The sequence below is a fragment of the Antarctobacter sediminis genome, assembly GCF_019218285.1.
Lineage (GTDB): Bacteria > Pseudomonadota > Alphaproteobacteria > Rhodobacterales > Rhodobacteraceae > Antarctobacter > Antarctobacter sediminis.
In genome coordinates, this window is sequence record NZ_JAHUZG010000003.1 from 1 (window position 1) to 54,402 (window position 54,402).

Consider the following 54,402-nt stretch of genomic DNA (forward strand, 5'->3'; position numbering starts at 1 on the left):
TGAAGGTGGCCGGACCGTGGGTTCGGGCGTTGTCTCGAAGATCCTGAAGTAAGACGGGTTCCCCCCGCCTTCGGCACCGACAAACACGAAGGGCGCCTCCAATCGGAGGCGCCCTTTCGCGTAGAAAAGCGCGCGCTGCAAAACACGTTGGATTCGGGATAAACGCCCTTGTCACACTGGGGTGCAGACGATATACGCGCGCAACGGCCAACTGGTCGTGCAAGGCGGGGTGATTCCCCGCCTTTTGGGTTCGATGAGGGTGCGCGGTGGTCGCGTGTCCTCCTCTCAACCCCAACATCGTGAATAAGGCTGTTCAATGAACCAGAACATCCGTATCCGGCTCAAGGCGTTTGATTACCGCGTGCTTGACGCCTCCACCCAGGAGATCGTCAACACCGCCAAGCGCACCGGCGCCACGGTTCGCGGGCCGATCCCGCTTCCGAACAAGATCGAGAAATATACCGTTCTGCGCGGTCCGCACGTGAACAAGAAGTCGCGTGACCAGTTCGAGATCCGTACGCACAAGCGTCTGCTCGACATCGTCGATCCGACCCCGCAGACCGTTGATGCCCTGATGAAGCTCGACCTCGCCGCTGGCGTGGACGTCGAGATCAAGGTGTAAGGGAGGCCGATGGACATGCGCTCTGGAGTGATCGCAAAGAAGATCGGCATGACCCGTCTCTTTATGGAAGACGGCAAGCAGATCCCCGTCACCGTGCTGCAACTGGACAACCTTCAGGTTGTCGCGCAGCGCACCAATGACCAGCACGGCTATACCGCTGTTCAGCTGGGCGCCGGCACCGCCAAGGCAAAACGCGTTAGCCAAGCCATGCGCGGCCACTTTGCCGTTGCCAAGGTCGAGCCGAAGCGGAAGGTCGTGGAATTCCGCGTCGCCCCCGAAAACCTGATCGAAGTGGGCGAGGAAATCATCGCCGACCATTACTTCGAAGGTCAGTTCGTGGACGTCAGCGGCATCACCATCGGTAAAGGTTTTGCCGGTGGCATGAAGCGCCACAACTTCGGCGGTCTGCGCGCCACGCACGGCGTGTCGATCAGCCACCGTTCGCACGGCTCCACCGGTCAGTGTCAGAACCCCGGTAAGGTGTTCAAAGGCAAGAAAATGGCCGGCCACATGGGTTCGGTGCGTGTCACCACGCAGAACCTGCAAGTGGTCAAGACCGACAGTGACCGCGGCATCATCATGATCAAGGGCGCCGTTCCCGGCCCCAAAGGATCCTGGGTGACTGTCAAGGACGCCGTCAAGAAGCCGACCCCGGACAATGTCATCCTGCCCGCCGCTCTGATGAGCGCCAAGCGTGAAGCGATGAAAGCCGCCGAGGAAGCCGCCGCCGCAGCCGCAGCAGAGGCCGAAGCCGAAGCCAAGCGTCTTGCCGAAGAGCAGGCCGCAGCCGAAGCAGACGCGCTGAAAGCAGCCGAGGCTGAAATCGAGGCCGAGAAGAAGGAAGGCGACGAATGAAACTCGACGTGATCAATCTCGACGGCGCAGCAGCCGGTGAGGTCGAGCTGGACGAGGCCCTGTTCGGGCTCGAGCCGCGCGCCGACATTCTCCACCGCGTCGTCCGCTGGCAGCGCAACAAGGCGCAGGCCGGTACGCACAAGGTCAAGACCCGCTCGGAAGTGTCTTACTCGACCAAGAAGATCTATCGCCAGAAGGGCACCGGCGGCGCACGCCACGGCTCGCGCAAGGCACCGATCTTCCGCAAGGGTGGCATTTACAAGGGCCCGACCCCGCGTTCGCACGCCCATGAGCTGCCCAAGAAGGTCCGTAAGCTGGGCCTGATGCACGCGCTGTCCGCCAAGGTCAAAGCCGGTTCGCTGGTTGTGATCGAAGCCGCAGATTGCGACGGCAAGACCAACACGCTGGCCAAGCAGGTTGCAAACCTGGGCTGGAAGCGCGCGCTGGTCATCGACGGCGCACAGGTGAACGAGAACTTTGCCCGTGCAGCGGCCAACATCGACGGTCTCGATGTGCTGCCGAGCCAGGGCGCAAACGTCTATGACATCCTGCGTCGCGATACGCTGGTTCTGACCAAGGCGGGTGTCGAAGCACTGGAGGCTCGTCTGAAATGAGCGCGAAGGCAGAACACTACGACGTGATCCGCAAGCCGATCATCACCGAAAAGTCGACCATGGCGTCCGAAAATGGCGCAGTTGTCTTTGAAGTGGCGATCGACGCGGCCAAACCGCAGATCAAGGAAGCGGTCGAGGCGCTGTTCGGTGTCAAGGTGAAGGCGGTCAACACCACCATCACTAAAGGCAAGCAAAAGCGTTTCCGCGGCACCCTGGGTCGTCGCAAGGACGTGAAAAAGGCCTATGTTACCCTCGAAGAGGGCAACACGATCGACGTGTCGACCGGTCTTTGATTGGATTTGCGGGCTGGGTTCATCCCCGGCTTGCAGACTTCGGAAAGGCCCTCGCAGCGATGCGGGGGCCTTTTCCGATTGAAGGGGCGGGAGCGGCAAAGCGCTGGCCCGTCGAGACGAGGTGTTGTTCAATCCGTCCAAGGTTTGCGCTGCCTTGCCGGTCCGCTGTCCGGGGCCGCGGCGGACAAACGTTTCAGAAGGCTCAGGGGTGCCATGGCGCGACTGCTTTTTACTTTGCCACGGTTTCACACCAACATGTGGTTCGCCGTGCGGCGTTTGCTGGCCGATGGGCATGAGGTTCGTCTGTTGGTCTGCATGGCCTCAGGCGGCGAGGATCATTCGATGGTCGAACCTGTGGTCATGGGGAAATCTCCGGCTTACGAGGAGGTTGAAAAGGAAGTCACCGATTTCCGTCCCGACCTTGTGATCATTCGCAATGCATGGGCCATCAGCCGCCGTGCCTCACGCGCGGCGCGACGGCAGGGCATTCCGCGCATCCTGTACAATCAGGTGCCTGACGATGTGCTGACCGGTTTCGGACGGCGCGTGTTGTTGCGATATAAAGGGCTGCCTGTTGAGCGGTTCACCCCGGTGCGCGGGCAAAACCGCAGCAAGCCGCGCGACCCCTACGCGCGATTCATGCCTTTACCGGTCGATGTTCTTCCGCATCAGGTACTGCCGCGCGAGGACGACCGGCTAAAGGTTCTGTTGGTTGGCAAACTGGGCGCCGAACGCAAGAACCAGCATGTGCTGATTCAGAAGATCGAGGAAATGAACGCGCAGGACCGGATCAGCCTGACTCTGGCCGGGACGGTTCCGGGACCGGACAATGCGCATTACGCAACGATTCAGGACATGGCGCGTCGCCCGTGGATCAAGCTCGCTGGTTCTGTCCCTTTCCTTGAGATGGGGACGCTGCACGCCTCGCATGACGTATGCATTCTGCCCAGTTTCGATGAGTTGCGCGGCACCTCTCCACTTGAGGCAATGGCCTATGGCGCGGTTCCGATGATTTCGAACCAGTGCGGCTCTGCCGGGGATCTGACCCATGGTGATGACGGCGTGGTTTTCGATCCATTGCACATGGAGCAAGCCGTCGAATGGTTGCTGAAATTGGATGCGGATCGCGCGGAGTTGGACCGAATGAAACAGGCCGCCCATGCAACATGGCGGCGCGACCTCAGCGAAGAGGCGTTTTCGCGCAATATCCGTGCCTTGCTGGACGATTTCGGAGTGTCGTGACGACAGTTTTTTTCCGGGCGTGCCAACTGTCCAAACCCGGCTTGGTCCGAGTTGGCGGAATGGCTCGGCTGCCACTTGACGTGACGCCCAACCTCGCCTAAACGACCCCATCCGCAGGGAGCCCCGGATTCGTCCGGGGCTTTGCTTTTCTTTGCGGATGACGCGAATCGGGCACCTTCGGGGGCCTATACCACTGGCCACCTTCGGGGGGCTGATAACATAGGCCGGGTTTCGATCTGGCCGTAAGCAACGGAAGACAGAAAGCATGGCACTCAAGTCGTACAAGCCGACGACGCCGGGCCAGCGCGGGCTGGTGCTGATCGACCGTTCGGAGCTGTATAAAGGACGCCCCGTCAAGGCCCTTACCGAAGGTCTGACGAAGAAAGGCGGCCGGAACAACACCGGACGGATTACCGCACGTCGTCGCGGCGGTGGCGCAAAGCGCCTCTACCGGATCGTCGATTTCAAGCGGAACAAGTTCGACGTCAACGGCATCGTTGTTCGTATCGAATATGACCCCAACCGCACGGCATTCATCGCACTCGTCCAGTATGACGACGGCGAGCAGGCCTATATCCTCGCCCCCCAACGTCTGGGCGTGGGCGACAAGGTTGTCTCGTCGGCAAAGGCCGACATCAAGCCGGGCAACTGCATGCCGTTCTCGGGTATGCCGATCGGTACCATCGTGCACAACATCGAGCTGAAGCCCGGCAAGGGCGGCCAGATCGCACGCGCCGCGGGCACCTATGCCCAGTTCGTCGGCCGTGACGGTGGCTACGCTCAGATCCGCCTGTCCTCGGGCGAACTGCGCATGGTCCGTCAGGAATGCCTGGCCACGGTTGGCGCGGTCTCGAACCCCGACAACTCGAACCAGAACCTCGGCAAGGCCGGCCGCGTCCGCCACATGGGCAAGCGTCCTTCCGTCCGCGGTGTCGTCATGAACCCGATCGACCACCCGCACGGCGGTGGTGAAGGCCGTACCTCGGGTGGCCGTCACCCGGTGACGCCTTGGGGCAAGCCGACCAAGGGCAAGCGCACCCGCAACACCAACAAGGCATCGCAGAAGCTGATTATCCGCTCGCGTCACGCCAAGAAGAAGGGGCGGTAATATATGTCGCGTTCCGTCTGGAAAGGTCCGTTCGTCGATTCCTACGTCCTGAAGAAGGCCGAGAAGTCGCGCGAGTCGGGCAAAAACGAAGTCATCAAGATCTGGTCGCGCCGCTCGACCATTCTGCCGCAGTTCGTCGGCCTGACTTTCGGTGTCTACAACGGCCAGAAGCACGTTCCCGTGATGGTCAGCGAAGACATGATCGGTCAGAAGTTCGGTGAATATTCGCCGACCCGCACCTACTACGGCCACGCGGCCGACAAAAAAGCCAAGAGGAAGTAAGCCATGGGCAAGGATAAGAATCCCCGCCGCGTGGCGGACAACGAAGCGATGGCAAAGCTGCGCATGCTGCGCACCTCGCCGCAGAAGCTGAACCTCGTCGCCGCCCTGATCCGCGGCAAGAAGGTGGACAAGGCCCTCACGGACCTGACCTTCTCGAAGAAGCGGATCGCCGTTGACGTGAAAAAGTGCCTGCAATCGGCTATCGCCAACGCCGAGAACAACCACGGTCTGGACGTCGACGAACTGGTCGTCGCCGAGGCCTATGTCGGCAAGAACCTGGTCATGAAACGCGGTCGCCCCCGGGCCCGTGGTCGTTTCGGCCGGATCAACAAGCCGTTCTCGGAACTCACCATCAAGGTGCGCCAGGTTGAGGAGCAAGCCTAATGGGTAACAAGACCAATCCGATCGGCATGCGCCTTCAGGTGAACCGCACCTGGGACAGCCGCTGGTACGCTGATACCAAGGACTACGGTGATCTGCTGCTCGAGGATCTCAAGATCCGCGAATTCATTTTCAACGAGTACAAGAACCCGCCGAAGCAGGCCGGCATCAGCCGCGTCATCATCGAGCGTCCGCACAAGAAGTGCCGTGTGACCATTCACACCGCGCGTCCGGGCGTCATCATCGGCAAGAAAGGCGCGGACATCGAGGTGCTTCGCAAGAAGCTGGCCACGATGACCGACTCGGAACTGCACCTCAACATCGTCGAGGTCCGCAAGCCCGAGCTGGACGCACAGCTGGTTGGCGAATCCATCGCCCAGCAGCTGGAGCGCCGGGTCTCCTTCCGCCGCGCGATGAAGCGGGCCGTGCAGAACGCCATGCGCATGGGCGCCCAGGGTATCCGGGTGAACGTCGCTGGTCGTCTGGGTGGTGCGGAAATCGCGCGTACCGAATGGTACCGTGAAGGCCGCGTGCCGCTGCACACGCTGCGCGCCGACATCGATTATGCCAACGTCGAAGCATCGACCCCCTACGGCATCATCGGCATCAAGGTCTGGATCTTCAAGGGCGAGATCATGGAACATGATCCGCAGGCCCGCGATCGCAAGAACCAGGAACTCCAGGACGGTCCGGCCCCCCGTGGCGCCGGTGGCGGCCGCCGGGATGATCGGAGGTAACAATGCTTCAGCCTAAGCGTACAAAATTCCGCAAGGTTCAGAAGGGTCGGATCAAGGGCCTCGCCAAAGGCGGTTCCGATCTGAACTTCGGCACCTACGGTCTGAAGGCTCTCGAGCCCGAGCGTGTCACCGCGCGCCAGATCGAAGCAGCCCGTCGTGCCATGACGCGTCACATGAAACGTCAGGGCCGCGTCTGGATCCGTATCTTCCCGGACACCCCCGTGACCGCAAAACCCATCGAAGTTCGTATGGGTAAAGGTAAAGGTTCGGTGGACCGCTGGACCTGCAAGGTCAAGCCGGGCCGCGTGATGTTCGAGATCGACGGCGTGAACGAAGACATCGCGCGTGAGGCCCTTCGCCTTGCGGCGATGAAGCTGCCGATCAAGACGCGCGTCGTGGTTCGCGAAGACTGGTAAGCAGCGGGTTTCGGCCCAATGTCAAAATTTGGCCCCCGGCGCATGAGCGGCGGGGGTTTTTCTTTTGCGCGTGGTTTCCTAGGGTTGTGGGGATCTGACAAGGTAACCTGATGATTGCACGCCTGCACCGCCACCTGATCCAGACCGTGATGAGAGCCGCCGACCGGGGCCAACCCTTGGCCCGTTGGATCGTCGAACGCGAAACGAGACGGGCCTATTCAGAAATCCCGATCCCCTCTCCGATCGTGCGCGGGCAGTTTTTGATCCCCGACCTCAGCCAGCCCTTCGGTGATGACGATGACGACTTCATGGGCGATCCGCTGCGCGTGCCTTTGGAGCCAAGGCCGGTTTTGGCTGAGGCAGTCGTTGGGCAACGGGTAGAGGATCTGTCCTGCATGCTGGGATCATATGGGGCGGGTGGCTATGGGTTCTTCGGGCTGATGCTGGGTGAGGGATGGTTGATCCTGCCGATCATCGGCGCGGCCGAATGGCTGATGCTCGATGACCGGATCCTTGAAAGCCCGGTGGACCGGGACGCCTGGATCAAAGAAGGCGATGACAGCGCGCTGTTGCGGCGGTTGACCGGGAGCCGGATCACGGAGGCCGATTTCCGGCGGCACGGGTTGACCCTGAAATTCAACAATGGGGCGGTTCTGCGTATTGATGATGCCCCAGGCAGCCGTGCACCCCTGCCGGAGAACGGCAAGCCGCGCGCTTTTCCGGCGGATGATAACCTTGCCGAAGCGATCTTTCTCAGCCCGTCGGGCGAATTGTACCTGTAAAGCCTATCCGGGAAAGATCGCGGCCATCGCGCTGTCAAAGCGCGCCCATGTCATGGTCGCCTTGTTGCCTGCGTATCCTTCGTAATAGGATTCGCCGGATGGGAGGGGCAGGCCAGCCCAGACCTTGGCCAGTCGGTACATAAAGCCCCGGCGCGAAATTTCCCCCCGTTGGAACGCATGAAAGCCGGCATCCGCCAGCAGTTTGTTTGCCATGCGGTCCTGAAGGTCTGGCGAAAAGCGGGCCTGCGGATTGATCCCGAGATCGGCGATGAGATGCCGCAGGGTATCCGGGATGACTTGGTAGCGACCGATGGCATGCGGCTGGCCCGGTGTAGCTGCAATCCAGTCGAGAATTTCTTGAACGGTCAGTTCTGTCGGGGGTTTGGGGGGCTTGATCTTGGCGCCGTGGATGACCGCGTCATAGCCACCGTGGCGCGACTCCGCCTCGGAAATCAGGCTGAGCAGTTTTGCTGTGGCGCCGTTCCCTGCCAATGTTCCAGAGCGGGCAGGGGCCGGTACGTCCGGTTCCGGCAAGGGGACCAGAAATCCCAGCCGATCGCCGCTGCCCAACAAGCCTTGCGATGGGGCGGAAGCACGCATGGCGATCAAGGGGCCGCGCGCCCGGGTTTCCCCCTGTGGGAAAAGCGAGGCGCTTTGCGCAACGGTTTGGCCGCCAAGAACCAGCAAGGTCGGCAAGATCAGGCTTCGGATCGGGAACATTCTGCTCTCACGTCTGATTTGCGGGGACCATGCGCCTCAGAAGTTGAGATTCCATTTCCCCCCGCCGTTTGGCTGGGCTAAAGCCCGGCCATGACCCAGATCCGTTCGCTTTTCGCCACCCGCCTGTACCAGGCCCGCCTTGCGGAGCATGGTGACATCGACACAGCCGAGCTTGAAGGTTCGTGCTATTCCATCGCCGAGGACGACGAGGCGGGGCAGGACTGGTGCGAAGAACAGGGGTATCCGGGATATACCTCTTATGCGTCGCTGACGGATCTGCCCTGGCGATTCCCGATTTTCGCGGATCTGGTCAAGGTTCTGGACCAGCATGTCGCCGCCTTTGCGAAGGATCTTGAGTTCGAACTGGGCGACAAGGAGCTTGTCCTTGAGGATATCTGGATCAATATCCTGCCAGAGGGCGGCACGCATTCCAGCCATATCCATCCGCATTCGGTGATTTCGGGCACAACCTATGTTGCGATGCCCGAAGGCGCATCCGCGCTGAAACTCGAGGATCCGCGCCTGTCGATGATGATGGCGGCGCCGACCCGCAAGAAAGGGTGCCGCGAGGAGCTGCGGTCTTTTGTCTATATCGCGCCGCAGGTCGGGGACGTCTTGCTGTGGGAAAGCTGGTTGCGCCATGAGGTTCCGCTGAACATGGCCGAAGAAAACCGGGTCTCGGTGAGCTTCAACTACAAATGGGCGTGAGCGCACCGCAGCGGCCTTTGACAGTAACAGTTCCGTGAAATATTTATGACGACCGGGTGCAAGCTCTTTAGCCAGGTTGTCATAAATGTCCTTTCGCTCCTTTACCGATCTTGAGCAGTTTCGCCGCACGATCGAAGCACATGTGCCGCGCAAAGTTCTGCGCGATATCTGGAATATGCTGCGGTTCGGACTGGAAGGGCCGCGGTCGGATGCGGCGATCTACGTGGCACCCTCACGTGTCAACCTAGGGCTGGGCAAACAGCGCAGCGCCCGTCAGTTCCGCCGTCAGAACAGCGGAGCCGTGGTTGCGGGTGATTGGGATCTGAATCGCTTTGACATCGAAACCAACACCAAGCTGCGCAGTTGCCGGATGCACTGGCAAGAGGGCGCGGATTGGCAAGAGACACCGATCTACCAACGTCTGGTCAAAGAAATCGCCACCGGGCACCGGCCTGACGGCTGCGCGACAATCGAGGATGTCCATGCGCGCTATGCGGCGCTGGACAAGCTCTACGCCGAGACGCGGCAAAGGGGGCGTTTGTTGCCTAAGGCCGAATTGCCCGACTATTTCCGCCGCGAGCATGGCGGCGTACTGGTGCATGTGGCCCGTGACGGAACCTGCCTGCGCAGCGGCGGTGGCGCGCATCGCTTTGCCATTGCCCGGATTCTTGGCCTGCCGGAAATGCCCGCCCAGATCGGGGTGGTGCATCCCGATGCAATCCGGAACGGCCATTTGGCCAAGTTGCTGCGGTCCAGCTTTGGCGAGGGTGGCAACGGCGCTTCGCTGGCCTAGAGCGGCCTCACACTGACGCTGTCAGCTGGCGGAGCCAACCGCCCTTTCACCTGAGGGTGCGGCATCCAGAAGATTGGCGATCCCCGCGCGCAGCTCTGCGGCGGGCACCGGTTTCGACAGAACCAGATCCACGGTTCCGTCTTCGGCCGAGCCAAGCCCGCGCGCCAGCCCGGTCAACAGGATCACCGGGGTCGAGGCGTCCACCGCCTTGATCCGGGCGGCAATCTCGACACCTGTCGAGGACCCGGGAACATAATTGTCCAATAGCGCCAGATCATACCCGCCCTTGTCCACCGCGCGCAGGGCTTCTTCGGAGGTGGCTGCCTCGGTCACGGTGAATCCCCATCCCTTGAGATTGCGGCGCAGGATGTCACGGATCTGTTCTTCGTCCTCCAGCAGCAGGATATGATGCCTGTCAAACGGCGTCGGCCCGGCCTTCGGAGTCTTCCGTTCCAGCAACGGGTTGGATCGGTGCATCGGAAACAACAGCCGAACGTTGGTCCCCGCGCCTGGGGTCGACGAGATCGCGATTTCACCGCCTAGTTGGCGCATGAACCCCGCCGCCATGGATAGCCCGAGCCCCGACCCCCTGGAGCGCGACTTGGTGGTAAAGAAAGGTTCGGTCACCCGGTCGATGTGCTCCGCCGGAATGCCGGTACCGTCATCCTGAACACACAGGCAAATCAGATCGCCTGCGAAAGGGGGGGGAATGTCGGTGCAGTTATCCGGCAGCTTGGTGCGGATGCGGATCGTACCGCCCTCGCGGATCGCGTCGCGGGCGTTGATCAGGATGTTCAGGATCACCGATTGCAGGTTGTCCCGATCCGCGAAGATCGGTGCCGGGCCTTTTGGGCGAATGACCTCGACCCGGGCTTTTTGAAGGGTGGTCCGTTCAAAAAGCGTCACTGCCCTGTCCACCTCTTCTGCCAGGTCAAGGGCCGTGGGAAGGATTGTCGCTTTTTGCGCAAAATTCAGAAGGCTGCGGGTCAGCATGCCGCCACGCCCCGCCGCTGAAACGATTTCAGACAACAATTGACTGCGCAGGCCGTCGGGCAGGTCGTCCTGAAGCAGTTCGGCATTCCCCATGACCACGGCGAGGATGTTGTTGACATCATGGGCGACGCCAGCGGTCAATTCGCCCAAAGCGGCAAGCCGATTGGCCTGCGCCTTGCGTTCTTCTGCCAGCCGGGATTCTGTCACGTCAAGGCTGCTGCCCAGACCGCGGACAATGCGGCCGCTGGCATCGCGTTCGGGCGCGACAACTTCGCGGATATAGCCGATGCTGCGGTCCCGCCGATAAAAACGGTATTCCATCTCGATCGTTTCGCCCAGCAACAGCCGTTGATACGCTTCGCGCAGGATGTCCCGATCTTCGGGGTGGACCATGTCCATCTCACCGCCAAGACCGCTGACGGCCTCGATGAACTCTGACGGGGTCAATCCGAAGGTTTCGGCGTGCTGGACCGAGCAGACTTCAACAATGGCGTCGAGGACGTTGAAGACGAAATAGCCCAATTGGGCAATGCGAGCAGCCTGTTCCAGCATAAGCGCATGAGACGCCCCGTCCGGCCCGATACGGCTGAATAGCGGGCCATCCCCCGGTATTTCCCGTTCGGCCATGCGGTTTACCCCTGTTCTGGTCACGTAAACTATACGAAAGGAGTCAGTGTTCCCTCAAGTGAAGTTCTTTGCCTGTGTCGACTATGTGCGAAATTGTGTGCAGTTTCCCTAAGGTCAGCCCGTATATCTTTACGCCTCTGGGCCACCCTCATGACCAGAGTGAAACTGGGGGTTTGAAATGGAACTGCATTCCTGTTGTGCCGGGCGTGATCACCAACGCTCAAAGAGGGCTGATATCCCGCTCGCGACCAGTGACAAGCCGATGGGCAAGTCCGCACAATCCGTCGGTCATCGCGCCAAAGCCGCCGTTCGCGACGCCTGCGAGGCGGGGGTGTGCCTGACACAGGGGCAAGCGGCTTCGACAATTGCGCGGGGGACGACCGAACTCGTGGTTGAGGCGATGTATGTCAGCATGACCTATGCCGCTGTCGCCGTAAGTGGTGAGGTGGCCGAGCCCGTTGTTCCCGAGGCGTCTGGCAGTCCAGTGGATGAGTTGCCCGCCGTCGAGCCGCCGTCCGCTACCAAAGACGCAGCCGCCCCTGCGGGATATGCGGCGTCGCTGAGTTTTGTCTCCTTCGAGGCAAGTTATGTGTCGGACAGCGTCGCGCTGGAACTATTGCGGTAGGCGTGCCCTCTGGTGGGTCGAATTGTTTCCAAACAATGTGATTGGCGTCAAATTTAAGCGAGTATACAAAGCATTAGGTTCAACACGGTGCGCCGGTTGACCACTTTGAGCACTGTTCATTTCAAAAGGACGCTGAGTATGCGGTTCGTCATTCTTTCCTTGGCCATCGGGCTTTCCCCCTTGGCGGTGCATGCACAAGATCTAGCGGCATGTCTTGGGGTGCCGAATGATCAGGCGCGTTTGATTTGCTACGATGCGCTTGCCGGATACAAGGCCGCGCCCGCCCCCGATCAGGAGGATGACAGCCCGGTTTCTGCGGCTGTTTCGAAATGGCTGTTTGTTGAGAAAACGGACCCGTTTTCAGGCAAGGAGACATCCTATGTTGTGCTTGAGAGCGACAAGGCAAATGCGCGGATGACGGATGCGCCGGTTTCGACCTTCGTGCGGTGCGACGGCAAAGGTGGGCACGAGATCTTTGTCGTTTCCGGTGGCTACATTGGCAGTACAAGGGATACGGTCCCGGTTCGCTACAAGTTCGGCGAGAACGAGCCCATTTCGGAGAAGTGGGGCGAATCCACCAGCGGCAAGGCGGCCTTTCTGCCTGACCGTTTCAGGGATTTCCGGGCAGGCCTGTTGACCGGCGAGAGCTTTGTTTTCGAGTTCACGGATTTTCGCGGAACCCGGTCCAACGCGCGCTTTCCCGAGACGCCATTGAGCGAGAAGTTTGACCATGTCATTGGCGGTTGCCAGGCGGGCTAGACCCGCGCGCCAAGGGTGTTGCAGATAATCCTTGCATAGTTGGGGATTCTGGCATAGTGCAGCCGCTCATCCACGGACTCCACCGGAATCAGGGTGACCCTGCGTGCCTGCAGGCAGGGGCCTACCGGTGATGTTGCAGCAAAGGAGAGGCGCATGAACGCCCAGGAACTCCGTGACAAGACCCCGGACGAACTCCGGGACCAGCTTGTCCAGCTCAAGAAGGAGGCTTTCAACCTCCGCTTTCAGGCGGCCACCGGCCAACTGGAAAATACCGCGCGTATGCGCGAGGTGCGTCGCAGCGTTGCCCGCATCAACACCATCCTGAACGAAAAAGCCGCTGCCGCGGCCTCGACTGCGGAGGCGTAACGAATGCCCAAGCGTATCCTGCAAGGCACCGTCACCTCGACCGCCAACAAGCAGACCGTGACCGTCCAGGTCGTCCGTCGCTTCAAGCACCCCGTGCTTCAGAAGACCATCAAAAAGTCCAAGAAGTACCGCGCCCACGATGAGAACGAACAGTTCAACGTCGGCGATAGCGTCCTGATCCGCGAATGCGCTCCGAAATCCAAGACGAAGCGCTGGGAAGTCATGACCGAAGAAATGCAGGCCGAACACGAGAAGCAACGCGCCGAAGCCGCCGCCGCCGCTCAGCAGGCCGAAGCAGAAGCCGCCCACTAAAGGGCGATCCGGGGCCGTATTCGCGGCCCCGGTGACATTCGAAACCCCCGGGTCAATGTTCTCTGGAAGAGCGGCCCGGGACGTCGGGAGATAACTTATGATCCAGATGCAGACCAATCTGGATGTCGCTGACAACTCCGGAGCCCGGAAAGTTCAGTGCATCAAGGTTCTGGGCGGTTCCCACCGCCGCTATGCCTCTGTCGGCGACATCATCGTGGTGTCGGTGAAGGAGGCCATTCCGCGTGGTCGCGTGAAGAAAGGTGACGTCCGCAAGGCCGTCGTCGTGCGCACCGCCAAGGAAGTTCGCCGTGAAGACGGCACCTCGATCCGCTTTGACCGCAACGCCGCCGTGATCCTGAACAACGCAGGTGAGCCGGTTGGCACCCGTATCTTCGGGCCGGTCGTGCGTGAGCTGCGTGCCAAGAACTTCATGAAGATCATCTCGCTCGCCCCGGAGGTGCTGTAAGATGGCTGCCAAGCTGAAAAAGGGTGACACGGTCATCGTTCTGACCGGCAAGGACAAGGGCAAAACCGGCGAGATCGTCAGCGTTGACCCCAAGGCCGGCAAGGCCGTTGTCGATGGTCTGAACATCGCCATCCGTCACACTCGCCAGAGCCAGACCAGCCAGGGCGGCCGCCTGCCCAAGGCCCTGCCGATCGACCTGTCGAACCTGGCCTACGTCGACGCCAACGGCAAACCGACCCGCGTTGGTTTCCGCATGGAAGGCGACAAAAAGGTTCGCTACGCCAAGACCACGGGGGACGTGATCGATGCTTGATATGGAAAGCTACACCCCGCGCCTGAAGGCTCAGTATCGCGAGACCATCAAGGCGGCGATGAAAGAGCAGTTCGGCTATACGAACGACATGCAGATCCCGCGTCTGGAAAAGATCGTTCTGAACATCGGCTGCGGCGCCGAAGCGGTTCGTGACTCGAAGAAAGCCAAGTCGGCTGTCGAAGATCTGACCAAGATCGCCGGCCAGCAGGCCGTCGGCACCAAGGCCAAGCACAGCCACGCGCCGTTCCGTCTGCGCGAAGGCATGATCATCGGCGCCAAGGTTACCCTGCGTGACGTGCGCATGTATGAATTCCTGGACCGCCTGGTGACCGTGGCAATGCCCCGCATCCGCGACTTCCGCGGCGTGAAGCCGTCCTTCGACGGTCGCGGCAACTTTGCCATGGGTCTGAAAGAACACATCGTGTTCCCGGAAATCGACTTCGACAAGGTTGACGAAGTCTGGGGCATGGATGTGGTCATGACGACCAATGCCAAGGATTTCGGCGAGCACACCGCCGATGCCCAGGCCAAAGCGTTGCTGACGCATTTCAACGTACCGTTCACCAAGGCGTAAGAGGACAAAGACATGGCAAAAAAATCCATGATCGAGCGCGAGAAAAAGCGCGAGCGCCTGGTGGCCCGGTATGCCGCCAAGCGCGCTGAACTGAAAGAAATCGCAACCGACGAATCGAAGCCGATGGAAGAGCGCTTCAAGGCCCGCCTCAAGCTGGCCAAGCTGCCGCGCAATTCGTCGCCCACCCGGCTGCACAACCGCTGCCAGCTGACGGGCCGTCCGCACGCCTACTACCGCAAGCTCAAGATCAGCCGTATCGCCCTGCGCGAACTCGGTTCGAACGGCAAGCTGCCGGGCGTCGTGAAGTCGAGCTGGTAAGGAGGGTATGAGATGAACGATCCTATCGGCGATATGCTCACCCGCATCCGCAACGCGCAGCTGCGCGGCAAGTCCACCACCTCCACACCGGCATCAAAGCTGCGTGGCTGGGTTCTGGACGTGCTGGCGGACGAAGGTTACATCCGCGGCTACGAAAAGAGCACGGATGAACGCGGCCACCCCGCGTTTGAAATCAGCCTGAAATACTTCGACGGCACCCCTGTCATTCGCGAAGTGAAACGGGTCTCCAAGCCCGGCCGCCGCGTTTACATGAGTGTCAATGACATCCCGCAGGTCCGCAACGGCCTGGGCGTGTCGATTGTCTCCACCCCCAAGGGTGTGATGTCGGACGCAAACGCACGCGCAGCCAACGTTGGCGGCGAAGTGCTCTGCACCGTATTCTAAGGAGGCCTGAACACATGTCTCGTATTGGTAAGAAGCCGGTCGAAATGCCTTCGGGTGTGTCGGCCAGCGTCTCGGGCCAGACCATCGAAGTGAAGGGGCCGAAAGGCACCCAAAGCTTCACGGCCACCGATGACGTTACGCTGATCGTCGAAGAAAACGCCATCAAGGTGGAGCCGCGCGGCAAGTCCAAGCGCGCCCGCCAGCAGTGGGGGATGTCCCGCACTGTGGTGTCGAACCTCGTTCACGGCGTTCAGAACACCTTCAAGAAGGAACTGGAAATCCAGGGCGTCGGTTACCGGGCGCAGTTGCAGGGCAATGTCCTGAAGCTTAACCTTGGCCTGTCGCACGACGTGGACTTCCAGATCCCCGACGGCATCACCATCACCTGCCCCAAGCCCACCGAGATCATCATCGAAGGGCATGACATCCAGCAGGTGGGCCAGGTTGCGGCCAACATCCGCGACTGGCGCCGGCCGGAGCCGTATAAGGGGAAGGGTATCCGCTACAAGGGCGAATACATCTTCCAGAAGGAAGGCAAGAAGAAGTAAGGACGCAAGGCAATGGCAAACAGCAAACGTGTACTGTTCCAGAAGCGCCGCCTGCGCGTCCGGAACAAGCTTCGCAAGGTCAACGCGGGTCGCGTTCGCCTTTCGGTTCACCGTTCGAACAAGAACATCTCTGTCCAGCTCATCGACGATCTGGCGGGCAAGACCCTGGCAGCAGCTTCCTCGCTGGAGCCGTCGCTGGGTGTTGTCGGCAAGAACAACATCGAAGCAGCGGCCAAGGTGGGTGCGGCAATCGCCGAACGCGCCAAGGCAGCCGGTGTGGAAGAAGCCTACTTCGACCGTGGCGGCTTTCTCTTTCACGGCAAGGTGAAGGCTCTGGCCGACGCCGCGCGTGAAGGTGGTCTGAAGATCTAAGCCTGCGGTGCGCAGCATATGCGCACCCATCAAAGGGTGTGCCCTCTGGGCGCACCTTTATTTGCAGGTGGAAACACCTCGATGATCGAGGGGCTTGATGGCCCACTGCGATTGAACAATCACGGTGCTCTTGGGCACCACGAAAGAAGGAATGCCTTATGGCAGAACGTGATAACAACCGTGGCGGTGGCCGCGGCCGCCGCGACCGCGAGGAGCAGGCGCCCGAGTTTGCAGATCGCCTTGTCGCGATCAACCGTGTGTCCAAGACCGTCAAAGGCGGTAAGCGTTTCGGCTTTGCCGCGCTTGTCGTTGTCGGCGACCAGAAGGGCCGCGTCGGCTTTGGCAAAGGTAAGGCCAAGGAGGTCCCCGAGGCCATCCGTAAGGCGACCGAGCAAGCCAAGCGCAAGATGATCCGCGTGCCGCTGAAAGAGGGCCGCACCCTGCACCACGACGGCAAAGGCCATCATGGCGCCGGCAAGGTGACCATGCGCACCGCCCCGACCGGTACCGGTATCATCGCCGGTGGTCCGATGCGTGCCGTGTTCGAAATGCTGGGCGTTCAGGACGTTGTCGCCAAGTCGACCGGTTCGCAGAACCCCTACGCCATGATCCACGCCACGCTCGACGCACTGCGCAACCAGCAGTCGCCGCGTTTGGTGGCTCAACGTCGTGGCAAGAAGGTTGCTGACATCCTGCCCAAGCGCGATGAAGCACCCGCCGCCGAGACCGAGGAGGCCTGAGACCCATGGCAAAGACCATCGTTGTCAAACAGATCGGCTCGCCGATCCGCCGCCCTGCCATCCAGCGCCAGACGCTGGTCGGCCTGGGCCTGAACAAGATGCACCGCGTGCGTGAGCTGGAAGATACCCCGGCGGTTCGCGGCATGATCCGCAAGATCCCGCATCTGGTCGAGATCGTCGAAGAGCGCGACTGAATCGCTCTTTCATGACTTTGAAAGGCCCTCTGGCAGATTTGCCGGGGGGCCTTTTTCGTTGTTGCAGCGGGCAGAAATGGACGGCGTTGAAGAAATCGGCCGTCCAATTTGTCGCAGGCCGGGCGCGCCCTATTGTTACTGGTGGAACAGTCAAACCGGAGCGCGATCCATGACACTCAACCGCCGTACCTTCCTGTCCACTGCCGCCGCCGCAGGCACGATCACCGTGCTGCCTTTTGCCGGGCGAGCCGGCGGGCATCTGCCAAATGAGTTCAAGACCTCGCAAGGCACGTTGCTTGTGCATCCGGTCCATCATGCCTCGATCGTGATGGAAACGCCGATCGGCACCCTTTACGTTGATCCGGTGGGCGAAACCTCTGAATACGAGGGTCTGCCGCCTGCCGACCTGATCCTTGTGACGCACCAGCATGGAGACCATTACAACGCGGATGTGCTGAAAGCGGTCAAAGGTGAAAACACGCAAATGATCACCAATCCGGCAGTTTTCGATATGCTGCCGGAAGAGTTGAAAATGAACACCAGCGCCATGGGCAATGGCGCGACAGCCAGCCTGACCGGCCTGCAAGTTGACGCGATCCCGGCACATAACATCACCGAAGGACGACTGAATTTTCATCCCAAGGGACGTGACAACGGCTATGTGCTGACGATGGATGATTTCCGGGTCTATGTTTCCGGTGATACCGAAGACGTGCCCGAGATGCGGGCTCTGGAAGGGATCGATCTTGCTTTTGTCTGCATGAACCTGCCGTTTACCATGACAGCCGAGGCGGCAGCAGACGCCGTGCGCACGTTCAAGCCGACCTTTGTTTATCCCTACCATTACCGTGGCCGGGATGGTGGCACACAGGACCCGGCGATGTTTGCCGAAATGGTCGGGGACGCCTCAACGGTCAAGATGGGCGATTGGTACAAGCCCGGCGAACTGGGGTGACAACGGTTCGGAATCACTTGGCAAAGGGCGGTCCAGAGGGCCGCCCTTTTCAGTGACCCTCCCACGTCACCTTGTAACGGATTGCCATATCCAGACCGGGGGCCGGATCGCGCTTTGGCTCTTCGCCCCAAGGTTCATGGCTGATCATGGTCGGCGCAATCCATGCGCTGAATCTGTCGGATGGCGCAGGGACTTTTCCGATCTCAAGCGGGAAATAGGCGAACCAGTCCCGTTCCAACTCCAGCGACATCTCGCGGTTGTCGACTTTGTAGACCATGACAAAGCGGAGCAAAGCGTAGTCATAGTCTTCATCCTCGCGGCGGTCGATCAGGTTGTAGGCCCCAACATAGGTGCCCGCCCTGTGGTACCTTGGCCAAAGGGGTTTCCACGCGGTTTGGGCCGGGTCTATCGCGCCTTTGGCCACGCGCAGTTCCACAATCAACTCAGGTCGCGGAGAGCGAAACTCGGGTGTGGTGATGGCCCAGATCCGCAGGCTCAGGCCGAGGATCACAACGATCGGCAGACCGATCACAATGACCAGAGCCTTGCCAGACAGGAATGGCTGTCCGGCGGGCCGCCTGTGCCAGCGGATCAGGGCGACAAGGGCCAGAACCGCCCCGGTGATCGCACCCAATGGGGCACCACCCATGGCTGCGCCCATGGCAAGCCCACCTTCCATTCCGGTGTCGCCGCTGGCCAGCCCGATCCCGATGACAAGGAAGAACCCCGCCACCGCGCCGATACATCCGCCGACAAGGATCAGCAACAGGCCGAGAGTGAAGGTGAGGACGGTGCGCATCCCTTACCCTAACAGCCCGGTCGCGCGCGCCTAGCCCCGGATTTCCAGACCCTTGCCACCAATCCCACCCCGGCGCAGGATGACGTGGGGAGGAAAGAACATGCTGGATATTGCCGGGTTTGACCTGAATACCATCGGACCGGGTTTCATCGAGAACCCGCATCCAGTGCTGCATCGGCTGCGCTCAGAGGATCCGGTTCATCGCAATGCCGATGGCTCTGTCTATCTGACGCGCTATGACGACTGTCTGAGGGTCTATCAAAGCCGTGCCATGCTATCGGACAAGACCGAGGCCTTTGGCGAAAAGTTCGGCCAGTGTCCGCTGCAAAAACACCATACCACCAGCCTGATCTTCAACGATCCGCCCTATCACACGGTTGTCCGCAAACTGATCTCTGGCGCCTTTACACCGCGCAAACTGGCCGAGTTCGAACCCCTGATCGAAGGCATCGTCGATCGTTTGCTGGACCGCGTCGAAGACCTTGGCGAACTGGATTTGATAGATGATTTTGCCAAGGTTCTGCCGACCGAGATCATCAGCTTCATGCTGGGGATTCCAGAGGACTATCGCGCGCGTCTGCGGGGCTATTCGCTTGCCATTCTGGGGGCGTTGGACCCGGTTGTGCCAGCCGACCGTTTGGCCGAGGGCAACAAGGCGGTCGAAGAGTTCGGAGAGATCCTTGGCGATTTGATCGACCATCGGCGCCGCAATCCCGAAGGCGCGCATGAGGGTGAAGTGCTCGAATCGCTGATCTTTGGTGAACATGAGGGGCGGCGGCTGACTCAGGAGGAGCTGATCCAGAATTGTATCTTCCTGCTGAACGCCGGGCACGAAACAACAACCAGCTTTGTTGGCAATTCGATCGGTTTGTTGATGGACAACCCGGATCAGCATCGCCTCTTGCGGGAGGATCCGGGCCTGATCGGTTCCGCGGTCGAGGAGTTTCTGCGGGTGGAAAGCCCGTTGCAGATCGGCAATCGGCTGGCGGGCGAGGATATTGACCTGTCGACAGGGGTGCTGCCCAAGGGCACCTACATTCACACGTCCATCGCGGCGGCCAACCGGGATCCGGAGGTCTTTCCAGATCCGGACCGGGTGGACATCACGCGCCGCCCGAACCGGCACATTGCTCTTATCACCGGCATTCATGTCTGCCTTGGTGCAAGCCTTGCGCGCGTTGAAGGAAAGCTCGCTCTGGGCAAATTCGTGCAACGGTTTCCAAAGCTGGCTGCGAATGGACCGCGCACCCGTGTGCCTCTGGCACGGTTCCGGGGCTATGCCACCTTGCCGGTCCGGGTGCGCTGATCCGCAAAATCAAAGGGGCGTCCGATGGACGCCCCCTGTCGTGTCAGGCTGCCTTGGCGCGGCGATTGCGGCTCCGGCGGGGGCGTCCCGGCTTTTGGTTGTTTCCGGGACGATTGCCACCGCCGCCGTTCCCCGAGCGGCGGTTGCCGCCACGACCGGGTTTTTTCATCGGTTCCCAGGGTTCACCCCCTGCGACGTCGATATCGCGGCCCATCAGTTTGACGATGGCCTGAAACTCTCCCATCTCGGCGGGGGCGCAATAGGCGACGGCGGTGCCGTCCCGTCCTGCGCGCGCTGTCCGACCGATGCGATGGACATAGTTGTCGGCCACGTTGGGCAGGTCGTAGTTATAGACATAACGCACGGCGGGGATGTCGATGCCACGCGCGGCCACATCCGTTGCAACTAGAACCGTCAGTTCCCCTTCACGGAAGGCAGTCAGGGCGCGGTCGCGCTGACCTTGGCTTTTGTTGCCGTGGATTGATCCGGCGGCAAAACCCTTGGCTTCAAGCGTGCGCTTCATCTTTTCCGCGCCATGTTTGGTGCGGGCAAAGACCAGCGCGGCCTCGGTCCGGTGGCCATCGAGATGGTCGATCAGCAGACGCATCTTGTCGGATTGCTCGACGAAATGCACCGACTGGTCGATGCGGTCGACTGGTTTGCCCGGAGGTGTCACCTCGATCCTGATCGGGTCGGTCAGATAGGCCGCGGCGATTTCAGCCATCTGTTTGGGCATGGTGGCCGAGAACAGCATGGTCTGACGATCCGATGGCAGGGCCTTGGCGATCTTGCGCAGCGCATGGATAAAGCCGAGGTCCAGCATCTGGTCGGCTTCGTCCAGCACAAGGAACTGTGTGTCCTTGAGCAGGACAGAGCCACGATCCATCAGGTCCAGCAGGCGGCCCGGCGTGGCAACCAGCAGATCGGTGCCCCGCGACAGGCGGTTTTCCTGTCCGTTGAGCGAAACGCCCCCGGTGACGATGCCGATACGCACTTGGGTGCCTTCCGCATAGGCGCGCAGGTTGTCGACGATCTGTTTTGCCAGTTCGCGGGTGGGGGCAAGGATCAGCCCGCGCACGGTCTTGGGTGCGGGTTTGCCTTCCATACGCAGCAGGGTGGTCAACAGCGGCAGGCCAAAGGCAGCGGTCTTGCCGGTGCCGGTCTGCGCAAGGCCCATAACGTCGCGCCCGTTCAGCGCGTGCGGGATGGCCTGTGTCTGGATCGGGGTCGGTGCGGTGATGTTCAGATTGGCCAGGTTGGCCAGAAGGCGGGGCGGCAGCCCCAGCATGTCAAAGTCCAATGGATGTTCCTTTGTGTCCCGCAGGACACGAATGAAGGCGCCCGCCGGTCGGGGCGGGAACGCAGGGGAACCGCGAACACGGGTCACGCGCCGGATGCGCAGGGCCTGTCGCGGGTCTGGACCCATGCGTGATGTGGGAGCCATGTCAGGAATGAATGCCGTGCGGGCCATGTTGCCCGTCTGCCCCGCTCACGCGGCGGGTGCGGCACGGGGTTGCATATGGCGGCGCGACCGGTGCGAGTCAAGAGAGCTTTCCGCAGTGCGGCGTGCGACCGTGGCTGCGGTATCCCGGAATCAGGCGGGCTGGCCCGCAGGTTCCCGCCGGAATCGCGTTGCCGGGGCTTGCAAGGACGTCACCGCCTATTCTATACGCCCCCGGTGGCCTTTCGGCCCGACTCACAAAACCAAGAAACGCCGTGGTTGGCCCATCACGCTTCGGGGGTCACATCCGGCAATGGAGAAGCGATATGAAACTCAATGAACTGCGCGACAACCCCGGCGCAACCAAAACCAAGAAACGCATCGGCCGTGGCCCCGGTTCGGGCAAAGGTAAGATGGGTGGCCGTGGTATCAAAGGTCAGAAATCGCGTTCGGGTGTGGCCATCAATGGCTACGAAGGCGGCCAGATGCCCCTGTACCAGCGTCTGCCCAAGCGTGGCTTCAACAAGCCGAACCGCAAGTCCTATGCCGTCGTGAACCTGGGCCTGATCCAGAAGTTCGTCGACGCGGGCAAGCTGGACGCAGCCAACATCACTGAGGAAACTCTGGTGACGTCGGGCCTCGTGCGTCGCGCTCTGGACGGTATCCGGGTTCTGGCCAAGGGTGAAGTTACCGGCGCCCTGACCATCAATGTCACCGGCGCATCGAAGGCGGCCGTGGACGCCGTCGCAGGCAAGGGCGGTTCGCTGACCGTCGCCGCGGCAGCCTCGGAATAACGCCCGCGCCGCGGATGCGGCGTAATCGTGACTTGTGAGCGGCGTCAGACCCGCTTACATGTCCAACAGTTTTCCAATGCACGCCGCCCGACGGAAAACCGTCAGGGCGGCGTTTTAGCGAAAAGAGAGATCCGCATGGTATCCGCAGCAGAGCAAATGGCCGCCAACACCAGCTGGGCGGCGCTTGGCAAAGCAACCGACCTGCGCAATCGCATCTTCTTTACCCTCGCGCTACTGATCGTCTATCGGCTTGGCACCTACATCCCGGTTCCCGGGATCGACGGCGGTGCCCTGCGCGAATTCGTCGAGCAGGCGGGGCAGGGCGTTGCGGGCATGGTGTCGATGTTCACCGGCGGCGCGCTGGGACGCATGGGGATCTTTGCTCTGGGCATCATGCCCTATATCTCGGCCTCGATCATGGTTCAGCTTCTGACGGCCATGGTGCCGGCGCTGGAGCAGCTTAAGAAAGAGGGTGAGCAGGGGCGCAAGAAGATCAACCAGTACACGCGCTACGGCACCGTGGCGCTGGCGATCATCCAGTCCTACGGTCTGGCGGTCAGCCTCGAAGCCGGGGATCTTGTGACCGATCCCGGCTGGTACTTCCGGGCCTCTTGCATGATCACGCTGGTCGGCGGCACCATGTTCCTGATGTGGCTGGGTGAGCAGATCACTGCGCGCGGCATCGGCAACGGTATCTCGCTGATCATCTTCGTCGGCATTATCGCCGAGGTTCCGGCTGCGCTGGCACAGTTCTTTGCCTCGGGTCAGTCTGGTGCCATCAGCCCGGCCGTGATCGTGGGGGTGATCCTGATGGTCGTGGGGGTCATTACATTTGTGGTCTTCATGGAACGCGCGTTGCGCAAGATCACCATCCAGTACCCGCGCCGCCAGGTCGGCATGAAGATGACCGAAGCACAGCAATCGCACTTGCCGGTCAAGGTGAACCCGGCGGGCGTGATCCCGGCGATCTTTGCCTCGTCGCTGCTGTTGCTGCCGGTCACGATCTCGACCTTCTCGGGCGCCGGGGACACCGGCCCGATCATGTCGACGATCCTTGCCTATTTTGGCCCGGGACAGCCGCTGTACCTGCTGTTCTTTGGCGCCATGATCGTTTTCTTCGCCTATTTCTACACCTTCAACGTTTCGTTCAAACCGGACGACGTTGCGGACAACCTGAAGAACCAGAACGGTTTCGTTCCCGGCATCCGTCCGGGCAAGAAAACCGCGGAATACCTGGAATATGTTGTGAATCGCGTGCTGGTTCTCGGCTCGGCATACCTGACGGCGGTCTGCCTCATGCCCGAGATCCTGCGTACCCAATACGCCATCCCGTTCTACTTTGGCGGCACTTCGGTTCTGATCGTGGTCAGCGTAACCATGGACACCATTCAACAGGTCCAGAGTCATCTCTTGGCACATCAGTACGAAGGTCTTATTCAAAAGTCGCAACTGCGCGGCAAGGGTAAGAGCCGCAAGAAACGGGGGGCACCAGCGCGTCGATGAACATCATTCTTTTGGGACCGCCGGGGGCGGGTAAAGGCACACAGGCACGTATTCTCGAAGAGAACCGTGGCATGGTGCAACTGTCGACCGGTGACATGTTGCGCGAGGCCAAGGACAGCGGAACCGAAATGGGCAAGATCGTCGCTGACGTGATGGCCCGCGGTGAGCTGGTGACCGACGAGATCGTGATCGGCCTGATCCGCGAAAAGCTCCAGACGGTTGAGGCGCCTGGGTTCATCTTTGACGGTTTCCCCCGCACGCTTCCGCAAGCGGATGCGCTGGGCGAGCTGATGACAGAGATGGGGCAGACGCTGGACAAGGTCATTGAACTGGGTGTCGATGACGAGGTTCTGGTAAAGCGGATCACAGCGCGGTCGACCTGCGGGAGCTGCGGTGAGGTCTACAACGACATCACCAAGCCGATCCCCGAAGATGGCAAATGTGTGAAATGCGGCGGGACCGAGTTCAAGCGCCGCGCCGACGACAACGAGGAAAGCCTGCGGACGCGCCTGATGGCGTATTACAAGCAAACCTCGCCGCTGATCGGGTACTACTACGCGCTTGGCAAACACGCGAGCGTCGACGGCCTTGGCGACATCGCCGACATTCAGGCCGCAATCTCGGCGCAGCTTGACGGCTGATGTCGTCAGCAGTTGATCCAATGGGCCGCCATCGTGCGGCCCGTTTTCGTTTGTGCGCCTCAGCTTTCCGGATCGGTCAGCTTTCTCAGATGCGCCAGCAAGGTGTCGACAGGCATGATCCCGCGTTTCCCGCGGGCGAGGGAGACAAGGTTTTCTACCTCGACGTTGTCCCGGGTTTCTGACAGCCAGCCAGAGAAGCGGCGTTTGGTGATCCGATTACAGGGCCATTCCTGCACATCCCAGTGTCGCGTGTCGCAATGGATCGCCGACATAAGGGTCGCCAGATCCTTTTCCCGCCCCTCGGCAAGCTGGACGAAATGCTGATCGGTTCGGAAAAGGACGCCGGTTATTCCGTGCAAGGGGTTCTTGCGGCGGGTCGCGGCCAAAAGCTCTTGCGTCCCGCTGCTGTCACGGGCAAACGTCGCCGTACTGACGAAAAACGTCTGCGCCAGTGGCCCGGTTCCACGGCGCGCCTTGGCCGGGCAGCGCGCTTTTGAACCGGACGCATCCAGCCCCGCCCCTTGACTCAGGGGGCTGTCGAACCAATTTGACAAAGCCCGGGCTTTCGGACCTTGACGACCGAAACGAATCAACTTAGGCACGCGCATCTCTTACAGAGACTCCGAGCATGAGTGGGCCACCCCTGGCTCGGGGATATGATATCAGCGGTCACCCATTTGCGACAAGCCCGGGCTGACCTGTTGTGAAAAAAGGGCCTGGGGCTACGGGCTCGCAACGAAAGGAACTAGGACTTGGCACGTATTGCCGGCGTCAACATCCCGACCAACAAGCGCGTTCCGATCGCGCTGACATATATCCACGGCATTGGCCCCGCCACTGCCGAGGAAATCTGTGCTGCCACCAACATCGACGTCACCCGTCGCGTGAACGAGCTGTCGGACGCCGAAGTGCTGTCCGTGCGTGAGTACATCGACGCAAACCTGACCGTCGAAGGCGACCTGCGCCGCGAAGTTCAGATGAACGTCAAGCGCCTGATGGACCTCGGCTGCTACCGCGGCCTGCGTCATCGCCGTAACCTCCCCGTGCGCGGTCAGCGTACGCACACCAACGCTCGTACGCGCAAGGGCCCCGCAAAGCCCATCGCCGGCAAGAAGAAGTAAGGGAGGTCCACCGATATGGCACGTGATACCCGCCGTGGCGGCAAGAAAAAGGTCTCCAAGAACATCGCAGCAGGCGTTGCGCATGTGAACTCGACCTTCAACAACACCAAGATCCTGATTTCGGATGTGCAGGGCAACGCGATCTCGTGGTCGTCGGCCGGCACCATGGGCTTCAAAGGCTCGCGGAAGTCGACCCCCTACGCCGCACAGCTTGCCGCTGAAGATGCTGGCAAGAAGGCTCAGGAACACGGCGTGAAAACGCTGGAAGTCGAAGTGCAGGGCCCCGGTTCGGGCCGTGAATCGGCGCTGCGCGCGCTGGCTGCTGTCGGCTTCAACATCACCTCGATCCGTGACGTGACCCCGATCGCGCACAACGGCTGCCGCCCGCCGAAGCGTCGCCGCGTCTGATCCGAGGACCAGAGTTTAGCGGGGCCGGGTTTTTACCCGGCCTCGTTCCGTCGTTTGAAACCTCGGGCGTTGGTGCCTTCGGACATGGGGCACCGGCAGGTATGGAGGGAACTGCATGATCCACAAGAACTGGGCCGAACTGATCAAGCCGACGCAGCTCGACATCAAGCCGGGCGCCGATCCGTCGCGCATGGCGACTGTTGTCGCCGAACCGCTGGAGCGCGGCTTTGGTCTGACGCTGGGCAACGCACTGCGCCGCGTGCTGCTGTCGTCGCTTCAGGGGGCGGCCATCACCTCTGTGCAGATCGACAATGTCCTGCACGAGTTTTCCAGCGTGGCCGGTGTGCGTGAAGACGTCACCGACATCATCCTGAACCTCAAGGGCGTCAGCCTGCGTATGGAAGTCGAAGGGCCCAAGCGTCTTTCGGTGACCGGCAAGGGTCCGGGTGTTGTGACCGCTGGTGACATCGCGGAAAGCGCGGGCATCGAGGTCCTGAACCGCGAGCACGTGATCTGCCACGTCGACGAAGGCGCCGAAGTGTACATGGAATTCACCGTGAACACCGGCAAGGGCTATGTCTCGGCTGACAAGAACAAGCCGGAAGACGCACCCATCGGCCTGATCCCGATCGACGCGATCTATTCGCCGGTCAAGAAGGTCGCCTATGACGTGCAGCCCACCCGTGAGGGGCAGGTTCTGGACTATGACAAGCTGACCATGAAGGTGGAAACCGACGGTTCGGTCACGCCCGAAGATGCAATCGCCTACGCGGCCCGCATCCTGCAAGACCAGCTGTCGATCTTCGTCAACTTCGACGAGCCGGAATCGGCGCAGCGTCAGGACGACGACGACGGTCTCGAGTTCAACCCGCTTCTGCTCAAGAAGGTGGACGAGTTGGAACTGTCTGTGCGTTCGGCCAACTGCCTGAAGAACGACAATATCGTCTACATCGGCGACCTGATTCAGAAGACCGAAGCCGAAATGCTGCGCACGCCGAACTTTGGCCGCAAGTCCTTGAACGAAATCAAGGAAGTGCTGTCGGGTATGGGCCTGCACCTTGGCATGGACGTCGAGGACTGGCCGCCGGACAACATCGAGGACCTGGCCAAGAAGCTGGAAGACTCGTTCTAAGCGAACCCTGTCCCGGGCTTGACCCGGGACCTTTCGCCCCGAGGCCCCGGATCAAGTCCGGGGCAGGTGGGGCCGAAACGACCCGGGCATCCGCCCCAAGGAGAGCCGGTGACACGCATCGCCGGCCGGACAAAGCAAAACCGCCCGTAGAGGGCACATCTGGAGTAAGACAATGCGTCACGCAAAAGGTTACCGCCGCCTGAACCGTACCCACGAGCACCGCAAGGCGCTGTGGGCGAACATGGCCGGCTCGCTCATCGAGCACGAACAGATCAAGACGACCCTGCCGAAAGCCAAGGAACTCAAGCGCGTCATCGACAAGCTGATCACCCTTGGCAAACGGGGCGATCTTCACGCCCGCCGTCAGGCCGCAGCACAGCTGAAAGAGGACAAGGACGTTGCCAAGCTGTTCGAAATCCTCGGCCCGCGCTACAAGGACCGCAACGGCGGTTACTGCCGCGTTCTGAAAGCTGGCTTCCGCTATGGTGACATGGCGCCGATGGCGATCATCGAACTGGTGGACCGCGACGTGGACGCCAAGGGCGCAGCCGACAAGGCACGCGTTGCTGTGGAAGAAGAAGCCGCAGAATAAGTCCTTCACAGGCAAGATGACCAAGGGTCCTACCAGCGATGGTGGGGCCCTTTTCTTTTGCCGCGGTCTGGTGAGGCCGCGGTCTGGTGAGGCCGCGGTCTGGTGAGGCGGTGTCCGCGTCAGTCCCCTGCGGGTGGCTTCTGCATGAGGCGTGCAAGCTGATCCAGTTCGCTGCCGAACCCGCGGCTGACGGACTGGGCGGCGTTGAGCCGGGCATCGGCTTCTTTGTTCTGGTTCAGCTTGAAAGTGCTTTCGACCCCGGCGATCTCCAACCGGAAGGGCAGGATCATCCGCAGGAACTTGGCCTTTGTATCGGCGCTCATCTTGTCCATGGTCCAAGGTGCCTTGCCAATCAAGCGCCCCTCGTAGGCGGCGCTTTGCGCGGCCAGAACTGGTTCAAGCTCTTGGATCGGCAGCGGATGCAGAACGCCGGTCAGGTGGACGGCCACGTAATTCCATGTAGGCACCTGATCCTCGACGCCGTACCAATCGGGCGAGACATATCCGTCAGCGCCGCTGACAGCCAGCGTGGCGGGGCGTGGCGTGCGGCAAGCCCGGGCGATGGGGTTGGAGCGCACAAGATGCAGATGAGCCTCTGTACCGCCTTCTGACAGCAGGAAGGGCACATGGGATATCAACGGCGCGCCGTCTGTCGACAGCGCGAGCATGCCAAAGGCCCGGTCCCGCACCACGCTCAGCGCCGTTTCGGTTTCGGTTTGGCGGAAGGCGGGGTTGGGATGCATGTATCAGGCCGTCAACTGGGTGCCATCGACGCCGGTGATAATGGCAGAGACAATCTGCCCAACCGGCTGAGGCATGGCAAAGCGTACTTCGGTGAATTGTTCGGTCCGGCCCATGTCGGGCGCTTCCATAAGCACGGCGTGCGTCTGTCCGACCTGCGCCGCCAGATGCGTGGCCACCTGTGCATCGCCGGCGGCCCGCAGGCGCGCGGCCCGCTCGCGAATTACGGTGCCGTTGGTTTGCTGCGGGATGCGCGCGGCGGGCGTGCCGGGACGGGCCGAATAGGGGAAGACATGCAGCCAGGTCAGGTCGCAGTCTGTCACCAGTTTCAGCGAGTTCTCGAAATGGGCCTCTGACTCGGTCGGGAAACCGGCGATGATGTCCGCACCAAAGGTCATCTCGGGGCGCAGGCGGCGGGCCTCTTCGCAAAACCGGATGGCGTCGTCGCGCAGGTGGCGGCGCTTCATCCGCTTGAGGATCAGGTCGTCGCCATGCTGAAGCGACAGGTGCAGATGCGGCATCAGGCGCGGCTCGGTCGCGATGGCCTGCATCAGGTTTTCGTCTGCCTCGATCGAATCGATGGACGAGATCCGCAGGCGCGGAATATCTGTCAGCCGCAGGATGCGCATGACCAGATCGCCCAGTCTCGGCTCTCCGGGCAGGTCCGCACCCCATGAGGTCAGGTCCACTCCGGTCAGCACCACCTCGTTATAGCCCTGATCGCGCAGGCGTTTGATCTGGTCAACGACCACACCTGCGGGCACCGAGCGTGAGTTGCCGCGGCCGTAGGGGATGATGCAAAAGGTACAGCGGTGGTCACATCCGTTCTGGACCTGCACATAGGCCCGCGAGCGTGTCCCGAAGCCGTCGATCAGGTGCCCGGCCGTTTCCGTCACCGACATGATGTCGTTGACCTGAACCTTCTCGGTCTCGCCGATGAAATCCGCCGCCATGCCTTTCCAGGTTTCCGGCGCCATCTTTTCGGTGTTGCCGATGACGGCGTCGACCTCATCCATGGCGGCGAAACTGTCCGGGTCGATCTGGGCGGCACAGCCGGTGACGATCACGCGCGCGGTGGGGTTTTCGCGACGCAACCGGCGAATCTCTTGCCGGGCCTTGCGAACGGCCTCTTGCGTGACGGCGCAGGTGTTGACGATCACCGCATCTTCGACGCCCGCCTGCTGTGCCAGATCTTTCATGGCTTCCGTCTCGTAGGCGTTGAGACGGCAGCCGAGTGTCGTGAATTTGGGGGCGGTCATGGGTTTGCGTCCAGCCATGCGGCGGTAAAGCTGCCGTCAAAGACATGCGCGGTTGCGCCTGTCATCCAGACGCCATCCTCGCGCCAGTCGATATGCAGCGCGCCACCATCCAGATCAATCCGTACCTTGCGCCCGGTCAGCCCCCGCCGGGCGGCGGCGACAGCCGTCGCACAAGAAGACGAGCCCGAGGCCAGCGTCACGCCGACACCGCGTTCCCAGACCCGCATTCGCAGGTGGTCGGGGGCGATGAGGCTGGCGACCTGCACATTGGTGCGCTGTGGATACAGCGGGTGATGTTCATAGCGCGGGCCGAATTGCTCCAGCGGCACCGCCTCGGCGTTTTCGACGAAAAAGGTACAATGCGGGTTGCCCATCCCGGTTGCGGTGGGGCTGCCTTCGATGGGCAGTTCCAGCGTGTCCATGGCTTCGGCCAGCGGGATCTGGTCCCAGTCAAGCTGCGGCGGCCCCATGTTGACAGAGGTGATCCCGTTTCCCGCGTCGACCGCTTCCAGCGTGCCACGATCGGTGGTCAGGGTCAGGCGGTTCTCTCCGCTTTGGTCCATCAGGTGGCGCGCGATGCAGCGCGTGGCGTTGCCGCAGGCCGCCGAGGTCGACCCGTCGGAATTATAAAAGGTCAGGTGCGGCTGGTTGCCGTTCAGGCTGATCACGGCGAGCTGGTCGAAACCCACGCCGGTGTGGCGGTCGGCGATGGCCGCGATGCGGGTGGCCGAAAGCGGCGCCTCGCGTTCCCGCGAGTCGATCACCACGAAGTCATTGCCAAGCCCGTGCATTTTCATGAAGGGCAGGGTGCGCGCGTCCTGTGTCATGGCGGGGCATATACGCCTCTCAGGGACCTGTTTCCAGTGTTCGGAGGGGTTGATGAAAAAACCCGGAAAGAATTGTGATTTTTTGGGTTGACCCCGCCCCGCCATATTCATAGACACGCCGCCACAGTGGGCCGTTAGCTCAGTTGGTAGAGCAACTGACTTTTAATCAGTGGGTCGTAGGTTCGAATCCTACACGGCTCACCACTGAATCAAGGGCTTGGCCAGAGATGGCCAAGCCCTTGTTAATTTCAGCATTTGAAAGAGGGAAAAGCTGCCGCCTAACTTGCTTACCTGCTCTTCCGAGCGGTGGTTCGGCCGCCGCCCTGCGGTGCGGCGGCCGTTTTTCGAATCGTGTGGGTCAGAAAATTTCGCTACCCAGTATCGCGCTGTCGGTCGGCGTCAGTAGAATGGTCTGCCCAGATTCGTTCGGCACCCCCATGATGAGGATTTCCGACTGGAATCCGGCGATGTTGCGCGGTGGCATGTTGACGACGCAGACCACATACCGCCCGATCAGGTCGTCCTTGGCATAGTTGGTGATCTGGGCGCTGGACCAGCGTTGGCCCAATGCCCCAAAATCCACGCAGACCTTGTAGGAGGGATTGCGGGCGCGTGGGAAATCCTGAACCTCGGTGATCCGGCCAAGCCGCATTTCGACCTTGGCGAAATCGTCGTAAACGATCTGTTCTTTTTGCATGGCGGCGTTCTCAGTCCAGGGCGCCAAGGATGGCGGCCTCGGAGGTGGCGGTATCCGCGCTGCCGCCCAGATCGCGGGTCTTGGTTTCGGGGCGCTCAAGAGAGGTTTCGATAGCGCGTTCGATCTGCTGAGCGGCCTCTGTTTCGCCAAGGTGGTCCAGCATCATGGCGGCGGTCCAGACGGCAGCCACCGGGTTGGCCACGCCTTGTCCCGCGATGTCAGGGGCGGAGCCATGAACCGGCTCGAACATCGAGGGATATTTGCCCGAAGGGTTGATATTGGCCGAAGGCGCGATGCCGATTGATCCCGCCACCGCCGGGCCAAGATCAGAGAGAATGTCGCCAAACAGGTTGGAAGCCACCACAACGTCGAACCAATCGGGATGCAGGACGAAATGCGCGGTCAGGATGTCGATGTGAAACTGCGCCGTATCGATACCGGGATGGCGCGCCGCCGCCGCGGCAAAGCGTTCGTCCCAGAACGGCATGGTATGGATGATGCCATTCGATTTGGTGGCCGAGGTGACATGTCTTCGGCTACGTGTCTTCGCCAACTCAAAGGCGTAATCCATGATCCGGTCCGTCCCGCGCCGGGTCAGGATGCTTTCCTGTACGGCGGTTTCATGCGCCGTCCCGCGATACAACCGTCCGCCGATCTCGGAATACTCGCCCTCGACATTTTCGCGTACCACGATGAAATTGATGTCTTCGGGGCCCCGTCCTGCCAGCGGCGACGTGATGCCCCGCAACAGGCGCACCGGGCGGACATTGGCGAACTGGTCCAGCTCGCGCCGGAGCGGGATCAGAAGCCCCCAGAGCGAGACATGATCCGGCACCCCGGGATAGCCCACAGCACCTAGGTAGATGCTGTCAAAGTCCTGAATCTGGCTGATGCCGTCCTTGGGCATCATGGCGCCGGTCTGGTGATATCGCTGGCAGGACCAGTCGAAACTGGTCCATTCGATGCGAAAACCGTGGATCCCGGCCACGCGGTCGATGACTCGCTGGCCGACGGGCAGGACCTCGGTGCCGATGCCATCCCCAGGGATGGCGGCGATGTGATAGGATTTCATTGCGTCTCTCCTCAGGCGATGCCGCCAATATGCATGGTCTTGACCTCTAGATATTCCTCGATGCCGTGATGCGCGCCTTCGCGGCCCAGCCCGCTTTCCTTGATCCCGCCGAAAGGGGCGACCTCGGTTGCAAAGCCGCCGACATTCATGCCGATCATGCCGACCTCCAGCGCCTCGCCGACCCGAAAACTGCGGGTCAGGTCGTTGGTGTAAAGATAGGCGGCAAGGCCAAAGGGCGTGTCATTGGCGGCTTGAACGGCCTCTTGCTCGGTATCGAAACGGAACAGCGGCGCGACGGGGCCGAATGTTTCTTCCTGCGCCAACAGCATCCCGGCAGTGGCACCGGTGACAACAGCCGGGGTGATGAACCGGCTGCCTTCCTGCACGACGCCACCCGTGACGACGGTGCCGCCTTTGGCCGTGGCATCCCCAAGATGGCTGCGGATCTTGGCGATGGCGGCCTCGTTGATCATCGGGCCGATGTCCGTGTCCCCCATGCCGTCGCCGATGGTCATGGCGGCGACGCGGTCGGCGAGCCGGGCCGCAAATGCATCGTAGATGCCCGCCTGCACGTAGATGCGGTTGGCACAGACGCAGGTCTGCCCGCCATTGCGGAACTTTGACGCCAGAACGCCCTCGACCGCCAGATCCAGATCCGCATCCTCAAAAACGATGAACGGCGCATTGCCCCCCAGTTCAAGGCTGAGTCGTTTCATCGTGTCCGCGCTCTGCGCCATCAAGAGCTTGCCCACCCGGGTCGAGCCGGTAAAGGACAGCTTGCGCACCGCAGCGCTTTCGGTCAGCGCCTTGCCGATTGCCACGGCATCGCCCGTCACGATATTCACCGCGCCCGCCGGAAAGCCCGCGCGTTCCGCCAGAACCCCCAGCGCCAGCGCGGTGAACGGCGTGAACTCGGACGGTTTGATGACCACTGGGCAACCCGCCGCCAGCGCGGGGGCAATTTTGCGCGTGATCATGGCCGCCGGGAAATTCCACGGCGTGATGATGGCGCAAACGCCGACTGGCTGTTTCATCACAAGGATGCGGCGGTCGGCGGCGGGGCTTGGGATCATCTCGCCATAGACGCGCTTGCCCTCTTCGGCGAACCATTTGACGAAAGAGGCGGCGTAGGCGATTTCTGCGCGCGCCTCGGCCAGCGGCTTGCCCTGTTCCAGCGTCATCAGCGTCGCAAGATCCTCTTGCGCTTGCATGATCAAATCGAACCAGCGTTCCAGCCATGCCGAACGATGTGCTGCGGTTGTCCGGCGAAAGGTTTGGAAACAGGTCTCGGCGGCGGCAATCGCGCGTCGGGTTTCACTTTCGCCACAGATCGGAACGGTGCCGACAACAGAAAGTGTCGCGGGGTTGTCCACCTCCATCGTGGCGCCGCCGTCGGCGTCGATCCACGCGCCATCCAGCAGGTTCTGCTGCCGAAACAGCGTCTTGTCCTGAAGTTTCATCTTGGGCCTCTTGTGCATGTGCCAAGAGGTTAGCCGGATCGGGCGGTGCCTTCTGTCAAAGTGCAAAGGCGGCCTGTCACATCCTGCCGAAAATCTGCGGCCGGCAGCAGGATCTGCGGAGGTTAGTCGCGTTCGACCAGATCGCGCACGGGAATCGCATGGCGGGCGACCACCGGTTTGATCGCGATGTAGGAAAAATACTTGTCGATCCCCAGGTTCCGGTCCAGCAGATCTTCCATGATCTCCTGATACTGGGTGACGCCCCGCGCAATGAATTTCACAAGGTAGTCATAGCCGCCGCTCAGAAGGTGACATTCCATGACATGCGGGTGTTTGCGGATCTCCACCTCGAACTTGGTGAAATCCTTGCGGCGATGATCCGACAAGGTGATCTCGGTAAAGACGATGACATGCTCCGCCAGTTTGCGCAGGTTCAACTGCGCGCGGTAGCCGTCGATATATCCCGCCTTTTCCAGCCGCTTCACGCGTTGCAGGCAAGGGCTGGGCGACAGGCCCACCCCCTCGGCCAGGGCAACATTGGTGATGTTGCCCTGATCCTGAAGCGTGGACAGGATATTGATGTCGATCCGGTCGAGCCGTGGCGTGCCAACCATGTCCTGTCCCCGCCTGTCTTAGCCGGCCAATTCTGCCTGATGCGCGCGGACCATGTCCATCATGCTGTTAAAGCGGAAGTCATAGGTCGGCATGTCACCCGGGTTCATCGTGGCACCGAACCCTTCCTTGTCGTGGCGGCGGTAGATCCAGCAGTTCCGCAGCCCGTGCTTGTTGGCGGGCGCGTGGTCGTGGAACATGCTTTCGGCCGTGTGCAGGATGTCGTGCTTTTGGATGCCCTGCCGTGCCAGCGTTTCCAGCATGTAGTCGAAATTGCGGTCGGCGGGCTTGTAGCTGCCCACATCCTCGGCGGTGTAGACACCATCGAAATGCACGCCAAGACGCGCGTTCGACCCGGAAAAGGACAGGTTGTCCGTGTTGGTCAGCACCACCAGCTTGAAGTGCTGCTTGAGATAGGTCAGCGCGTCGCGGCTGTCGTCGAAAGCGGGCCACTGACGGACGGAGAGGCCATAGGCCACGCATTCCTCCCATGTGACCTCGACGCCCCATTCCTCGGCCAGCCTGCGGTACACGACGGGCAGCAGTTCGTAGTACTTCTTGGACGGCGTCCATTTCTGGGTGGTGGATTCGTAATAGGCGTGGGCCTCAAGGATATCGTCGCGGCTCAGGCTGCGGCTGACCTTGTCGGTCAGGGGTTTCAGCGCGGTGACCATGCCGGTTTCCCAGTCGATCAGCGTGCCATAGACGTCAAAGGTCAGGGCTTTGAAATCGCTCAGTTTCATGTGTCAGCCTTTCAGGTCTGTCAGGGTGTCGATAGTGGCGCGAAGACGGGCGATCAGCAGATCGACCTCGCCTTCGGTGATGCAGATGGGCGGGGCGAGGCCGATCACGTCGTCGGCAAAGGCGCGAAAGATCAGGCCATTGTCATAGCCAGCCTTTGCCAGCCGCGCGGCGACACCGGCGGACTTGGCGGGTTTGGCCTTGGTCGTCTTGTCGGTAACGATTTCCACCGCGGCCAACAGGCCCTTTGCCCGCACGTCGCCGACCAGCGGGTGATCCAGCAGGCTGCGCAGTTGTGTTTCGAAATAGGCACCGACGCGCTTGGAATTATCGATCAGCCCGCCTTCGTACAGCTTGATGACCTCCAGCGCGACGGCGGCGCTGACCGGGTGGCCAGAATAGGTGAAACCATGGCCGAAGGGCGTGCCCGCAGGGACCGCATCCGCCATCACCTGATAGATCCGGTCCGACACCATGACGGCCCCCATGGGCGCATAGCCAGAGGTCAGCCCCTTGGCCATCGTGAGGAAATCTGGCGTCAGCCCTTCGTGTTCGCAGGCAAACATCGGCCCCGTGCGGCCAAAGCCGGTGATGACCTCGTCGACGATGAACAGGATACCCAGGTCCCTGCATGTGTCCTGCATGGCCTTGGCATAGCCCGCGGGCGGGACGATCACGCCGCCGGACCCCTGCACCAGTTCCATGATAAAGGCGCCGACCTTGTCCGCGCCAAGTTCGGCCACCTTGGCCCGCAGGTTGGCAACACCCCGCGCAATGATCTGTGCGTCCGTCAGCCCATCGTTCCGATAGGGATAGGGTGAGGGGATATGATGCTGCCACGGCATCGGCAGGTCAAAGAGGTCGTGAAACACTGGCAGGGCGGTCAGCCCTGCACCGTTGGAGGTGGACCCGTGATAACCCTTTTCCAGTGCGATGACATGTTTCTTGTCCGGCTGGCCAAGCGCGTTGAAATAGTAGCGCAGCATACGAATGACCGTGTCTACGGCATCCGACCCGCCAAGCGTAAAAAAGGCATGATCCAGATCGCCGGGCGCCAGCTCGGCCAGCTTGGCCGCCAGTTCGATGGCCGGTTCGCTGCCGAAGTGAAAATAGCCGGTGGCATAGGGCAACCGCTTCATCTGTTCGGCGGCGGCCTCGATCACGCATTCATGACCATATCCCGCGTTCACGCACCACAGGCCCGCGAATCCGTCCAGCAGCTCGTTGCCATCGGCGTCGGTCAGGAAGACGCCCCTGCCGGATTGCATCACGGTCACGCCGCGCGCCTCGTGGTCGCGCATGGACACCACGGGATGCAGGTAATGGGCACGGTCTTTTTCGATCAGAGAGTTGGAAAGCATCTGTCAGGTCTCCGTTTGGCCTTTTCCCCAGCATAGAAAGGGTGGCCGGAAGGAAGCTGTGTATTCAGGGCGCAGACGGCAGGATTTGCCGAATGTCAGGGACGGGCGGCATTTTATGCTGCGCCTATGTCTCTGATTTTCGGGGGACCAGAACGGGACGTGCGCGTGTGAACCAGTTTTCCAGCATATTCTGAAAATAGGCGGGATCGCGGCGCCATTGGCTTTGAAAGGCCATGCCGCGCACAAGGCACATGAACTCGTTCATCATGGCGGTGCGTGTGGCGGTATCACATCCGAAATGCGCCAGTTCCACATGCCACACGTCGTTCAGTGCCTCGTTGAATTTGCGCGACTCGGCAGAAACAAAGGTCAGTTCCTCGGGATCCACCCGCGCCTCAGAGATGTAGTCCATCGAGACCTGAAAGATGCCGGTCTGATAGCGTTGCCAGATGTATTCGGTCAGCGCCTTGACCCTGTGCTGCCCCGGTTTCAGGTCGCGGGCAAAGATGCGCAGCAGGTCGGCCTCTTTTTCCAGCATGTCCGCATATGTTGCCTGGATCAGCGCGGCCCGCGTCGGGAAATGGTGCAGCAACGCGCCCCGTGACACCTTGGCCTTGGCCGCGATATCATGCGTCGAGGTATGCGCCAGACCTTTCTCCGAGATCAGCGCAAAGGCGGCTTTCAGGATACGGGCTTGCGTCGCGGCAGAACGTTGTTCCTGCGTGCGGCGGGGTTTTGTCGGCTCCTCCATGACACTCATCGTGACAGAGCCTCGGGCAACCACAAGGCAATTTGCGGAAAGATCACCATCAGCACGACTGCAAGGCACATCAACAGGAAGAAGGGCAGGGCATAGGCCGCGACCTTGTGGATCGGGACCCCGGAAAACCCCTGAATCACGAACAGGTTAAATCCGACCGGCGGCGTCATCTGGCCCAGTTCGATCATGATGACAAGAAAGATGCCGTACCAGATCGGGTCGAAACCCGCGCCGATGACCACCGGCAGGGTGATCGGCAGGCTCATCACGATGATCGAGATCCCGTCAAGAAAGAAGCCCAGCAGGATGTAAAAAACAGCCAGCGCCGCGATCAGCAGGTAGGGCGACAGGTCCAGCGCCTCGATGGCGGCGGCGATGTCGCGCGGGATGTGCATGTAGCCGATGGCCGAGGACAGGAAAGCGGCGCACATCAGGATGGCACAGACCATGCACGAGGTCTTGAGCGCGTTGACCAGCGACCCGGACAGCATCGACCGCGAGAGTTGGCCGCTGAGCCCGGCAAAGGTGAGCGCGGCAAAGACGCCGATGGCGGCGGCTTCGGAGGGGGTGGCCCAGCCAGTGTAGATCGACCCCAGAACCACGGCGATCAGGCCAAAGACCGGCGCAAGGTTGCGCAGGATGGCAAGGGGGCTGGCCTCGTCCGGGTCGATCTCGGATGCCGGGGCAAGATGCGGCGCTTGCAGGCATTTCGCGGCCAGATAGGCGGCATAAAGGCAGGCAATCATGATCCCCGGCAGGACGCCGGCGATGAACAGCTTGGCAATCGAAACCTCGGCCAGCACGCCGTAGATGATCAGCACGATCGAGGGGGGGATCAACAGCCCAAGACTGCCCGCACCCGCCAGCGATCCAAGGGCAAGGCTTTGCGAATAGCCGCGTTGGTTCAGTTCGTTGGTGGTGATCCGGCCCACGGTGGCCGTGGTGGCCGCGCTGGACCCAGAGACGGCGGCGAACAACGCCGAGCCCAGCACATTGGTATGCAACAGCCCGCCCGGCACCCGCGCCACCAGAGGCGACAACCCCTTGTACAGGCGTTCGGAAATATCGGTGCGGAACATGATCTCGCCCATCCAGATGAACATCGGCACCGCGGCCAGTTCCCAGGATGAGGCGCTGCGCACGATGATCCGGCTGGCGATGGCGCCGATCCGGTCCGGAGAGAAGCCTTGAAAGGCGAGCAGGGACAGCGCGGCGGCCGTGGCGAGGGCAAGAAACACCCACATGCCTGTGGCCAGTACCGCCAGCATGAGCGCAAAGACCGCCATGGCAATGGTGACGGGATCCATCTCTTAATTCTCCTGTTTGACAAAGGGGCGCAGCGCACACGCTGCCAGTTGCAGGACCAGCAGGCAGGCACCGGCGAAAACCACCATGTCCGGGATCCAGAGCGGCACCTCGGCCACGCTTTCGCTGACCGCGCCCCGGGTCCAGTTCTTGGCCATGTTGCGCCAGAGAAAGGTGCAGAAATACCCGCACAGCCCGGTGGCAAACAGCGCTACGGCGGTTTCCACGCCCAGACGCAAGCGCGGTGCCATCCGATCGGTCAGCAGGTTGACCCGGATCATGCCGCCATCCCGCAGGGTCCATGACAGCGACAGGAAGGTGATCGACAACACGGCAAAGCCGATGAATTCGTCCAGCACATGGGTCGAGGTGTCAAAGACCGAACGCAGCACGGTCTCTAACAGGATATGCCCCACCGCGTAGATCAAGACGCCGCCGGCGCAGATCAGCGCCGCAAAGGACAAGGCATCGACAAGGCGAAGCAGCAAGCGCAAGGGAGCCTCCAAGGGGGTTCCGTGGCGCGTATCCGGCGCCACGGTGGGATGATGGGTCATTGCGATTTGGCCGCGCCAAAGGCGTCGATCAGGGCCTGTCCCCGCGCACCGGTGCTGTCCAGCCAGTCGTCCAGCGCAGCCTTGCCCGCCGCTTGCAGCGCGGCGCGAAATCCGTCATCGGCGGCGGTGACGACCGTGACCTTGTTGGCGTCCAGATCGGAATAGGTGGCGGCCAGACGGTCGGGGATCGCGGCCCAGTTCAGATCGCGGGTCTCGGCCGCCGCATCAAGGATCGCCTGCTGTTGTTCCGACGTCAGACCGTCGAACACATCGCGCGAGATATGCACGAAATTCAGCGGGATCGCGTAGTTGTAGATCTCGGTATAAGTGTCGAAGTACTCCCAGAAACTGCTGGAGACGCCGCCCTCGGCCGAAGTCAGCACCGCATCGATGGCCCCGGTCGAAATCGACGGCACCACATCAGCCCACGACAGACGCACCGCTGCCGCGCCAAGGGCGTTCAGCGCCGTTGTGCCGTTCTTGTCATAGGTGCGGATCTTGACGCCGGACAGGGCGTCGGTGCTATCCATCGGCTGTTCGGACCAGATGCCAGACGGCGGCCATGGCGAGGCATAGAGCAGGATCTGGTTGTTCTCTTCAAAGACCTTTTTGAACTCGGGTTCCGCCACCTTGTACAGCAACTCGGCCTCTTCGACGGTGGTCACAAAGAAGGGCAGCGAAGACAGCAGGAACAGCGGGTCAATCCCACCCAATGCGCCGCCATAGGTGTCGGCGATCTCCAGCGCGCCTTCGCCCACGGCATCGAAATGGTCGGCGGATTTGTAGCCAAGCGCGCCGCCATAGTGCACCACGATCTCGACGCTGCCGCCGGATTTCTCGGCCACCAGCGCGGCAAAGCGGGCGTCGCCCACGCCATGGATCGAGGTCGCGGAATATTCGTTCGACAGGTTCAGCGTCACATCGGCGGCAAAGCTGGCGCTTGCGGCCATGGCCAGCGCCGCGGTGCCGGACAGCAGGATATGTTTCATGTCATGTCTCCTTGTTGGTTTGGTCTTGTTCTTTTTTTGGGGGGGATCAGCCGGTCAGAGTCATCGCAGAGATGTCGCGCGGCAGATGGGTCAGGCACTCATAGCCGTCGGCGGTGATCAGCACGGTGTCGGAATGGCGAAAGCCGCCCTGGCCGCGCCAGTAGATGCCCGGCTCGATGCTGATGACCATGTTCTCTTGCAGGATGTCGTCGCTGCCTTCGGCGACCCATGGCCCCTCGTGGCCACCCATGCCGATGCCATGGCCGGTGCGGTGCAGCAGGTTGTCGCCAAACCCTTCGGCGCGCAGAAAGCTCATAACCTTGTGGTCGACATCATGGCAAGAGACGCCCGGCCCGATCGCGGCAAAGCCGATGCGGCCCGCCTCGACCATGGTTTCGAAAACCTCGGCATCCTGTCGGCTGGGCTGGGTGACGAAAAAAGTGCGTTCGGTTTCGGCCGAGTAGCCGTTCACCCGCAGGAACGACAGGCCCACGTTCGGCCCGGCCCCAAGCGTATCGGACGGTTCTGGAAACCTGTGCGGCTGGGCGCTGAACGGCGCGGCCCAAAGTCCCTGCCAGACGCTGGAGGTATAGGGGTCCAGATGCCCTTCGGCGGCGATGATTTCCTCGCGCAGCAAGGCATTGGCATGGTCGGTTTCGGAAATCCTGCGCCCGACCGCCGCCAATCCCATGGCCAGTTCCAGACCTCGGTCCGAGTACGTCGCGGCGCGCCGGATGGCATTGACCTCTGTCGGGCTCTTGATGGCGCGCAGCCGTTCGACCAGCGGCAGAACCTGCGGCGACCATGCGGACAGGGCCACCAGCAACTCGCCGGTGATCATCATCTCGACGCCGACCGTGGCACCGGTTGGCAAGATGCTTTGCAGCGCCTCAAGATAGCTGCCGCCGGCGGGGGCGGGATAGTCGATGTATTCCACCAAATCATGCGGCACCGCGATCGTCGCCATGTTCTCGGCCTCGATCCGGGGCGTCAGGAACAGCGGCTTTTGACCCGGGCGGACAACGATGAAGAACGGCCGTTCGAAAGGTTCGTACCGAAACCCGGTGAAGTAATAGATGCTGTCCTTGGTCGAGATCAGGAAAGCATCCAGTCCGATGGCAGTTACGGCCTTTTCCAGATTGGCAAGACGGGTGGCGTGCTCGGTCATGACTTCTCCAAGTTAAAAGCAAGCTGGACTGTTTGTTATTTGAGGCGTTCCGCAACGCGGTTTCTGCCGAACTTCGGTGTCAAACGGCGGAATGTGCTGAAAGTGAACTCTCGGACGGCATTTCCTGCCGCTCCCCGGTTGCGGTGCGTCCGGCGGATTCGTCCGGCTGATCGACGTCGCAGGACATGCAGTTGTTGGCCGACCAAAGGTATGGTCGGCGCAGCGAGACAGGTTGGCCACCCTTGGGACGTGCTCCGTTAGGGGGCGCGCCGGGCCTTTATTTTTGCAGCACAAAGGTGCCGGGTGCGGGCATCAAAGGCGGCAAGCCGTCTTCGGACCGGCCCAGCGGCGGCGAAGCAATTATCTCACCGCTGCTTTTCCCGCCCAGCCATTCCACCCAGACGGGCCACCAAGAGCCTTCGACCGGTTCGTGGCGGCCGATCCATGTGTCCGGGTCCATGTACTTTCGCCCGGGGGGACGGTGGCCTATGCGATAGTGGCGGTGGCCGTGCCCGGGAACGCTTAGCACGCCGCTGTTGTGCCCGCCCGAGGTCAGGACAAAACTCAGGTCGCCATCGGTGAACAGCGCGGTCTTGTAGACGGACCGCCATGGCGCGATGTGATCCTTTTCAGTGCCCAGAACGAAAAACGGGGCTGTGACGTCCTTGAGCGCGATCACCCGGCCTTCGACGGAAAAGCGCCCGGCTGTCAGCCGGTTTTCAAGGAACAGTCCACGCAGGTATTCCGAGTGCATCCGATAGGGCATCCGCGTGGCATCCATGTTCCAGGCCGCCATGTCGAACATCTGCTCCTCCTCGCCCAAAAGGTAGCGTCGCAAAAGGCGGCTCCAGACAAGGTCACGGGACCGCAGCGCCTGAAAGGCTCCGGCCATCTGCGGGGCGTCCAGATAGCCCTTGTCCCACATCATGTCTTCAAGAAAGGCGATCTGGCTGTCATCGACAAAGAGCATCAGCTCGCCCGCCTCGGAAAAGTCGGTTTGCCCCGCCAACAGCGTGACCGAGGCCAGCCGGTCATCCCCGTCGCGGGCCATTGCGGCGGCGGTGATGGCAAGGATCGTTCCGCCAAGGCAATATCCACAGGCATGGACCTTGCGCGCGCCGGTGATCTTTTGCACCGCGTCCAGCGCCTCGACCACGCCGCGACGGCGATAATCCTCCAACGAAAGGTCGCGTTGATCGGCGGTTGGGTTGCACCATGAGATCGCAAAGACCGTATAACCCTGCGCCACCAGATGCGCGATCAGCGACTTTGGCGGGCTGAGGTCGAGGATGTAATACTTCATGATCCACGCTGGTACGATCAGCAGCGGTTCAGCATGCACCCTGTCCGTCTGCGGCGTGTATTGGATCAGTTCGAACAGGTCGTTGCGATAGACCACCGCGCCGGGCGTCACGGCCAGATCCTTGCCAACCTCAAAGCCCTCTTCGTCTGTCAAAGGAAGCTGCGAGATGTTGCGCAGCGTGTCCTCGGCCATGTGTCGGGCGCCTTTCACGAAATTCATGCCCCCCATCTGCACGGTCTTTTCGACGACCTCGGGGTTGGTCAGCGGGAAATTGGACGGAGACATCATGTCCAGCCCTTGCCGCACCATGAAATTCACCCGGTCGGCGCTGATCTTGCGCATGCCGCGCAGCTCGGACGTGGCCTCGTTCCACCAGTCTTCCTGAGCAAGGAATATTGTTTTCCAGAACTTGAAGGGCGGCATGTCCCAACCGGGGTGATCGAACCGGTGATCCCCGGGGGCGGGTTGTGGACCCTCGCCATGACCGGCGACCGCCAGAGCGGTGTCAGCAGCTTTGCGCAGCGCATCCTGCGTCAGCGCGTTAATGCGGCCGGGGGAGGTGCCAAGATGGGACATCCAGTCCATCCACGCCGCCGCAGCAGCATGCGGGGACAGCCCTCCGGTGATCCGTGCGCTGGCGGCGCGCAACGCGCGGTCCAGCGTCTTGCTGTCGGTCTGTTCCATGTCGCCCGTTTTTGTTCACGCATCGTGTTTCCGGTCCGCCCGGCGCGTCGCCGACCAGCCCCGGTGCCGGGCATAACAGCATTGCAGGGGCGGCAGCTTGACCCACGTCAAATGCCTGCGGAAACCTTGTGCTAAGGCTGCACCGTAAGTGACGCGAAAGGGCGGCAGGAGTGGGTGCCATGACGGACGGGACAGCGCAGGGACTGACCTCGCAAGAGGCGGCACGGCTGCTGCACGAGGTTGGGCCCAACCAACTGGCCGAGCAAAAGCCTGTCTCGCGCTGGACGATCCTCTTTCGGCAATTCACCAGCCTGCTGATCGTAATGCTGATCGTTGCGGCGGGGATCGCAGCAGTGCTGGGCGAAACCGTGGATGCCGTGGCCATCCTGCTGGTCGTGCTGCTGAACGGGATATTGGGCTTTGTGCAGGAATGGCGGACGGAAACCGCCCTTGCAGCCCTGAAGAACATGCTGGCAACCGAAGCGCGGGTGGTTCGCGACGGCGTGCAAATGATGATCGACACCCGCCAGATCGTGCCCGGCGACCTTGTGATCCTCGACAGTGGCGACAAGGTGCCTGCCGATCTGGTCCTGACGTCCGGCATGCGGCTGAAGGTGGACGAAAGCATCCTGACCGGCGAGTCGGTGCCCGTGGACAAGGCCATGGGCGACAGGGACGTACTGTTGTTCATGGGATCCAATGTTGTGGCAGGCCGCGCCGAAGGCATCGTGCGCGCCACCGGCACACGGACAGAATTCGGGCATATCGCCGAACTCACCGCTTCGATCGACGTGGGCCAGACGCATCTTCAGGCGCAACTGGCGGGTTTAGCGCGGTTGCTTGGCGGGGTGGCGGTGGGACTTGCCGCCATGGTGTTGCTGGCGGGGTTGTCGGTCGGACGCGGTCTGGAGGAGATGTTCCTGACCTCGATCGCGCTTGCGGTGGCCATGGTGCCCGAAGGATTGCCGGCGGTTGTGACGATCACGCTGGCGCTGGGCGCCTCGGCCATGTTGCGGCGGCAATCTCTGGTGCGGCGTTTGCAAGCGGTGGAAACGCTGGGCGCGGCCACGGTGATTTGTACCGACAAGACCGGAACACTGACTGAAAATGCGATGACCGTCACCCGGCTGTGGACGCCCGGGCGAGCCTATGACGTGACCGGAACCGGCTATGATCCTGCAGGCCATGTCGCGGTAAATGGCCAACGGGTAAGGGCCGGGGATGACCGGCGTCTGGCGGAACTGGTCGATGTGGCAATGTCCTGCAACCATGCGGAACTGTCCCATCGGGACGGGCGATGGCACATGGTTGGCGACCCGACCGAGGGCGCGCTTGTCACACTGGGCTACAAGGCGTGGTTCGCCCTTCCCGATCCTGCGACGCGGCTGGCGGAAATCCCCTTTGACGCGGACCGCAAGCGCATGAGCGTGGTCATGCGGCGTGACGCGGCGCTGATCCAGATGGTCAAAGGCGCGCCCGAGGCGGTGCTGGACGTCTGCGACCGGGCCTTGATCGAATCCGGCGAGGTTGCGTCCTTGTCCGCTGACCGCCGCAAAGCCATCGAGGCAGAAGCCGCGCGCATGGCGTCGAACGGACGCCGCATTCTGGGCTTCGCGCGGCGCGAAGTCTCTGATCCGCTGTCCGGGGAAGAGTCGCTAATCTTTGTCGGACTGGTCGGCATGATCGATCCGCCCCGCCCCGAGGTGAAACAGGCTATCAGCCTCTGCCATAGCGCGGGGATCCGCGTGGTGATGATCACCGGCGACGCGCCGCTGACCGGCGGTGCCATCGCGCGCGAGATAGGGCTGCCGGTAGATCATGTCCTGACCGGTGGTGATCTGGACCAGATGACGGACGAGGCGCTGAATCAGGCGCTGGAGAGAGATACTCATTTTGCCCGTACCGCTCCGGCCCACAAGATGCGCCTTGTCGAGGCCTTGCAACGGCGCGGCAACCTTGTTGCGATGACGGGTGACGGCGTTAACGACGCGCCCGCGCTGCGGCAGGCGGACATCGGCATTGCCATGGGGCAGCGCGGCACCGACGTGGCCAAGGATGCCAGCGATCTTGTTCTTCTGGATGACAATTTCGCAACCATCGTCGGTGCGGTCGAAGAAGGCAGACGGCAGTTCGCCAACATCCAGCGGTTCGTGCGGTATCTGCTGGCGTCCAACGCGGGCGAGGTGGTGGCCATCGTGGTCAACCTTTTCCTTGGCGGCCCGCTGGTCTTTCTGGCGACGCAGATCCTCTGGATGAACCTTGTCACGGATGGTGTGACGGCGGTGGCGCTGGGCATGGAAAAAGCATCGCCCGACCAGATGGATCAGCCCCCCGTGCCAAAGGACCACCCGATTCTTGATCTGGCGGGGTTGGGCATGATCGCCTGTTTCGGGCTGTATACCGGCGGGGTCAGTCTCTGGCTGTTCTACAGCCACATGCCGCAGGGCGAAGATCTGGCCCGGACCATGGCCTTTACCGCGATGGTGCTGTTCGAAAAGGTCAGCGTCTTTGCCTTCCGCTCGTTCCGGCTGCCTCTGTCGGGGATCGGATACCTGTCGAACCGGGCGCTGCTGATTGCCTTTGTCGCCACGATGGCCATGCAGGTGGCCGCGGTCTATTGGCCGCCGCTGCAACAGGTGTTGCGCACTGTGCCGCTGGACTGGGGGCAGCTTGGCCTGCTTGGGGCCTTGGCCCTGCCGCTTGTGATCATGCCGGAAATCGTAAAACACATCCGCCGGGCGCGGTCAGGGGGGCTTTCCTTGTCAGCGCGTTGACCTGCGTCAACGAAGGGCCGCCGCCTTGAGCTATCCTGTTCCACCACATGGGAGGTGGCCCCGATGGCAAGCAAGGATAGCGGCGACACGCGCAACCTGATCTGGTTCGAGAATTTAAGGCGCGAGGATGTGGCGCTGGTCGGCGGCAAGAACGCCTCGCTGGGCGAAATGGTCCAGTCGCTGGACGCGGGTCGTATCCGGGTGCCGCCCGGTTTTGCGACGACGTCGCGGGCCTATCGCGCCTTCATCCGCCTCAATGGTTTCGACGTTATCCTGAAACAGGAACTGGATGCACTGGCCTGCGGTCGCAAGTCCTTGGCGCAGGCGGGGCGTGCCATGCGCGAGGCCCTGACGGCAGGAGCCTTTCCGCCCGAGGTCGAAGCCGAGATCCTTGCTGCCTACCGTGACCTTGGCCGCCGCGTGGGACGCCAGTCGCCCTCTGTGGCGGTACGGTCCTCGGCCACGGCCGAAGACCTGCCGGATGCCAGCTTTGCCGGGCAGCAGGAGACCTTTTTGAACGTCACCGGCGAACGGGACCTGCTGTTGGCGTGTCGCCGCTGCTATGCCTCGCTGTTCACCGACCGGGCGATCACCTACCGCGAGATCAACGGGTTCGACCATCTGGACGTCGCCCTGTCCATCGGTATTCAGTTGATGGTGCGGTCGGATCTGGCCGGATCCGGGGTGATGTTTTCCATCGATACGGAAAGCGGCTTTGACAGGACGGTTCTGATCAATGCGGTCTGGGGGTTGGGCGAAAACGTCGTGCAGGGCGCGGTCAGCCCGGACGAGTACCAAGTCTACAAGCCGTTCCTTGATGATCCCCACCTGTTGCCGATCACGCACAAGGCGTTGGGCGCGAAAGAGATCAAGATGATCTATGGCACCGGCGAAGCGGCGGCCACCCGCAATGTGCCAACTTCGAAGGCGGAGCGGGAAAGCTATGTCCTCCGCGATACCGAGATCCTGGAACTGGCGCGGGCCGCGGCGGAAATCGAAAACCACTACGGCTGTCCGATGGACATGGAATGGGCCAAGGATGGCGTCGACGGGCAGATGTATGTCGTGCAGGCCCGGCCCGAGACCGTCCAGTCGCGCCACGGGGCCGGGGCGATGAAGACCTACTCGCTAGGCAAACACGGCGATGCGCTGCTGACCGGTCTCAGTGTCGGCGGGGCGGTGGCAAGCGGCGAGGTCATCATCATTGAAAGCGCCGCCGACATCGACCGTTTTATCGACGGCGCGGTGCTGGTCACCTCGACCACCGACCCGGATTGGGTGCCGGTGATGAAGCGGGCCTCGGCCATCATCACCGATCACGGCGGGCGAACCTCGCACGCGGCCATCGTCAGCCGGGAGCTGGGAGTACCTGCGGTGGTCGGGACGGGAAACGCGACCCATGTGCTGCATGACCAGCAGGTGGTGACAGTCTCCTGCGCCGGTGGCGAAGAGGGCGTGATCTATGCGGGAAAAGCCGAGGTGACGGTGGAGGAACTGGACCTTGACCACGTGCCCGAGACAAGCACGCAGGTGATGCTGAACATTGCCAACCCATCGACGGCGGCGCGCTGGTGGCGGCTGCCTGCGGATGGCGTGGGGCTGGCGCGGATGGAATTCGTGGTCTCGAACGAGGTCCGGGCGCACCCGCTGGCGCTGACACGCTATGACCAGCTGCGATCCGAGGCGGACCGGGATGCGATTGACGCCCTGACGTGCGGTTCTTCCGACCGCAGCGCCTTTTTCGTCGAGACGCTGGCGCGGGGCCTCTCGCGGATCGCGGCGGTCTGGTATCCGCGCCCCGTCATCGTGCGGATGAGCGATTTCAAAACCAATGAATATGCCGACCTGTTGGGCGGGCGGCAGTTCGAAGCGGAGGAAGAAAACCCGATGATCGGGTTCCGGGGCGCTTCGCGTTATTATTCCGAGGGCTATCGGGACGGGTTCGAACTGGAATGCCGGGCGATCCGGCGTCTGCGCGAGGAGATGGGTTTCGGCAACGTGGTGGTGATGATCCCCTTTTGCCGGACGGTCGGCGAGGCGGACCGGGTGCTGGAGGTCATGGCGGCGCAGGGGTTGCAGCGCGGCGACGCGGGGCTGGAGATCTACGTGATGTGCGAGATCCCGTCGAATGTCATCGAGGCCGAACGATTTGCCGAGCGATTCGACGGGTTTTCGATCGGGTCCAATGACCTGACCCAGCTGACGCTGGGGATCGACCGCGATTCCGAGGCTTTGTCGGAGCTGTTCGACGAGCGTGATCCAGCTGTGATGTGGATGATCGAGACGGTCATTGCCAAGGCCCGTGCGGCGGGGAAGAAGATCGGGCTGTGCGGGCAGGCGCCCTCGAACGACCCGGAGTTCGCGCGCCTGCTGGTGGCGGCGGGGATCTCGTCGATTTCGGTCACGCCGGACAGTTTTCTGGCAGTCAAGCGGAACGTAGCCGAGGCAGAGCGACAGCGCTGACGTGGATTATGATGCGGTGCGCGCTGTCGCGCGCGCAGGTTGTCTCGCCCGGCGGCCGTGTGGCCTTGGGCTCGGGGCCGGGGCGCGATCAGGGGGACAACGGGATTTCGGTGCCCTGCTTGATGCGGCGCAGCACGAACATTGTGGCGGTTCCGGCCACGCCCGCATGTTCCAGCACGTGCCGCATAAGGATGTCTTCGAGATCGGCGATGTCGCGGACAACGATGTGCAGCAGGTAATCCCATTCGCCCGAGATCGTGTAGACTTCGGTGATGGCCGGTTCGATTTCCATGGCGCGCTGGAATTCGGCCCGGGTGCGGGCGTCCTGTGATTTCATTCGTACCTGGACAAAGGCATCCATGCCGCGACCGACGGCGGCGGGGTCCACGCGGCGGACGGGAGGGCCGATCACGCCGCGATCTTCGAGCATGCGCAGCCGTCGCCAGCAGGTCGCGGGCGAACTGTTCACGCGTTGGGCGAGGTCCTGCATGCTGCCGGACGCATCTTTTTGAAGCACGTCCAGAATGCGGCGGTCGAGATCGCTGAGCTGAGCCATATGTTTCGAAATTTTCGATTTAGTGAGCCGGTTTGAGCAAAAATGAATGCAAGATTGAGAAATTGGAAGGTATTTTTCGAGGTTTTAGCTGAAAATTCACCATGCGAGACAGGGAGGCTGCCATGACGGACCAGACACCGATTTTGACAGATTATGCGCTAGAAGACCGCTATGCCCGCGAAACGGGCCGGGTGTTCCTGACCGGCACGCAGGCCATCATCCGCATCGCGCTGGATCAGGCGCGGCGGGACCGGGCGGCGGGGTTGGACACGCGGGGCTATATCTCGGGCTATCGCGGCTCGCCGGTGGGGGGCGTCGACCTGGAGGTGGCCAGCCATGCCAAGCTGGTCGAGGAGGCCGGGATCACCTTTCTGCCCGCGGTGAACGAGGAGTTCGGCGCGACCCAGATGATCGGGACGCAGCAGGTGGAAACCGACCCGGACAAGACCTGCGAGGCCGTATTCGGCCTGTGGTACGGCAAGGGGCCGGGGGTGGACCGGGCCAGTGACGCGCTGAAACACGGCAACGCTTACGGATCGTCGCCGCATGGCGGGGTGCTGGTGGTGGCCGGGGACGACCATGGCTGTGTCTCGTCCTCGATGCCGCATCAATCCGACGTGGCCTTCATGAATTTCTTCATGCCGACGTTGAACCCGGCCAATGTGGCCGAGTTCCTGCCGTTTGGCGAATGGGGCTATGCGCTTTCGCGGTTCTCGGGGATGTGGGTCGGTTTCAAGGCGATTTCCGAGACGGTGGAATCGGGCATGTCCTTTGACTTGCCTCCGGACCGCGCCTTTGCGGTGCCGGATTTCACCCCGCCCAAGGACGGGCTGCACTATCGCTGGCCCGACCTGCCCGGCCCGCAGATCGAAGAGCGGATGGAGGCCAAGAAAAACGCGGTTCTGGCCTTTGCCCGCGCCAACCCGATCGACCGGGCGGAATGGGGACACGAAGCGCGGTTCGGCATCGTGACCACCGGCAAGGCGCATCTGGACACGCTGGAGGCATTGCGCCTGTTGGGCATCGGCGAGGGGGAAGCGCGCGACCTTGGCATCGACATCTACAAGGTTGGCATGGTCTGGCCGCTGGAGGACGTGGGTGCCCTGCAATTTGCCGCTGGCAAGCAGGAACTGCTGGTGATCGAGGAAAAGCGCGGCATCATCGAAAGCCAGCTGAAGGAATATTTCTACGATTTCCCGGGGCAGAAGCCCGAGCGCATGGTCGGCAAACGCGACGAACATGGCGAGCGGCTGATCCCCTGGACGCATGAACTGGGCGCGGTGATGCTGGCCCGGATCATCGCGAAACGGCTGGATCTGAACCTTGGCACATCGCTCACGGAACGTGCCGAAGGGGTCGTGCCGCCGCCGAAACTGATCGAGGTTCCCGGCGCGGCACGCACGCCCTATTTCTGTTCGGGCTGCCCGCACAACACCTCGACCAAGGTGCCCGAGGGCAGCGCGGCGCTGGCCGGGATCGGCTGTCATTTCATGGCAAGCTGGATGAACCGAAACACCACCTCGCTGATCCAGATGGGCGGTGAAGGCGTGAACTGGGTCGCCCGGTCCAAGTTCAACGGCAACAAGCATATCTTTCAGAACCTTGGCGAGGGAACCTATTACCACTCGGGGTCTCTGGCGGTGCGTCAGGCGATTGCGGCGGGCACCAACATCACCTTCAAGATCCTGTTCAACGATGCGGTCGCCATGACCGGCGGGCAGACGGTGGACGGGCCGATCTCTGTTCATGCCATCGCGCAAACGGTGCTGGCCGAAGGCGCGAAGCGGGTTGTCGTGGTTTCGGACCAGCCGGAACAGTTCCGGCCCGCCGATTTTCCGGACGGGGTCGAGATCGAGCACCGCCGCCAGATGGACCGCATCCAGCGCGAATTGCGCGAGGTGCCGGGTACGACGGTGCTGATCTATCAGCAGACCTGCGCCACCGAGAAGCGCCGGTTGCGCAAACGGGGCAAGATGGCGGACCCGAAGAAATTCGCCGTAATCAACCCACTTGTCTGCGAAGGCTGTGGCGATTGCGGCGTCGAGTCGAACTGCCTGAGCGTCGAACCGTTGGAGACGGAGTTCGGCCGCAAGCGCAAGATCAACCTTAATTCCTGCAACAAGGATTTCACCTGTCTGAACGGCTTTTGCCCCAGTTTCGTGACCGTCGAAGGCGGGACGCTGAAAAAGGGCGGCGGCGTGTCGGGTGACAGGCTGGCCGAGATGAAGGCGGGACTGCCGGTCCCGGTGTTGCCGGGGCTGGACGCGCCCTGGGATATCCTTGTGACCGGTGTCGGCGGCACCGGGGTCGTGACCGTGGGGCAGGTGATCGCCATGGCCGCGAACCTTGAAGGCAAGGGAGCGAGCGTGCTGGATTTCATGGGCTTTGCGCAGAAATTCGGGCCTGTGCTCAGCTACCTGCGCATGTCGGCCACCCCGCAAGAGGTAAACCAGGCACGGATCGAGCCGTCTTCGGCGGATGCGCTGATCGGTTGTGATCTTGTGGTCAGTTCCTCGCCCAAGGCTTCGATGACCTATCGGGCGGGCCATACACGGGCGGTGGTGAACACGGCGATGATGCCGACCGGGGATTTCACCCGCAATCGGGACGCGGACCTGAAACCCGGCCAGCGTTTGGAAAGAATCGCTGCCGGGGTGGACGCGGCGTCGCTGGCCGCGCTGGATGCCAACGCGCTGTCCGAGGCGCTGCTGGGCGATACGGTCTATGCCAACGTGCTGATGCTGGGCGCGGCCTGGCAGGCGGGGCTGGTACCGCTTTCCGAGGCTGCGCTGATGCGGGCCATCGAATTGAACGGCGTGAAACCGGAACAGAACAAGGCGGCCTTTGACTGGGGGCGGGTGGCGGTGGCCGATCCCGCAGCGGTCGAACGGATTGCCGGGATCAGCGCGGCCCCGGTGCAGACGCTGGAACAGATGATCGAGCGGCGGGTCGAATTCCTGGCCGACTATCAGGATGCGGCTTGGGCGGCGGCTTATCGGCGCGACCTGCGACCGGTGATCGAGGCCGAAACGCGGGTGGCGGGCGCACCGGGTGCCCTGAGCGAGGCGGCGGCAAAAGGTCTGTTCAAGCTGATGTCCTACAAGGACGAATACGAGGTGGCGCGCCTGCATACCCAGACCGGTTTCCTCGAAGGGCTGGATGCGCGATTCGACGGGGATTTCACGGTACGCCACCATCTTGCGCCGCCGATGCTCTCGGCGGGCCGGGATGCACGCGGGCGGCCGGTGAAACGCGCCTTTGGCCCCTGGGTGCAGGTGGCGTTCCGACAACTGGCGCGGATGAAACGCCTGCGCGGCACCCGTTGGGATGTCTTTGGCCGCACCGAGGAGCGGCGGATGGAGCGGGCCCTGATCGCCGAGTACCGCAGCCTGCTGGATCGGCTGGTGCGGGGGCTGTCCCCGGACAACCAGGCCGAGGCCGCGCGGATTGCCGGGATGGTCATGGAGATCCGCGGCTTTGGCCCGGTCAAGGAAGGGGCCGTGGCCGAGACCAGCGCGCGCATCGACAGGGCGATCCGGGTCTATGAGGGGGAAGTTCTTTAACCGACCGCACGTTTGGGTTATTGCCTTGCGCAGACGCCTGACAGGCAGCGGCGAGGAGAGGAGCCTTGACCATGACCACCGACAGCCCCGTTACCGTCACCCGTGAGGGCGACCTGGCCTGGGTGACTATCGACAACCCGCCCGTGAACGCGACCAGCACGGCAGTGCGCGCCGGGCTGGCCCGGGCGGTGGACGAGGTGCGGGGCGCGCGCGTGGCGATCCTGACCTGCGCGGGCAAGACCTTTGTCGCAGGCGGGGATATGTCGGAATTCGACGCGCCGCCGGTCGAACCGCATCTGCCCGACGTGGTGCAGATGATCGAGGACAGCGAGGTGCCCTTTGTCGCGGTGATGCAGGGCAATGTTCTGGGCGGCGGGTTCGAGATCGCCATGGGCTGTGCCTGGCGCATTGCTGCCAAGGGCACGCGGTTCGGGCTGCCAGAGGTCAACGTGGGCCTGATCCCCGGCGCGGGCGGCACACAGCGCGCGCCGCGCCTGATCGGCATGGCGGCGGCCATCGACATGGCGGCCTCGGGGGCGATGCTGGATGCGGAGGCCTTGCAGGCGCTGGGCGGACTGGATGCCTTGGTTGATGGGGATCTTGAACAGGCCGCACGAGATTTCGCTGCCGATCTGCCGGAACGGCCCGCCAAGGTCTCGGCCCGCGTGGCCGAGCCGATGAGCGCCGAGGACCTGGACGCCAAGCGCAAGGCCGTGACCAAGCGCGCACGCGGGCAGGCCTCTCCGGGGCTGAACATCGATGCGCTTCAGTGGTCTCTGCTGCCCTTTGCCGAGGGGCAGCCCAAGGAGCGCGCGCTGCATCTTGAACTGCGTCAGAGCGCCGAGAGCCGCGCCCTGCGTCACGCCTTTTTCGCCGAACGCGAGGTGGCGCGCCCCAAGGCGGCCGAAGGCGCGGAACCGCGCGTCCTGACCCGGATCGCCGTGGTTGGTGGCGGCCTGATGGGCGCCGGGATCGCGGTGGCGAGCCTTGGCGGCGGGTTGCAGGTGACCCTGATCGAACGCGATGCCGAAGCCGCTGCCGGGGCGGCAGAGCGCGTGGCGGGTCTGATCGACGGCGCGGTGAAACGCGGCAAGCTGACCGAGGCAAAAGCGGCAGAGCAGAAAGCCCGTTTCAATGCGACGGCAGACTATGCCGACGCCGCGGGCGTGGATCTGGCCGTCGAAGCGGTGTTCGAGGATCTGGAGGTCAAACGCGCGGTGTTCCGCCAACTGGCCGAGGTGGTGGGCGAGGAGGCAATCCTTGGCACCAATACGTCTTACATCGACCCGCGCGAGATCTTTGACGGCATCCCGAACCTGTCGCGTTGCCTTGGGTTGCACTTTTTTTCGCCCGCCCATGTGATGAAGCTGTTGGAGATCGTTCCGCTGCCCGAAACCTCGACCGAGGTGCTGGCGACTGGCTTTGCCTTCGGCAAGCGGCTTCGCAAGGTCTCGGTTCTTGCGGGGATCTGCGACGGCTTTATCGGCAACCGGATGCTGGCCGAATACCGGCGGGCGGCGGAATACCTGCTGGCCGACGGCGCGCTGCCGCAGGATGTGGACGCCGCCGCGCGGGCGATCGGTTTTCCGATGGGGCCGTTCGAATTGCAGGACCTGACCGGGTTGCAGATCGCCTGGGCCAACCGCAAGCGGCAGG

61 protein-coding genes and 1 tRNA gene (1 of these 62 only partly in view) are annotated in these 54,402 nt (G+C 62.1%); 41 read left to right on the plus strand and 21 right to left on the minus strand.

Annotated features, from left to right (window positions below; all coding sequences use genetic code 11):
- Positions 1-316: 316 nt before the first annotated feature.
- The 11 genes from rpsJ to KJP30_RS15155 all read left to right on the plus strand — a co-directional run bounded on the left by rpsJ (position 317) and on the right by KJP30_RS15155 (position 7,332).
- A complete protein-coding gene (gene rpsJ / locus KJP30_RS15105) occupies positions 317-622 on the plus strand; it encodes a 30S ribosomal protein S10 (protein WP_023849092.1) in 306 nt (101 codons plus the stop codon).
- 15 nt (positions 623-637) lie between these two features.
- Positions 638-1,477, plus strand: coding sequence for a 50S ribosomal protein L3 (gene rplC / locus KJP30_RS15110; protein WP_218450180.1), 840 nt, complete (start codon positions 638-640; stop codon positions 1,475-1,477).
- The gene (gene rplD / locus KJP30_RS15115; protein ID WP_218450181.1) at positions 1,474-2,091 is read left to right on the plus strand and encodes a 50S ribosomal protein L4; all 618 of its coding nucleotides are present in this window, start codon (positions 1,474-1,476) and stop codon (positions 2,089-2,091) included. The genes rplC and rplD overlap by 4 nt, the downstream gene beginning before the upstream one ends.
- The gene (locus KJP30_RS15120; protein ID WP_043137403.1) at positions 2,088-2,384 is read left to right on the plus strand and encodes a 50S ribosomal protein L23; all 297 of its coding nucleotides are present in this window, start codon (positions 2,088-2,090) and stop codon (positions 2,382-2,384) included. The genes rplD and KJP30_RS15120 overlap by 4 nt, the downstream gene beginning before the upstream one ends.
- 213 nt (positions 2,385-2,597) lie before the next feature.
- Positions 2,598-3,626 carry a glycosyltransferase family 4 protein gene (locus KJP30_RS15125; RefSeq protein ID WP_218450182.1) on the plus strand — a complete coding sequence of 343 codons (1,029 nt, stop codon included), beginning with the start codon at positions 2,598-2,600 and terminating at the stop codon, positions 3,624-3,626.
- Positions 3,627-3,891: 265 nt separating this feature from the next.
- Positions 3,892-4,734, plus strand: a complete 843-nt coding sequence (gene rplB / locus KJP30_RS15130; RefSeq protein WP_218450183.1) for a 50S ribosomal protein L2 — start codon at positions 3,892-3,894, stop codon at positions 4,732-4,734.
- 3 nt (positions 4,735-4,737) lie between these two features.
- A complete protein-coding gene (rpsS, locus tag KJP30_RS15135) occupies positions 4,738-5,016 on the plus strand; it encodes a 30S ribosomal protein S19 (RefSeq protein ID WP_218450184.1) in 279 nt (92 codons plus the stop codon).
- 3 nt (positions 5,017-5,019) lie between these two features.
- The gene (gene rplV / locus KJP30_RS15140; RefSeq protein WP_218450185.1) at positions 5,020-5,400 is read left to right on the plus strand and encodes a 50S ribosomal protein L22; all 381 of its coding nucleotides are present in this window, start codon (positions 5,020-5,022) and stop codon (positions 5,398-5,400) included.
- Positions 5,400-6,134, plus strand: a complete 735-nt coding sequence (gene rpsC, locus KJP30_RS15145; RefSeq protein WP_218450186.1) for a 30S ribosomal protein S3 — start codon at positions 5,400-5,402, stop codon at positions 6,132-6,134. Before rplV ends, rpsC begins: the two co-directional genes overlap by 1 nt.
- A 2-nt stretch (positions 6,135-6,136) precedes the next feature.
- Complete coding sequence (gene rplP / locus KJP30_RS15150; protein ID WP_218450187.1) at positions 6,137-6,550, plus strand: 50S ribosomal protein L16; 414 nt, start codon at positions 6,137-6,139, stop codon at positions 6,548-6,550.
- 110 nt (positions 6,551-6,660) lie between these two features.
- Positions 6,661-7,332, plus strand: coding sequence for a hypothetical protein (locus tag KJP30_RS15155; protein WP_218450188.1), 672 nt, complete (start codon positions 6,661-6,663; stop codon positions 7,330-7,332).
- A gap of 3 nt (positions 7,333-7,335) precedes the next feature.
- On the opposite strand, the gene KJP30_RS15160 is transcribed toward KJP30_RS15155, so the two are convergent.
- On the minus strand, positions 7,336-8,052 hold the full coding sequence (locus KJP30_RS15160) for a lysozyme family protein (protein WP_218450189.1): 717 nt from the start codon (positions 8,050-8,052) through the stop codon (positions 7,336-7,338).
- 90 nt (positions 8,053-8,142) lie between these two features.
- Here KJP30_RS15160 and KJP30_RS15165 point away from each other — a divergent pair, with 90 nt between their 5' ends.
- Both KJP30_RS15165 and KJP30_RS15170 read left to right on the plus strand, forming a co-directional pair.
- Entirely contained in the window at positions 8,143-8,760 is a 618-nt protein-coding gene (locus KJP30_RS15165; protein ID WP_218450190.1) for a 2OG-Fe(II) oxygenase family protein, read from the plus strand.
- 85 nt (positions 8,761-8,845) lie between these two features.
- A complete protein-coding gene (locus KJP30_RS15170; protein ID WP_218450191.1) occupies positions 8,846-9,553 on the plus strand; it encodes a hypothetical protein in 708 nt (235 codons plus the stop codon).
- 21 nt (positions 9,554-9,574) lie between these two features.
- Here KJP30_RS15170 and KJP30_RS15175 read toward each other — a convergent pair whose 3' ends face one another.
- Positions 9,575-11,173, minus strand: a complete 1,599-nt coding sequence (locus KJP30_RS15175) for a PAS domain-containing hybrid sensor histidine kinase/response regulator family protein (RefSeq protein ID WP_218450192.1) — start codon at positions 11,171-11,173, stop codon at positions 9,575-9,577.
- Between the two features lie 262 nt (positions 11,174-11,435).
- On the opposite strand from KJP30_RS15175, the gene KJP30_RS15180 reads away from it, so the two are divergent.
- From KJP30_RS15180 to KJP30_RS15245, 14 genes are all read left to right on the plus strand, one after another.
- On the plus strand, positions 11,436-11,798 hold the full coding sequence (locus tag KJP30_RS15180) for a hypothetical protein (protein ID WP_218450193.1): 363 nt from the start codon (positions 11,436-11,438) through the stop codon (positions 11,796-11,798).
- Between the two features lie 96 nt (positions 11,799-11,894).
- Entirely contained in the window at positions 11,895-12,557 is a 663-nt protein-coding gene (locus KJP30_RS15185) for a hypothetical protein (protein ID WP_218450194.1), read from the plus strand.
- A 153-nt stretch (positions 12,558-12,710) separates the two neighbouring features.
- The gene (gene rpmC / locus KJP30_RS15190) at positions 12,711-12,923 is read left to right on the plus strand and encodes a 50S ribosomal protein L29 (protein ID WP_218450195.1); all 213 of its coding nucleotides are present in this window, start codon (positions 12,711-12,713) and stop codon (positions 12,921-12,923) included.
- Between the two features lie 3 nt (positions 12,924-12,926).
- Positions 12,927-13,235: a 30S ribosomal protein S17 gene (gene rpsQ / locus KJP30_RS15195; protein WP_218450196.1), complete on the plus strand. Its 309-nt coding sequence runs from the start codon at positions 12,927-12,929 to the stop codon at positions 13,233-13,235.
- Between the two features lie 97 nt (positions 13,236-13,332).
- The gene (gene rplN, locus KJP30_RS15200; protein ID WP_023851005.1) at positions 13,333-13,701 is read left to right on the plus strand and encodes a 50S ribosomal protein L14; all 369 of its coding nucleotides are present in this window, start codon (positions 13,333-13,335) and stop codon (positions 13,699-13,701) included.
- 1 nt (position 13,702) lies between these two features.
- The gene (gene rplX / locus KJP30_RS15205) at positions 13,703-14,014 is read left to right on the plus strand and encodes a 50S ribosomal protein L24 (protein ID WP_218450197.1); all 312 of its coding nucleotides are present in this window, start codon (positions 13,703-13,705) and stop codon (positions 14,012-14,014) included.
- Positions 14,007-14,588, plus strand: coding sequence for a 50S ribosomal protein L5 (gene rplE / locus KJP30_RS15210; RefSeq protein WP_218450198.1), 582 nt, complete (start codon positions 14,007-14,009; stop codon positions 14,586-14,588). The genes rplX and rplE overlap by 8 nt, the downstream gene beginning before the upstream one ends.
- Before the next feature lie 12 nt (positions 14,589-14,600).
- Positions 14,601-14,906 (plus strand): 30S ribosomal protein S14, encoded by a 306-nt coding sequence (gene rpsN / locus KJP30_RS15215; RefSeq protein WP_218450199.1) that lies wholly within the window; start codon positions 14,601-14,603, stop codon positions 14,904-14,906.
- A 12-nt stretch (positions 14,907-14,918) separates the two neighbouring features.
- Positions 14,919-15,311, plus strand: coding sequence for a 30S ribosomal protein S8 (gene rpsH / locus KJP30_RS15220; RefSeq protein WP_218450200.1), 393 nt, complete (start codon positions 14,919-14,921; stop codon positions 15,309-15,311).
- 14 nt (positions 15,312-15,325) lie between these two features.
- On the plus strand, positions 15,326-15,859 hold the full coding sequence (rplF, locus tag KJP30_RS15225; RefSeq protein ID WP_218450201.1) for a 50S ribosomal protein L6: 534 nt from the start codon (positions 15,326-15,328) through the stop codon (positions 15,857-15,859).
- A 12-nt stretch (positions 15,860-15,871) separates the two neighbouring features.
- The gene (gene rplR, locus KJP30_RS15230) at positions 15,872-16,231 is read left to right on the plus strand and encodes a 50S ribosomal protein L18 (protein ID WP_218450202.1); all 360 of its coding nucleotides are present in this window, start codon (positions 15,872-15,874) and stop codon (positions 16,229-16,231) included.
- 158 nt (positions 16,232-16,389) lie between these two features.
- Positions 16,390-16,971, plus strand: a complete 582-nt coding sequence (rpsE, locus tag KJP30_RS15235) for a 30S ribosomal protein S5 (RefSeq protein WP_218450203.1) — start codon at positions 16,390-16,392, stop codon at positions 16,969-16,971.
- A 5-nt stretch (positions 16,972-16,976) separates the two neighbouring features.
- Positions 16,977-17,165 carry a 50S ribosomal protein L30 gene (gene rpmD / locus KJP30_RS15240; RefSeq protein WP_218450204.1) on the plus strand — a complete coding sequence of 63 codons (189 nt, stop codon included), beginning with the start codon at positions 16,977-16,979 and terminating at the stop codon, positions 17,163-17,165.
- A 169-nt stretch (positions 17,166-17,334) separates the two neighbouring features.
- On the plus strand, positions 17,335-18,120 hold the full coding sequence (locus KJP30_RS15245) for an MBL fold metallo-hydrolase (protein WP_218450205.1): 786 nt from the start codon (positions 17,335-17,337) through the stop codon (positions 18,118-18,120).
- Between the two features lie 49 nt (positions 18,121-18,169).
- Here the strand turns inward: KJP30_RS15245 and KJP30_RS15250 are convergent, their stop codons facing one another.
- On the minus strand, positions 18,170-18,919 hold the full coding sequence (locus KJP30_RS15250) for a hypothetical protein (RefSeq protein ID WP_218450206.1): 750 nt from the start codon (positions 18,917-18,919) through the stop codon (positions 18,170-18,172).
- A 100-nt stretch (positions 18,920-19,019) separates the two neighbouring features.
- On the opposite strand from KJP30_RS15250, the gene KJP30_RS15255 reads away from it, so the two are divergent.
- Positions 19,020-20,225, plus strand: a complete 1,206-nt coding sequence (locus tag KJP30_RS15255) for a cytochrome P450 (RefSeq protein WP_218450207.1) — start codon at positions 19,020-19,022, stop codon at positions 20,223-20,225.
- A gap of 43 nt (positions 20,226-20,268) precedes the next feature.
- Here the strand turns inward: KJP30_RS15255 and KJP30_RS15260 are convergent, their stop codons facing one another.
- Positions 20,269-21,525, minus strand: a complete 1,257-nt coding sequence (locus KJP30_RS15260; protein ID WP_246594577.1) for a DEAD/DEAH box helicase — start codon at positions 21,523-21,525, stop codon at positions 20,269-20,271.
- Between the two features lie 3 nt (positions 21,526-21,528).
- On the opposite strand from KJP30_RS15260, the gene KJP30_RS25100 reads away from it, so the two are divergent.
- From KJP30_RS25100 to KJP30_RS15275, 4 genes are all read left to right on the plus strand, one after another.
- The gene (locus KJP30_RS25100; RefSeq protein ID WP_281421426.1) at positions 21,529-21,657 is read left to right on the plus strand and encodes a hypothetical protein; all 129 of its coding nucleotides are present in this window, start codon (positions 21,529-21,531) and stop codon (positions 21,655-21,657) included.
- A 335-nt stretch (positions 21,658-21,992) separates the two neighbouring features.
- Entirely contained in the window at positions 21,993-22,460 is a 468-nt protein-coding gene (rplO, locus tag KJP30_RS15265) for a 50S ribosomal protein L15 (protein ID WP_218450208.1), read from the plus strand.
- A 135-nt stretch (positions 22,461-22,595) separates the two neighbouring features.
- Positions 22,596-23,963, plus strand: a complete 1,368-nt coding sequence (gene secY / locus KJP30_RS15270) for a preprotein translocase subunit SecY (RefSeq protein WP_218450209.1) — start codon at positions 22,596-22,598, stop codon at positions 23,961-23,963.
- Positions 23,960-24,604 carry an adenylate kinase gene (locus KJP30_RS15275; protein ID WP_218450210.1) on the plus strand — a complete coding sequence of 215 codons (645 nt, stop codon included), beginning with the start codon at positions 23,960-23,962 and terminating at the stop codon, positions 24,602-24,604. Before secY ends, KJP30_RS15275 begins: the two co-directional genes overlap by 4 nt.
- Positions 24,605-24,663: 59 nt before the next feature.
- Here the strand turns inward: KJP30_RS15275 and KJP30_RS15280 are convergent, their stop codons facing one another.
- Complete coding sequence (locus KJP30_RS15280) at positions 24,664-25,158, minus strand: BLUF domain-containing protein (RefSeq protein WP_218450211.1); 495 nt, start codon at positions 25,156-25,158, stop codon at positions 24,664-24,666.
- Positions 25,159-25,356: 198 nt separating this feature from the next.
- On the opposite strand from KJP30_RS15280, the gene rpsM reads away from it, so the two are divergent.
- From rpsM to rplQ, 4 genes are all read left to right on the plus strand, one after another.
- Positions 25,357-25,725 (plus strand): 30S ribosomal protein S13, encoded by a 369-nt coding sequence (gene rpsM / locus KJP30_RS15285; RefSeq protein ID WP_218450212.1) that lies wholly within the window; start codon positions 25,357-25,359, stop codon positions 25,723-25,725.
- 15 nt (positions 25,726-25,740) lie between these two features.
- On the plus strand, positions 25,741-26,133 hold the full coding sequence (rpsK, locus tag KJP30_RS15290; RefSeq protein ID WP_058247669.1) for a 30S ribosomal protein S11: 393 nt from the start codon (positions 25,741-25,743) through the stop codon (positions 26,131-26,133).
- Between the two features lie 115 nt (positions 26,134-26,248).
- A complete protein-coding gene (locus tag KJP30_RS15295) occupies positions 26,249-27,265 on the plus strand; it encodes a DNA-directed RNA polymerase subunit alpha (RefSeq protein WP_218450213.1) in 1,017 nt (338 codons plus the stop codon).
- Positions 27,266-27,437: 172 nt separating this feature from the next.
- A complete protein-coding gene (gene rplQ / locus KJP30_RS15300; RefSeq protein ID WP_218450214.1) occupies positions 27,438-27,857 on the plus strand; it encodes a 50S ribosomal protein L17 in 420 nt (139 codons plus the stop codon).
- 119 nt (positions 27,858-27,976) lie between these two features.
- Here the strand turns inward: rplQ and KJP30_RS15305 are convergent, their stop codons facing one another.
- From KJP30_RS15305 to dapF, 3 genes are read right to left on the minus strand one after another with little or no spacing between them, the layout of a single operon-like run.
- A complete protein-coding gene (locus KJP30_RS15305; RefSeq protein WP_218450215.1) occupies positions 27,977-28,600 on the minus strand; it encodes an FMN-binding negative transcriptional regulator in 624 nt (207 codons plus the stop codon).
- A gap of 3 nt (positions 28,601-28,603) precedes the next feature.
- Positions 28,604-29,857 carry a tRNA (N(6)-L-threonylcarbamoyladenosine(37)-C(2))-methylthiotransferase MtaB gene (gene mtaB, locus KJP30_RS15310; protein ID WP_218450216.1) on the minus strand — a complete coding sequence of 418 codons (1,254 nt, stop codon included), beginning with the start codon at positions 29,855-29,857 and terminating at the stop codon, positions 28,604-28,606.
- A complete protein-coding gene (dapF, locus tag KJP30_RS15315) occupies positions 29,854-30,684 on the minus strand; it encodes a diaminopimelate epimerase (RefSeq protein WP_218450217.1) in 831 nt (276 codons plus the stop codon). Before dapF ends, mtaB begins: the two co-directional genes overlap by 4 nt.
- Before the next feature lie 128 nt (positions 30,685-30,812).
- Between dapF and KJP30_RS15320 the strand changes: the two genes are divergently transcribed.
- A tRNA-Lys gene (locus KJP30_RS15320) sits at positions 30,813-30,888 on the plus strand.
- Between the two features lie 154 nt (positions 30,889-31,042).
- Here the strand turns inward: KJP30_RS15320 and KJP30_RS15325 are convergent.
- The 12 genes from KJP30_RS15325 to KJP30_RS15380 form a co-directional block, all read right to left on the minus strand.
- Positions 31,043-31,381 carry a tRNA-binding protein gene (locus KJP30_RS15325; RefSeq protein ID WP_218450218.1) on the minus strand — a complete coding sequence of 113 codons (339 nt, stop codon included), beginning with the start codon at positions 31,379-31,381 and terminating at the stop codon, positions 31,043-31,045.
- A gap of 10 nt (positions 31,382-31,391) precedes the next feature.
- Positions 31,392-32,453 carry a tartrate dehydrogenase gene (locus KJP30_RS15330; protein ID WP_218450219.1) on the minus strand — a complete coding sequence of 354 codons (1,062 nt, stop codon included), beginning with the start codon at positions 32,451-32,453 and terminating at the stop codon, positions 31,392-31,394.
- A gap of 11 nt (positions 32,454-32,464) precedes the next feature.
- Positions 32,465-33,913, minus strand: a complete 1,449-nt coding sequence (locus KJP30_RS15335) for an NAD-dependent succinate-semialdehyde dehydrogenase (protein WP_218450220.1) — start codon at positions 33,911-33,913, stop codon at positions 32,465-32,467.
- 122 nt (positions 33,914-34,035) lie between these two features.
- Positions 34,036-34,527 (minus strand): Lrp/AsnC family transcriptional regulator, encoded by a 492-nt coding sequence (locus KJP30_RS15340; RefSeq protein ID WP_218450221.1) that lies wholly within the window; start codon positions 34,525-34,527, stop codon positions 34,036-34,038.
- A gap of 18 nt (positions 34,528-34,545) precedes the next feature.
- Positions 34,546-35,268 carry a haloacid dehalogenase type II gene (locus tag KJP30_RS15345; protein ID WP_218450222.1) on the minus strand — a complete coding sequence of 241 codons (723 nt, stop codon included), beginning with the start codon at positions 35,266-35,268 and terminating at the stop codon, positions 34,546-34,548.
- A 3-nt stretch (positions 35,269-35,271) separates the two neighbouring features.
- Complete coding sequence (locus KJP30_RS15350) at positions 35,272-36,627, minus strand: aminotransferase class III-fold pyridoxal phosphate-dependent enzyme (protein ID WP_218450223.1); 1,356 nt, start codon at positions 36,625-36,627, stop codon at positions 35,272-35,274.
- Positions 36,628-36,751: 124 nt separating this feature from the next.
- On the minus strand, positions 36,752-37,378 hold the full coding sequence (locus KJP30_RS15355; protein WP_218450224.1) for a TetR/AcrR family transcriptional regulator: 627 nt from the start codon (positions 37,376-37,378) through the stop codon (positions 36,752-36,754).
- A gap of 5 nt (positions 37,379-37,383) precedes the next feature.
- Complete coding sequence (locus tag KJP30_RS15360) at positions 37,384-38,694, minus strand: TRAP transporter large permease (RefSeq protein WP_218450225.1); 1,311 nt, start codon at positions 38,692-38,694, stop codon at positions 37,384-37,386.
- A 3-nt stretch (positions 38,695-38,697) separates the two neighbouring features.
- Positions 38,698-39,186 carry a TRAP transporter small permease subunit gene (locus tag KJP30_RS15365; protein ID WP_218450226.1) on the minus strand — a complete coding sequence of 163 codons (489 nt, stop codon included), beginning with the start codon at positions 39,184-39,186 and terminating at the stop codon, positions 38,698-38,700.
- 56 nt (positions 39,187-39,242) lie between these two features.
- On the minus strand, positions 39,243-40,235 hold the full coding sequence (locus KJP30_RS15370; protein ID WP_218450227.1) for a TRAP transporter substrate-binding protein: 993 nt from the start codon (positions 40,233-40,235) through the stop codon (positions 39,243-39,245).
- 46 nt (positions 40,236-40,281) lie between these two features.
- A complete protein-coding gene (locus KJP30_RS15375) occupies positions 40,282-41,403 on the minus strand; it encodes a M24 family metallopeptidase (protein WP_218450228.1) in 1,122 nt (373 codons plus the stop codon).
- A 277-nt stretch (positions 41,404-41,680) separates the two neighbouring features.
- Entirely contained in the window at positions 41,681-43,390 is a 1,710-nt protein-coding gene (locus KJP30_RS15380; RefSeq protein WP_218450229.1) for a PHA/PHB synthase family protein, read from the minus strand.
- A gap of 179 nt (positions 43,391-43,569) precedes the next feature.
- On the opposite strand from KJP30_RS15380, the gene KJP30_RS15385 reads away from it, so the two are divergent.
- Entirely contained in the window at positions 43,570-46,164 is a 2,595-nt protein-coding gene (locus KJP30_RS15385; protein ID WP_218450230.1) for a cation-translocating P-type ATPase, read from the plus strand.
- A 63-nt stretch (positions 46,165-46,227) separates the two neighbouring features.
- The gene (ppsA, locus tag KJP30_RS15390; RefSeq protein ID WP_218450231.1) at positions 46,228-48,627 is read left to right on the plus strand and encodes a phosphoenolpyruvate synthase; all 2,400 of its coding nucleotides are present in this window, start codon (positions 46,228-46,230) and stop codon (positions 48,625-48,627) included.
- 88 nt (positions 48,628-48,715) lie between these two features.
- Here the strand turns inward: ppsA and KJP30_RS15395 are convergent, their stop codons facing one another.
- Positions 48,716-49,183 (minus strand): Lrp/AsnC family transcriptional regulator, encoded by a 468-nt coding sequence (locus KJP30_RS15395; protein WP_218450232.1) that lies wholly within the window; start codon positions 49,181-49,183, stop codon positions 48,716-48,718.
- A gap of 122 nt (positions 49,184-49,305) precedes the next feature.
- On the opposite strand from KJP30_RS15395, the gene KJP30_RS15400 reads away from it, so the two are divergent.
- On the plus strand, positions 49,306-52,746 hold the full coding sequence (locus tag KJP30_RS15400; protein ID WP_218450233.1) for an indolepyruvate ferredoxin oxidoreductase family protein: 3,441 nt from the start codon (positions 49,306-49,308) through the stop codon (positions 52,744-52,746).
- Positions 52,747-52,817: 71 nt separating this feature from the next.
- Positions 52,818-54,402, plus strand: partial view of an FAD-dependent oxidoreductase gene (locus KJP30_RS15405; protein ID WP_218450234.1) — the 5' portion only. It continues 452 nt past the right edge of the window; only the first 1,585 of its 2,037 coding nucleotides appear in the window; it begins with the start codon at positions 52,818-52,820; the stop codon falls past the right edge of the window.

Coding starts and splice junctions, on each gene's coding strand:
- rplD (WP_218450181.1), top strand. CDS start 1,474: ATGAAACTCGACGTGATCAATCTCGACGGCGCAGCAGCCGGTGAGGTC.
- rplX (WP_218450197.1), top strand. CDS start 13,703: ATGGCTGCCAAGCTGAAAAAGGGTGACACGGTCATCGTTCTGACCGGC.
- KJP30_RS15305 (WP_218450215.1), bottom strand. CDS start 28,600: ATGCATCCCAACCCCGCCTTCCGCCAAACCGAAACCGAAACGGCGCTG.
- rplQ (WP_218450214.1), top strand. CDS start 27,438: ATGCGTCACGCAAAAGGTTACCGCCGCCTGAACCGTACCCACGAGCAC.
- dapF (WP_218450217.1), bottom strand. CDS start 30,684: ATGACACAGGACGCGCGCACCCTGCCCTTCATGAAAATGCACGGGCTT.
- KJP30_RS15170 (WP_218450191.1), top strand. CDS start 8,846: ATGTCCTTTCGCTCCTTTACCGATCTTGAGCAGTTTCGCCGCACGATC.
- KJP30_RS15395 (WP_218450232.1), bottom strand. CDS start 49,183: ATGGCTCAGCTCAGCGATCTCGACCGCCGCATTCTGGACGTGCTTCAA.
- rpsH (WP_218450200.1), top strand. CDS start 14,919: ATGAACGATCCTATCGGCGATATGCTCACCCGCATCCGCAACGCGCAG.
- KJP30_RS15325 (WP_218450218.1), bottom strand. CDS start 31,381: ATGCAAAAAGAACAGATCGTTTACGACGATTTCGCCAAGGTCGAAATG.
- mtaB (WP_218450216.1), bottom strand. CDS start 29,857: ATGACCGCCCCCAAATTCACGACACTCGGCTGCCGTCTCAACGCCTAC.
- KJP30_RS15355 (WP_218450224.1), bottom strand. CDS start 37,378: ATGGAGGAGCCGACAAAACCCCGCCGCACGCAGGAACAACGTTCTGCC.
- KJP30_RS15155 (WP_218450188.1), top strand. CDS start 6,661: ATGATTGCACGCCTGCACCGCCACCTGATCCAGACCGTGATGAGAGCC.
- rpsN (WP_218450199.1), top strand. CDS start 14,601: ATGGCAAAAAAATCCATGATCGAGCGCGAGAAAAAGCGCGAGCGCCTG.
- rplP (WP_218450187.1), top strand. CDS start 6,137: ATGCTTCAGCCTAAGCGTACAAAATTCCGCAAGGTTCAGAAGGGTCGG.
- ppsA (WP_218450231.1), top strand. CDS start 46,228: ATGGCAAGCAAGGATAGCGGCGACACGCGCAACCTGATCTGGTTCGAG.
- KJP30_RS15180 (WP_218450193.1), top strand. CDS start 11,436: ATGGGCAAGTCCGCACAATCCGTCGGTCATCGCGCCAAAGCCGCCGTT.
- rplC (WP_218450180.1), top strand. CDS start 638: ATGCGCTCTGGAGTGATCGCAAAGAAGATCGGCATGACCCGTCTCTTT.
- rplO (WP_218450208.1), top strand. CDS start 21,993: ATGAAACTCAATGAACTGCGCGACAACCCCGGCGCAACCAAAACCAAG.
- KJP30_RS15345 (WP_218450222.1), bottom strand. CDS start 35,268: ATGAAACTGAGCGATTTCAAAGCCCTGACCTTTGACGTCTATGGCACG.
- KJP30_RS15245 (WP_218450205.1), top strand. CDS start 17,335: ATGACACTCAACCGCCGTACCTTCCTGTCCACTGCCGCCGCCGCAGGC.
- rplN (WP_023851005.1), top strand. CDS start 13,333: ATGATCCAGATGCAGACCAATCTGGATGTCGCTGACAACTCCGGAGCC.
- KJP30_RS15330 (WP_218450219.1), bottom strand. CDS start 32,453: ATGAAATCCTATCACATCGCCGCCATCCCTGGGGATGGCATCGGCACC.
- KJP30_RS15350 (WP_218450223.1), bottom strand. CDS start 36,627: ATGCTTTCCAACTCTCTGATCGAAAAAGACCGTGCCCATTACCTGCAT.
- KJP30_RS15375 (WP_218450228.1), bottom strand. CDS start 41,403: ATGACCGAGCACGCCACCCGTCTTGCCAATCTGGAAAAGGCCGTAACT.
- rplE (WP_218450198.1), top strand. CDS start 14,007: ATGCTTGATATGGAAAGCTACACCCCGCGCCTGAAGGCTCAGTATCGC.
- rpmC (WP_218450195.1), top strand. CDS start 12,711: ATGAACGCCCAGGAACTCCGTGACAAGACCCCGGACGAACTCCGGGAC.
- KJP30_RS15255 (WP_218450207.1), top strand. CDS start 19,020: ATGCTGGATATTGCCGGGTTTGACCTGAATACCATCGGACCGGGTTTC.
- KJP30_RS15340 (WP_218450221.1), bottom strand. CDS start 34,527: ATGGTTGGCACGCCACGGCTCGACCGGATCGACATCAATATCCTGTCC.
- rplB (WP_218450183.1), top strand. CDS start 3,892: ATGGCACTCAAGTCGTACAAGCCGACGACGCCGGGCCAGCGCGGGCTG.
- rpsS (WP_218450184.1), top strand. CDS start 4,738: ATGTCGCGTTCCGTCTGGAAAGGTCCGTTCGTCGATTCCTACGTCCTG.
- rpsC (WP_218450186.1), top strand. CDS start 5,400: ATGGGTAACAAGACCAATCCGATCGGCATGCGCCTTCAGGTGAACCGC.
- KJP30_RS15120 (WP_043137403.1), top strand. CDS start 2,088: ATGAGCGCGAAGGCAGAACACTACGACGTGATCCGCAAGCCGATCATC.
- KJP30_RS15400 (WP_218450233.1), top strand. CDS start 49,306: ATGACGGACCAGACACCGATTTTGACAGATTATGCGCTAGAAGACCGC.
- rpsJ (WP_023849092.1), top strand. CDS start 317: ATGAACCAGAACATCCGTATCCGGCTCAAGGCGTTTGATTACCGCGTG.
- rplV (WP_218450185.1), top strand. CDS start 5,020: ATGGGCAAGGATAAGAATCCCCGCCGCGTGGCGGACAACGAAGCGATG.
- KJP30_RS15370 (WP_218450227.1), bottom strand. CDS start 40,235: ATGAAACATATCCTGCTGTCCGGCACCGCGGCGCTGGCCATGGCCGCA.
- KJP30_RS15160 (WP_218450189.1), bottom strand. CDS start 8,052: ATGTTCCCGATCCGAAGCCTGATCTTGCCGACCTTGCTGGTTCTTGGC.
- secY (WP_218450209.1), top strand. CDS start 22,596: ATGGTATCCGCAGCAGAGCAAATGGCCGCCAACACCAGCTGGGCGGCG.
- KJP30_RS15380 (WP_218450229.1), bottom strand. CDS start 43,390: ATGGAACAGACCGACAGCAAGACGCTGGACCGCGCGTTGCGCGCCGCC.
- KJP30_RS15335 (WP_218450220.1), bottom strand. CDS start 33,913: ATGAAACTTCAGGACAAGACGCTGTTTCGGCAGCAGAACCTGCTGGAT.
- KJP30_RS25100 (WP_281421426.1), top strand. CDS start 21,529: ATGTTCCTTTGTGTCCCGCAGGACACGAATGAAGGCGCCCGCCGGTCG.
- KJP30_RS15250 (WP_218450206.1), bottom strand. CDS start 18,919: ATGCGCACCGTCCTCACCTTCACTCTCGGCCTGTTGCTGATCCTTGTC.
- KJP30_RS15295 (WP_218450213.1), top strand. CDS start 26,249: ATGATCCACAAGAACTGGGCCGAACTGATCAAGCCGACGCAGCTCGAC.
- KJP30_RS15165 (WP_218450190.1), top strand. CDS start 8,143: ATGACCCAGATCCGTTCGCTTTTCGCCACCCGCCTGTACCAGGCCCGC.
- rplR (WP_218450202.1), top strand. CDS start 15,872: ATGGCAAACAGCAAACGTGTACTGTTCCAGAAGCGCCGCCTGCGCGTC.
- rpmD (WP_218450204.1), top strand. CDS start 16,977: ATGGCAAAGACCATCGTTGTCAAACAGATCGGCTCGCCGATCCGCCGC.
- rplF (WP_218450201.1), top strand. CDS start 15,326: ATGTCTCGTATTGGTAAGAAGCCGGTCGAAATGCCTTCGGGTGTGTCG.
- KJP30_RS15125 (WP_218450182.1), top strand. CDS start 2,598: ATGGCGCGACTGCTTTTTACTTTGCCACGGTTTCACACCAACATGTGG.
- KJP30_RS15360 (WP_218450225.1), bottom strand. CDS start 38,694: ATGGATCCCGTCACCATTGCCATGGCGGTCTTTGCGCTCATGCTGGCG.
- rpsK (WP_058247669.1), top strand. CDS start 25,741: ATGGCACGTGATACCCGCCGTGGCGGCAAGAAAAAGGTCTCCAAGAAC.
- rpsQ (WP_218450196.1), top strand. CDS start 12,927: ATGCCCAAGCGTATCCTGCAAGGCACCGTCACCTCGACCGCCAACAAG.
- KJP30_RS15385 (WP_218450230.1), top strand. CDS start 43,570: ATGACGGACGGGACAGCGCAGGGACTGACCTCGCAAGAGGCGGCACGG.
- rpsE (WP_218450203.1), top strand. CDS start 16,390: ATGGCAGAACGTGATAACAACCGTGGCGGTGGCCGCGGCCGCCGCGAC.
- KJP30_RS15275 (WP_218450210.1), top strand. CDS start 23,960: ATGAACATCATTCTTTTGGGACCGCCGGGGGCGGGTAAAGGCACACAG.
- KJP30_RS15175 (WP_218450192.1), bottom strand. CDS start 11,173: ATGGCCGAACGGGAAATACCGGGGGATGGCCCGCTATTCAGCCGTATC.